Origin of the sequence: Nonomuraea sp. B5E05 (genome assembly GCF_039880665.1) — a bacterium.
Lineage (GTDB): Bacteria > Actinomycetota > Actinomycetes > Streptosporangiales > Streptosporangiaceae > Nonomuraea.
In genome coordinates, this window is record NZ_JBDPMJ010000045.1 from 1 (window position 1) to 47823 (window position 47823).

The window sequence follows — 47823 nt, forward strand, 5'->3', positions numbered from 1 at the left end:
CATCCGGCCCGCCGAGCGCGAATACCACGACGAGTAGGAGACCCCGGTGAACGAACTGAGCAGCTCGACCGGCGACGCGCTGGAGGAGGGCGGCAGCGTCCTGCCCCGGCTTGTCCGCTACGGCATCCTCCTGGTCCAGCTCGGCTACGCCGCCGTGCGGCTGAGCGGCCTGAGTGAGCAGATCCGCTCCACCTACGCCTACGTCGAGGGGTGCGCCGCCAGCGTCGACCAGACGGCCGACCAGATGGCGGGCCTGGAGGTCGACGTCGACACCGTGGGCGAGTTCCGCGACGCGGCCGCCGTCATGCGCGGCGCGCTCGAGGACGCCGCCGCGATGGCGGAGGCGACGCAGGAGATGGCGGTCTTGTTCGAGGAAGCCCGCGACGCCCACCAGAGCGACTACGGCGGCGTGGTCGAGGCCGTCCACTCGATGCCCGTCCCGATGGCTCAGGCCAGCTTCTACAGCAACCGCTGACCTGGTGAGAGGAGACCGCCCCATGGCCACGACCGCGACGCCCAGCCGGGCCGCGAAGGTGCCCGCCCTGCCGCCCCTGGAGGTCGAGCTGCCGCACTGGCCCGCCCTGAACCGGGCGCGCCGCCGCCTGGCGGCCGTCCGCAGCGCCACCGGCCGCCTGGCCACCCTGGCCGGGGCGTGCGCCGGCGCGTGCGGCCTGTTCACCGGGGCCCTGGCCGGGGCGGGCCTGCTGGCCGACGCCGCGCTGACGCTCGGCGGCCTGGCCACGCTACGGCTGTGGAAGCCCGAGGGCCAGCAGCGGGCGGTCGCCACGGCGCTCTACCTGACGCCCGGCGCCGGCCTGGCCGCCCTGCTGATCGGCCAGCAGCTGACCCCCGTCATGCACCCCGTGGCGACCACCGTTGAGGCCGCCGCGCTGATGGCCTGGACGGTCGGGGTGTGGGTGGTGCGCCCGGCTGAGGTCGGCCGGCGCATGCTCACCCCGCCGGCACCCGCCGCCGACCTGGTCCCGGCCGGACCGCTCGTGAGCGACCACCCGGCCGCCCAGTGGTGGGCGGCCAAGGCCGCCGTCAAGGGCGGTGTCGCCCCGAACACCGTCCTGGACGCCATCGAGCCGACCGGCCCCAGATCCATGCGGGCCGTCGTCCGGGCCGCCGTCGCGGGCGAGCCGGTCCCGGACATCTCCATCCGCCGCCTGTCGGCGCTCATGGACATCCCCGAGGACGAGATCGCCATCGACTCGGTGCCCGGCCGGGGCGCGGGCGTGCGCCTGCTGAAGGTCGGCAACCCGGAAGAGACCGCCGACCTGGCGACCCGATGGGCCAAGCACGTCGCCCCCAAGGCCATGCCCGGGACGGTGCTCACCGAGGTCCAGATCGGTACCCCGGGCGGCGAGGTCCGCACCATCGCCGCCACGAACACCACCACACAGAACCAGGAGGACGCGTGAACGCCACCATGGCCCACCCCGCCGCGGCGGGCGGCGAGCTGACGGTGTTCAAGGTCGAGCACCCCGAGGGCACGGCGATCAGCTACGACCTGGAGGCGCTGTGCAAGAAGCTCGGCATCGACGACCCGGGCCGCCTGGTCGTGGAGACGCAGGGCTGCCACGGGCTGGTCATGGTCTACCCGCGTAACCCGCTCGCGGAGGTGCGGGCCGCGACCCGCGAGGACCTGGTGATGGACCGGCACGGCCGGTACGTGACCGGGTTCTACCACAACGGGCAGCCGGTCAAGAAGCGGCTGTTCGACCCGTCGACCGGGTCGGCGCAGCGGTTCGTGCTGTTCGGCACGACGGGCGCGGGCAAGTCGAAGTCCCTGCAACTCCAGCTGATCGCCGAGAAGATCAACGGCATCTGCACCTGGCTCGCGGATTTGAAGGAGGGCCAGTCCGTGCCCGAAGCGGCGGGCAACGTGGACTGGTGGGTCACCAGCCAGGAGGGCGCCATCCTCATGCTGATGGCGGCGGTGCAGGTCGCCAAGGCCCGCATGCGCCGCTACAGCGCCATGGGCCGCAACAGCTTCGTGCTCGGCGATGACCCGCTGCTGCACGTGTGGATTGACGAGGCCAACCGGCTGCTGGAGCGCGGCGCCCCCTACCGGGAGCTGGCCACGTTCCTGCTCAAAGAGCTGTCGAGGACCGGCCGGTCCGTGGGCGTGGGCATCGGCCTGGCCGCCCAGGCCTCCCACCTGGAGGAGCTCGGCGGCAGCGACACGCTCAGGGCGATGATGAAGGAAGGCGAGGTCGTCCTGCTGCGCTGGACGTCGTCCATGATGCGCCAGCTGGTCGCCGACGGCATCCTGCCGGGCGGGACGCAGCTTGTGCCCATCCCCAAGACGCTGGCCCCGACCGTGTTGCGCTCGCCCTTCGACCTCGCCGGCGACGACGCCGACGCCCCGGGCACGCAGGGCATGGCCTACTACCCGTCCGGGCAGCGCCCGACCGCCCTCATGCGCCACCTGCGGGTGGGCTCCATCGCCCCGCTGCCCGGCCGGGATCCGGAGATCCTGGCCCTGTACGGCGACGGCGAGCCCCGCCGCCTGGAAGACGCTTCCGTGCAGGCGCTCGGCGGCGAGTTCGAACACACCGCGTACGCGCTGCGCAACGACGGCCCCGGCATGGACGCCTTGTGCGAGAAGTTCCGCCAGACCCAGCAGCGCAGCGCGGCCAAGACCGGACGGCGGGGCTCGGCAGCCCCGGCCGACGCCGGCGACCACGTCGGCGACCATGCCGGCGACGACTACGACGACGGCCAGGACGACCACGTCACCCTGCCGCCCGCGTCCCTGGAGGACCGCATCCTGACCGTCCTGCAGGACGCCGAGGCCCCGATGACCGCCGCCGCCATCCGGGAGGCCGTCAACGCCGACGGCGGCCGGGAGGTAGGGCTCGGCGGCGTGCGCAACGTCCTGACGCGGCTCTCAGCGACCGAGGACGGCCCGGTCACCCGCCACGCGCGCGGCCAGTACGCGCTCGCCACATAAGCGCGCCGCCTCGCCGGCGCCTGAGCTTCCCGAGAACACCCGGTTCGCCAAGCCCAACACACCACCGAAGGAGAAACCCCCTCATGCCCCAGCCGACCGCCGTCGTGGAGATCACATCGTTCGGGTACGGCCACGCCGACCCGCCCGAGGCCGACATCGTCGTCGACGCCCGCCGCCGCTTCCGCAACCCCCACGCCGACCCCCGCATGCGCGAGCTCACCGGCCTGGCCGAAAGCGTGCGCTGCCACGTCCTGGCCACCCCCGGCGTGGCAGCCGTCATCCGCCGCACCGCCCAACTCGCCGCCGACCTCACCACCACCACGGTCGGCGGGCCGGTGAGCGTCGCGGTCGGCTGCGTCGGCGGCCGCCACCGATCGGTCGCCATGGCGCAGGCGATCGCCACCGAACTCGCCGACGCCGGCCTGCCCGTCGCCGTGGTCCACCGCGACGTCCACCGGCCCGTGATTCAGCGCTGAGCTCCTCACCCACACCGATCCACCCGACCAGAAAGGCACGTCATGACCACCACGACGATCCAGCGCCCGCCACACGCTGCGGCCCGGCACATGCTGGCCTGCGCCGCCGAGCGGGCCCGCCAGAGCCCCGAGCTGCTGGCCCACCCAGCCGATCACGCCGTCCTGCAGGCGGTGCTCGGCGCGACCGGCGCCCTGCTGGGCGACCGGCGCGGCGGCGAGCGCCTGGCGGACGCCAGCGCCCTGCTGCGCGCCCACGTCGCGACCGGCCAGGCCGACGCGCAGGAAGCGGCCGTCGCCCACACCCTGATGGCCCTGCTGTACGCCCTGGCTCCCGACGTCGACAGCCAGGCGCTGACCCATCTGAACGACGCCGATGACCTGGCCGACGCGCAAACCCTCACCGACGGCGACCTGCTGGTGCACTCCGCGCTGGCCGCCCTGGCCTATGCCCTGATGGCGGCGGAGTCGCCCTGGTGGCGGCTGAAGAGGTCGGCCGCCGGGCGCCCGTCCGCCTGACCAACGCCAGACGGGCGCGCATCACCGCGGTCTTTCCGCCAAGTCCGGCCGCGGCGGGCGCGCCCGCACACCCCATCCGATCCCACAGATCAGGAGGCAAGTCCCATCATGACGCAACCCATCCCGGCCTTCGATCCGGCCACCCCACCCCCGCGCACCGCGGCCACGGCACCCAGCGCGACCACCGCGGACGTCACGTTCCCGGGCGCGCCGGCCCGTCTGCTGCGCGAGCTGGAAGTCGTCCGCGCCGAGCTGGCCCGCATCGACGCCAAGGCAACCGCGCTCATCGGCTGGGCCGGCACCGCGCTGGCGATCCTGGCCGCGGCCGCGAGCATCGCCCGCCTGCCGCTGCCCGCTCTGCTGGCCATTGTCGCCGGCACCGTGCTGCTGGCGGCCGCGGTGGCCGTGCTCCTGGCCGTCATCCGGCCCGCCCTGCCCGCCAGCAACCAGGTCGCCGGCGGTTACGGCTTCGTCCGGCACGCCGCCGCCGGCACCGTCGAGGAACTCATCGCCGGGCTCAACCTCAACCAGAGCGGCATCAGCGTGCAGTTCGGCCAGGAACTGCTGCAGATCTCGAAGCTGACCGACCGCAAGTACCGCTGGCTGCGCCGCGCTACGCACCTGCTGCTGTTCGCGCTGCTGACGATGACGGCCGCGCTGCCGCTGACCCTCATCGGGAGGACCGCATGAGCGACCCGATGAACACGAGCGACCTGGCCGTCGCGGTGCTGCTGAGCGAGTACGACGCGCTGAAGGCTGAGCAGCGCTCGCGGATCGGGTTCCGCGACCAACTGCTGTACGCCGTGCTCACCGCGGCGGCCGCGATCGCCGCCGTCACCGCCACGGCCGCACGGCTGGAGCTGCTGCTGGTGCTTCCCCTGGCCGGGATCGTGCTCGGCTGGACGCACCTGCACAACGACCACATGATCAGCGAGATCGGCCGATACGTGCGCGTCCAGCTGGGGCCGCGCCTGCACGCGCTGGTCACCGACGCCACCGGCCTGCCGATGTTCGAGTGGGAGAGCGACCACCACGATCGGCGGCGCGTCTCCCGTAAGTGGCTGCAGCTGGCCGTGAACCTGGCCGCGTTCTGCGTCCCGCCGCTGGCCGCCCTGATCATCGTGTGGGCCGCAGGCCCGCACACGCCGGCGGTGCTGGCCCTGTCCGCCCTCGAGGCGGCCGCGCTGGCCGTGCTCGCGCTCCAGATCACCCGCTACGCCGACCTGGCCAGCACCAGGCAGGTGACGCGGTGAACATCACCACCCCGATCGAATGGACCGACACCACCTGGAACCCGGTACGCGGCTGCACCAAGGTCAGCGAGGGCTGCGACAACTGCTACGCCGAAGCGATCGACAACCGCTGGAACGGGCCCGGCTCCTTCGCCACCGTCCGGCTGGTGCGTAAGGCCCTGGACGCGCCGCTGCGCTGGCGCGAGCCGCGCATGGTCTTCGTCAACTCCATGGGCGATTTGTTCCACGACGCCGTGCCCGACGCCTTCGTCATCGAGGTGTTCACCCGGATGTGGTGGGCGCCCCGGCACACCTTCCAGGTCCTCACCAAGCGCCACGCGCGCATGGCCGCGCTGCTGCCCCGGATCGAAGAGCGGCTGCGCGGCCTCGAGGCCGATCTGGCGCTGGTCGACGCCCCTACCACCCTCACCTGGCCGCTGCCGAACGTGTGGCTCGGCGTCAGCGTCGAGACCCAGCGCTGGGCCGACATCCGCATCCCCGCGCTGGTGCGCACCCCGGCCGCCGTCCGGTTCCTCAGCGTCGAACCCCTGCTGGGCCCCGTCGACCTGTCGCGCTGGCTGGGCGTGGAGTGGATGGAGTCCTTCCAGGGCTGGGGCGCCAAAAGGCACTGGCGGCCCTGGCTGCTGGCCAGCCCCGCCGACAGGGGCGGCCCCGGCACAGGCGTGGGCTGGGTCATCGCCGGCGGCGAGTCCGGCCGCGGCGCCCGCCCGCCGCACCCGCACTGGCTGCGCACCCTGCGCGACCAGTGCCAGGCCGCAGGCGTCCCGTTCTTCTTCAAGCAGTGGGGCCAGTGGACCCCGAACCTGGCCGGCCGCGGTCGCCAGGTCGACGTGCTGGGCGACGGCCGAACCCTGCCCCCGTCGGCGTCTCCGTCGGCAGGCGCGCCTGAGGGCAGCGTCCGGATGCGCCGCGCCATCAGCAAACACGACGCCGGCCGCGAGCTCGATGGCCGCGTCTGGGACCAGCTGCCCGCCCGGGTGGTGACTCATGGCTGAGGCCCCCGCCATGCCGGCGACGCTCAGCGAGGTCGAGGCGATCGGCGCGCTGCGGGAGCGCCTGCCCCATGCCACCCCGGAGGAGGTGCTGGAGCTGGGCCGCAGCTGCCCGCACCGCCGCGTCGCCAACCAGGCCGACCGCCTGCACACCCGCCTGGGGGCGGTCAGCGGGCAGCGTCCCGCCGATCGGTGGATGGCCGACCTGGAGAAGCTGCGCACCCGCCTGATCGGCCTGATCACCGCCGCGTATGAGCAGGCCGCCGCCGCCGAGGCGTGGCTGCGCGACCTCGAGGAGACGGCCGCGGACGCCCCGGAACCCGCCCCGCGGCAGGCCACCGAACCGGCCCCGGCGGGTGCGCCGGCCAGGCCTCGCGGCCGCCGCGACGCCACCGGCCCCACCAGCGCGAACGAGCCGACCCGGCCGCAGGTGCGGCGCGATCGTCGCGGTGACCGGCAGCAGCTGATCGGGTCGACGCAGCAGCCCGACCCCGACGACCAGGCGCTCGCGCGGCGGCTGTGCCACCGCATGGCCACCAGCCCGGCCGAGGCGGATGAGTTGATCGCCATGCTCGGGGTGGGCTGATGGGCCGCCGCGTCTTCTGGGACCCCACCGGGCGCCGCTACGGCGGCCTGCCGACCTACCCCTGGCGGATGGCGCCTGAGGGGCTGGCCACGCGCCGGCAGCTGCGCGCGGCCGGGTTACGGCCCGGCGGCCAGGCGCCGGTGGCGCAGCTCATGTGGCGCTCGCGCCGTTACCAGGCGCGTACCCGTGGGGTGCGGGTGGCCTACCTGTACGAGATCGCCAAGGCCAAGCCGTGCCGCATCCCCTCCGCAGCCCAGCTGCAGGCCCTGGCCAAGGCGCTGGCCGCTCGCCGTATCTGCCCCGAGTGCGGCATCGAACAGCCGTACTGCATCCCCACCCGCTACGGCGCCTGCCTGTCTTGCCACGGCTGGGAGCTCGCCACCTAGCCCGGCGCTGGCGTTGCGGATGCCGCCCGGCCCCTTCACCTGGGCCGGGCGGACGTCCGGAGCAGCCAGCTCCACGCACCATCACCCGTCGAAGGGAGCCCGTCATGGGCCAGAACACGAAGGCCGTCGAAATCCTCCAGGACGCCATCTGGGACATCGAGAAGGCGCAAGCCGACGCCGCCTACGCGCGGATCATCGGGGCCGCTGAGGAGGTGTTCGGCCGGCCGGAGTTCGCTGACCTTACCGATCAGGAACGCAAGCAGGTGATCGCCGACGCCTTCTACGGTCCCATCGACGGCAACCTCGCGGTCAACGACCACGTCGTGTTCAACGAGACGCTGGACGACCACATCACGGGCTTGCCCAAGGTGTCCTCCTGGTCCGAGCACGTTGCCCAGCTCGGCAAGGGCAACCAGGACGTCCAGCGGTCCATCGCGCGGTATGAGGCCGCGATGCAGCAGCTCACCGATGCCTCCTGGGACCTGAACGGCCGCAGCCGCCAGATGAAGGCCGCCGAGTTGGAGGCCGCGGCCGTGGTGGCCGACACGCTGAAGGACGTCCTCGAGCACGCGGCCGCCACCTGGCCCGGCCGCCTGCGCGAGCTGATCCCGCACCTCACCGTCGAGCAGTTCCACCAGGTCGTCTACTACCTCGACGCGGGCTACGACGCGACCGCCGGTGAGCTCGCCCAGCACGCGGCCAAGGACAAGGCAGCGTGACGGCTGAGCCGGTGCCGTCGTTGCGGGTCCTCGCCTGGCCGTGTGCCGGGCGGGGTGCCCGGGATGTCCGCCCTTACCGCCGGAAACCCCTGGAGGTACCGGCCGTCAAGGGCTGTAAAGGCCCCCTAAACAGGGTTTCTGACAAACGAATCGCACTCGCAGTCAAGTGGATCGCCCGTTTTGTCAAATTTTCTGGTAGGAGTGATCCATGCATGTCGGTGCCGTTCGCGGCCGGCGCGCTGCCGGGCCCGGACGGCGTCCGGCTGCGTCCCCGCTGTCCGCTTTGCGCGCGCCATTCGCGACACGCCAGGGCTTTCTTGCGCGTGGGCGTTCATCCACAGCCTGTCAACGTGGAAGGATGCGGGACTGACTCGACTTTGATCACGCCGGGAGGCGATCAGGACAACGAAAAACGCCCCGCTGGAGGCGGGGCGTCGATAACTGCAAACCGTAGAGCGCGTCTAGTTCGATCAGCTCAGTTGCTTTGGCCGGCTACAAGCAGATCGACGTCGACGGGTTTTCGCACGTCTGGAGACCGACGATAGCAGGCACCCAGGCGGTTAGCCCACCATGCCCTGGCATCGACACGCCGGGGGATGCGGCTTCCGCTTCCCCGATCCCTTCCGCAGCTCCTTCCGCGGCGCAGCTTGAGGCCTTGTCCGCCGAGCTGGACGAGCTGCCCGGGTTCTTGCGTGTCCCGCACTACGAGAGCGCCGATAAGTCGCCGAACGTGTCGCGGCTGCTGTGGTGGCGGCTGCTGCAGCTGCTGATCAAACGCGGCGATCATCTGCATCCGTGCGCGGCGCGGATGGCCAGGCACGCCGCCGTGGAGGCCGACGAGCGCGGCCGGATCGACGACATCAACGTGTTCCTGGGCAAGTACGCGGCCAAGCACCTGGTGAGCGTGCGGACCGGCTGGATCGACCTGGAGCGGCTGCTGCAGGCCGGATGGATGCGCCAGACCCAGACCCCCTGCCCGGAGCGCAATGCCCGTTACAGGCTGACGGCGGACCTGGCCGCGGTGCCCGACGACCTGCCCAAGACCCTGGCCGATGAGGTGCGCCGGCACATCGACAACCCGATCACCATCGCCAAGGGCGGCCAGACCAAGGCCGCCATCGATGAGGGCCTGGCCGGCTGCGAGATGGTCCGCTACGGCTCAGCCACCCGCGGCGGCGGCGTTCCCCGTGAGCCGATCATGACCGCTCTTGGTTGTGGACGACTTCACACGTCTCCTTATACACGCGAGGGACTCCCCCCTCCCCTCCCGTCACATCCGTCACAGGAGAAGCGCCCGCCGCATCGGCGGGCGTTTGGGGGGCGGGATTTCGGCGAGGAGAGGGCCGCCGCCCTTTACTTTGTACAGGGCCTCAGGCCGGATTGGGCTCGGCAACGAGGCGGCGAGGTGCCCACCGACGCCGAGCTGGCCGAACTTGCCCATCTGGTGATGCTACTGCTGCGGCACGTGCCGCGATCGGAGGCGCGCGAGCTGCTGACCGCGCAGGTCGGCTCCGCTGGCGACCTGTGCGGGGTGCTGCGCTGGCGGACCGGCCGCGCCCTGGGCAAACTCCGCCGTGCCTCACGCCGCGCGGCCGCGCTGCCGGTCGACGACGACGGCGCCCGGCACGCCGCCTGGCTGGCCGCCAACGCCGAGCGCAACGCCGCCAACGCGCCACGCCGCGCCGAGCTGGTCGAGCTGGCCGAACGGCTGCGCCAGCAGGCCGCCGAACCCCGCTTCGCCGCCGAACAGGCCCGCCTGGACGCCCGTCTGGCATCGGCCGACGCTTCGCGGCCCTCAGCGGCTCCCAGCGCCCCGCAACCCCCCTCCCAAGGGCGTCGGTCCGACCCGGCCGAGAACGGCGACCTCGACCGGCCTCGGCGGCGCGGCAGGCGCGATGTGCTGATCGTCGCGCCGCCGGTCATCGCGGTGGACGACGACGGCCGCCGGCACGCCGCGCTCCTGGCCGACAACGAGGCGGCCAACGCCGCCAACGCCGTCCGCCGGGCCGAACTGATCGAACGGGCCCGTGCCATCGCCGCGGCGCGCACCGCCGACACCGCACAGCCCCCGGCCGGCCCCGGGCCCGCCACCGTAGTGCGCGCCCCCCTGCACAACCGGCTGACCGGCCTCCTGGCCAAGCACGACGACGGCCCGCACAGTCCCCCGTCAGGTGCCCCCAGCCCGGCGCGGCCCGTCGAACAGCAGCAGGCCCGCGCCACCGAAACCACGCGCGCCACCGACGCCACCGACGTCCCGGTCCAGCCGCAGCGCACCCTGCAGGACCGGCTCGCCGACCTCCTGGCCAGGCGGAGCAAACGCTCGTGACCACTGCAGACGCTCCGGGCACACCCGGGCTTAGCGTAAGACGATCAAGAACGGCGTTCGTTTGTGTACACAAAGAGCGTCCGTCGGCGGCGCCGGGGCAGTCGGCGGGAGCCCCAGGCGGCGTGCGGGTTCCTGGCCGGCCCGAGCCGGGTTGCGTACACAATGCGGTTCGTGAAGATGATCGGAATCCGAGAGGCCCGCACCCGCCTGGCCGAACTGATCGAAGCGGCCGGCGGCGGCGAGCCGGTGACGCTGACCCGGCGCGGCCCGGGCCGCAAGCAGGCCGTGCTGCTGCCGGTCGAGGCGGCCGCGGTGTGGCAGCGCCATCTCGCCGAGCAGGAAGCCGAGCGTCAGCGGCGCGCGCAGGAGAAGGAGCTCGGCGAGCGGCTGCCGGCGACCAAGCGCGTGCCGGTCTGCCCCGGCTGCAAGTCCTCCTACCTGCAGGTCGCCTACACCGGGCCGGTGGTGCACGCCCTGGTCAACACCGCGGACCCCGACAGCGGTATCCAGGACGTGGTCGTCGACACCGACGTCGCCCAGCTGGAGAAGGTGGCGTGGGTGAAGTGCGCCTCCTGCTGGGAGCCCCTGGCTGATGGACCCCGCCAGCACGGCGCCCCCGCGCACCGAGCGGCCGTCGAGATCGCCGAGAACGCCTCCTGGGCCGGCGTTCCGTGGGAGGCGACCGACCCGTGGGTGGTCAAGGAAGAGGAGATGGGCCGCTCATCGCGGATCGTGCTGCAGCACGACCTGGCCCGCGGCAAGGTCCAGCGGGTCAGCATGTGGGAGTACATCACCGGCATCACCAACGCCGAACGCGAACAGATGCGCGCCGAGCGCCTGGCCCGCGGCGAGCTCCACGACCATGACCTGACCGACGACGCCGAGCCGGACCTGGTCGACGCCGCCCGCGACCGGGACCCGGACGCCACGCCGCACCACGCCGGCCAGGGCGCAGGCGAGGCGCCCGACGCCGACGGCCGCGAGGTCCTGCCCGCGACGAAGATCACAGCGTCCATCGAGAAAACCGAACCCGGCATCGACACCGAGCACGACGCCGATCGGCCCCGCCTCACCCTGGTCAGCGACAGGTCCGACCCCGGGGACGCAGGCGTACCCGTATCCCCGCCGGCGGCTACCTCTGCCGTCGTGGCCGGTACCGTTCACCAGCTCAAGGTGGTCCTGCGGGACGTCCAGCCGCTGGTCTGGCGGCGCATCCAGGTGCCGTCGGCCGCCCGCCTGTGGGACCTGCACAACGTGATCCAGATCGCGATGGGCTGGCAGAACTTCCACCTGCACATGTTCGCCAAGGACTGGGTCGAGTACGGCGACAACCACAACAGCGAGTACGACGTGACCCTGGCCGGCCTGCTGCCCGACCCCGGCGAGTGGCTGGCCTACCGCTACGACTTCGGCGACTGCTGGGACCACGACCTGGTCGTGGAGAAGATCCACCGGCCGGCCCCGAAGGTGCCCTATCCGCGCTGCAGCACCGGCGGCCGCGCCTGCCCGCCCGAAGACAGCGGCGGCCCCGAGGGGTTCGCCGACCTGCTGCGCGCGCTGCGGCACAAGAAGGGCTGGAAGTACCGCCAGGCGCGCGACGTGCTGGCCACCAGCCGCTGGGACGGCGCGGCCTGGGACCGCCAGGAGGTCAACGACCAGCTCGCCGAGCTCGGCAAGCAGTGGGCGTGGTGGCCGCCCGGCAAGGGCGAGGCAACTCCGTAGCAGCAGCGCCGATGCTTTCTCTCCCACTGGAACGCCGACAAACGGCCGCTCGCGTGGCTCTGAAGCCTCATTCGAGATCACCGTGCCATGAAGATCACAAGTTTTGATTTTTCAAAATTAGATATCTGATTTATATTTCGCCAAAACGAAAATCCCGGTTAGGGTGTGAGGGTGACTGAGACGAGCATCGCCACCCCTGCGGAGCAGGGTCGCGCCTGCGGCTACAGCCGGTGCGAGCGGCGCATCACCTACACCGGCTCTGGCCGGCCCCGCGAGTACTGCGGCCCGCCCGACCGTGTCTGGGAAGACGGCAAGACCTGCAAGCAGAAGGCTCAGGACGAGCGCCGGGCCGCGCACGCCGCCGGCGTCGACGGCGCGCTGGACCTGTTCGACGCGGCCGCCGCCCCGGTGCTCGCCGTGACCACCGCCCTCGGCGACACCCTGACCGATCTCCAGCAGGCGCTGCAGGGCCACAGCGAGGCCCTGGCCGCCGTCCGGGACGGCGCGGTGGCCCGCGTCCGGGAGACGGAGCGGACAGCCGCGGACGCGCTCGCCAAGGCCGCCGCCGCCGAAGCTGAGCGCGACCGCGCCGTACGGGCCGCGGCCACCGCCGAGCGGGAGCGTGAGCAGGCCATGGAAGCCAAGCGCGTTGCCGAGCGGATGGCCCGCGACACCGACAGCGAGCGCGAGCGGCAGGTGAATGCCGCCTGGACCACGGCCATCGAGCACGAGGCCGCCCGCGCGGCCGCCGAGACCAAGGCCGCAGAGAAGACCGCTGCGGCCACCCACGCCCTGCAGCAGCAAGAGCAGGAATGGCAGCGCGCCGAGCAACTGCAGCGCAGCAACCGGGAGCTGGACAAGACCAACCGCACCCTGACCAAGGACCTGGCCGTCGCCCGCGCCGAGGCCACGGCCGCCGAGCAGGCCAAGGCCAGCGCCGACGCCGCCACCGAGCACGCCCGCGCCGAACTGGCCCGGGCCCGCGAGCGGCGCGCCGGCGAGGCCGACCGGCTGCGCCAGGACCTCGCCGCCGCCCGCGAGCAGCTCGGCGACGTACGTGCTCAACTCACGGTTGCCCAGGCTGCGGCGCAGACCGCCATGGACCAGGCGCAGGCCGCCGAGACCCGGGCAGCCGACCTACTGCAGATGCTCCGAAACCAGCGCACCTGACCAGAGCAGCCCCCCGCGCGGCGAGCCCTCGATTACGACGACGAGTACAGGTTGCCGGGCCGACCTCGTCAACCAGGCCCGCCCGTGCCATCGCCACGGCACGCACCGCCGACACCGCACAGCCCCCGGCCGGCCCCGGGCCCGCCACCGTGGTGCGCGCCCCCCTGCACAACCGGCTGACCGGCCTCCTGGCCAAGCACGACAACGGCCCGCACAGCCCCCCGTCAGATGCCCCCAGCCGGGCGCGGCCTGTCGAACAGCAGGCCCGCACCACCGAAACGCGCGCGCCGCCGAGGTCCCGGTCCAGCCGTAGGCACCCTGCAAGACCGGCTCGCCGACCTCCTGGCCAGGCGGAGCAAACGCTCGTGACTTCCAGAGACGCTCCGCGTGATTGTCGGTCACGGCCGCCACGGTAGGGGCCCCGGCTGCGCCCGACCGAAGTTTCCGACGCTCCACGTGTCGCTCGCGCGATTGTTCATGAATCCCGACACGTACGTCTTCACGGTCCCGACGGCTTACTGGCTTCCGGTCCGGCTGACGGAGTTTGACCTACCTATGTGATGTATCCCACACCGCTCCTGGGTCGGGTTTAGCAACGCTTAGCAACGCTTAGCAACGCATGGCAAGGAATGGCAACGCGTAATAGTTAGTCGCAAGGTGTCCCTGTCCATGCCCTTCGCGTTGCGGGAAGCGATCAACACCATCGTGAACTACTCTTAGGGAGAGCTCAGTCGCGCCCATTCTCTTCCGCCAGTGGATCCGCTCTGACCCACTGGAACATCGGGTTCCTGGGGAAACCGAACGAAGGAAAACGTATGGATGACGACTGGGTGCCGCGGCCATGGGAAGTGCTGCTGCTCCTCATAGAGGTGTACTTGGCCTTCGTCCCATGGCTCTTAGAACGCGCTAGCGGGGTCTGGTGGTGACACACCAGCCCCGCCCTGCGTAGCGGCATGCGGCAGAGGCCCCGGTTCAGCATTGGCATCTTGGGCCGGGGTCTTCTGCTGTCAGCCTCCGAGCTTCGCCTTCTATCCAGCTAGATAACTGCTACAACCATACCTTGCCACGCAGTCAAGGAGGGGCATCTATTTAGCACCTGTTGGACTTGGGCGACACCAACATCCACACCCTGAACGTGTGCTCGTTCGCTTCGACGCCTGACCAGCCAGCAATCTATTGCTGCCTCGTACGGCGGCGAGGGCTTGGGCGGAGGTGCGGATCACGATTTCATCAAGCTGCCCTTGAGCGGGGGCAGACCAAGTACGTCCGAAAGGGCTAATAGGGCTGGTCAGAGGCGATTGCCGAGGGCCCGGTCCTGCTGATCAGAGATCATAAGCGCACGGTGATCCGTTATGCCCTGGACGACCTCATCGACCTGCATCTGCCGCCTCCAACGCCGAGCACATCGCAGGAGCCCAGCTCGACAGCGAGATCAAGGCAGAGCGGGGCCCCCGACGTGACCGCCTGGTGCCGCCAGGCCGTCGCCGAGTACCTCGCCCCCGCCCCTGACCAGGTCGCGGCGATGGTCGACGGGTTCCGCTCGCAGGACACCTGAACACAACAACGGCTCTCAGCATCCGAACGGCGCTGGCCCAAGGAGATCTACGGCCCCGTTTCCGGGTGTTCCTCGACCTGGCCACCGCGCGCGACTGGTGCGCCCACTACAACGTTTTGGATAGGCGCCGGCACCGAGGGTGACGGCCCGTCGTCATGAGTCTTGATCGGTCGGCGGAGCACGATGATCAACGATCGCGTTGTTCTGCTCTGCGGGCGGCGAGCTGGTCGTTGACTGTTTCCTCCATACTGGTCAAACGCATCTGAACTTCGCCGAACTGCTCGTCCAGGCGCACACGCAGCTGTTCCAGCGCAGTGGTAGGGGGCGGAGCCGGGTGGACGTGCATCGTGGGCCGCCGGCGCATGCCCCGCAAGGCGAACACCGAAAGCACGCCCCAGTAGAGGACGGCGATGCCCGCGGCGAGCATGCGCCCGTCGGCGGGACTGGCGCTGTAGACCATGGCGACGGTGCCAGCGCCGTATAAGACCCAGGCCAGGCGCGCACTCCAGGAGGAGCCCGTCAGCCAGCAGAGCAGCCACAGGATCGGCCCGGTAAGCGCCCAGGCCGACCAGATCGCCTCCACCCTCGTGGGCAGGCCGGCGGCGTGGGCGGTGATGTAGGCATGGACTGGCGTGGTGATGACCTCGGTCAGATGCCAGTCGGCCACCCGTTCCAGCGTCCAAGTCCCACCGAGGATCAGGCCGTTGGCCGCGCCCTGCACGAGAACGCTCAGCACCGTGACGGCCAGCCACAGCAGCGAGATCACAAGGAGGGCCACGGCCGCGACGCAGACGGCGAGGACCGAGTACTTGGCGATCTCAGCCTCACGTGGATCGTCAGCGAACCGTTCTCGCGCCCACTCCTGGAGGCTTTGGTAGCGGTCAGCGACCCAGTTGACCACTTCGACCATGCGGAGTCTCCTTCACCGAAGGTTGGGGGTGCGGTGTCCCGATGGTCTCCCGCACGCGAGCGAGCCGCCATGCGAACGTGCGGAATTGACCACAGAGCGTGACCGCTTTCGCCTTTATGTCCAGGCCGGAGCGTCCGGTCGGGGAGCGTCTGGAAAAACGTGCCGACGACGTCCCGCATAGCTACGAGCTGCACGGGTGCTGTCCCTCCACGTCGTACTGGAGACACCAGCGGTAGTAGGTGGTGTCGAGGTTGTTGCTCGGTGTGGTCCGGCCGTACTGGGGGTGCCACCCGCTCCAGTAGCGGGTGTTGCAGGTGTTGCACAGCGGCGCGCGGACGTAACCATGCCTGTGGCAGTGGTCCCACACCTTCGCCGGCGCAGTCAGGCAGCCTGCGCACATGAACGCCGAAGCCTTGGGCCAGCCCTTGCGGCCGGCGCGGTCCACCCGGTAGCGCCTGCCTTGGAGCTGGCCACCGTAGATCACGGCGCCTGCGCTACTCCCCTTCGGGCCGTAGGCGATGAACGTGCGGGTGAAATCGCCGCGCTCGTCCACGATGACGTCTCCGACGCGCTCGAACCATCCATCGGGGTCCTCTTCCCCGTGGTGCGTCCCCCGGCAGGAACAGTTGCATTCGAGCCCTGTCGCCTCCTGGCACTTCCTGCTGCAGCGCGACAGCTTCGACATGTCCCGGCACAGCACGACATAGCCGTAGCGATCGATGGCCGCCATCACCAGTCTGCCCAGGCAGGTGCGCGGCAGATGCCAATATCCCCGGTTGTCGAAGTATGGGGAACGGACGTCCACGGTGCGACGCAGCCACCGACGGTTGTCCTGGCTCGCCGGGATCTTCCCCACGATCTCCCCGTTTCGGGGAAGCCAGATCAGCGCCACCCCGGGCGCCACGACAACGCGTCCGTCTACGACGTGAACCTTGACCGCACAACCGTCCATGCCAGCACCGTGACACAAAGCACTGACAAAATTACGGTCCGCGTTTGGTGTGGGTGTCGCCTCCGCTTCGGACCTGAACTCATGTTGCCTTCGCGCAGTCGTCCTTGCCGAGGCGGGTCCGCAGACACATGGGACCGCGCCTAGGCATGAGCGAGGCCGAAGTCGCCACGCGCCCGCCGACCGCCTGGCCGGCCGCATCATCGCCATTGCTGATCTGGCGCGTCTCTCAGAGTGTCGGAGCTCCGACGGCCGGCTCCCTGCGGCCTCGAGAGTCAAGGACACGAGGGGGCGAAGGTGACGATTGGCCCCTGACAAAGGAATCGACCCTTGAAGTGTGAGCAGGGACACATTGTGACCGCAAGCTGGGGTGGTTGATCAGGGGTGTGGGGTTTTACAAAACACCTCGTTGATCTTTACAGCCTGAGCACTCTTTTGCCGATGCTATGAGGGTCGCAGTACGTTCCCCCTGCCTGATCGGCACCAGTTCAACTTCGCGGCCTGCGCCCCCGGGGGGTCGGCCGCAGCCGGATCCTCGGGTCGACCTCCGTCGAATCGAACTCCCAACCGGGTTCCGGTATTGGAGGAGAGATGGCTGCCCGTGACCGGCGCCAGGTTCTCAAACGGGTCCGTGCCTGCGGTGCATGGGCGAAGCGACATCTAGCTCAAGGCATTCAAGCCGGCTGTGGGTTCGCTCGCCATGTACGAGACACCTTCCCCGTCTGGGGGCCGCTCGCGACGCGGACGTGTCTGGCCCTCTGGGATCTGCACGACGCAAGCGAGCCCCAGCAGGCGGACGCGCCTGACGAGGGCTCGCGGTAGCGACGACTGGCTCTGCTTCTGCTTGCGACGGCCGGGGCAGAGCCTTTCGCTTATGCCGCCCAATCTGCCAGCCTGGAATTTGTGACTGACTGACTCTGGCAGCGCCGAGGAACCTACCTATCGAGTTTTTCTCTGCCAATCCGAGAGTGTCACGGATAGATAACGGTGAACCCTGTAGTGAACACATGTTCGCCACCCTTAGCAGGGAAAACACTTTTCTGGATGCAGCAGGATGTGACATCCGACACATGTGATGAAGCTCATGCTGGCGAAGATTTCTGCTGGGTCCACGGCTGAGTGGTTGCGACCAGGCCCTGGACTACCTGCGTTCCGGCGACACGCTCGTGGTCTGGCGGCTGGACCGGCTCGGCCGCTCCCTCAAGCACCTCATCGACACCGTCAACGACCTCGCCGGGCGCGGCGTCACCTTCGCCAGCCTCACCGAGGGATTCGACACCGCCACCCCCGGCGGCGAGCTGGTCTTCCACATCTTCGGCGCGCTCGCCCAGTTCGAGCGCCGCCTCATCCAAGAGCGCACCCGCGCCGGCCTGGACGCCGCCCGCGCCCGCGGACGCAACGGCGGCCGCGGTCAGCCGGCGCGCTGGCGTCCTGGAGCCTGCTCAGGGGCCGCGTGCCCGGCCGCACCGATGTCAGCGTGCGCAGCCGCTGCGTCGGCTGGCTTCAGCGCGACGATCGCGGCCGCGACGTCGCCTGCACGCCAGACGGCCCCGTGTCCGGATCGGCCAGCACCAGCCGCGTGCAGGCCGTGACCGCGCTGCTGGCCGCGCTCATCGCCCCCGCGCCCCTGCCGGACCTGGGGCCCGAGGCCCGCACCCCCAGGCGGCCGCGCGCCCGCTCCCCGCGGGAACGGCCGATCAGCCCGTTCACCCCGGCCCAGCTGGCTGGCGCCGCGCTGGCTGACAACCTGCCGCGCCTGCCCGATGGCTCCTACCACGTGCACATCGACGACGGTTATGACGATGTCGAGCTGGGCCGCGTCTACCGTTCCGGCCGCCGTTGGCAGGCCCTGGACCCGACGGGCGCGTCGTCGTGCACCGCGCCGCCACCCGCACCGAGGCCGTCGACCGTTGCTCGCCACGCCCGGCCCGCTCTTCGGTGACCCTGCCGACACCGTCCTCCACGATCTATGACCGTGTGCCCTGCGCCGCGCCTCGAAGCTGGGACTTACCTGCAGTCTTAAAGCTGTAGCCAGTCGGACAGAAGCGTCGAACGATGCAACCGTTTACAGTTTTAGAACTGTAGACGTTCCTTCGAGAGGAGATCGCATGTCCGCTCTGCAGCCCAAGGTGCCCGGTATGGCCGTCGCGCTGAGGGAGGCGGCCACCGCCGAGACCAGCGTGATGAACCAGATCGCGCTGGCGCGTGCCGCCACCTACCAGGCGCTGGGGGACGCAGCAACGGGCGCGTCCAGCGCGCACATGAAAGCGCTGGCCGTGGCCGAGGAAATGATCGCGCTGGCGCGTCAGTGCCACGACGACGCTCTGGTCGACGGCGTGGCCGCCTACCGCGACACCGTGGCGCTGGCAGCTCGCCAGGCCGCCGGCCTGCACGCCGACCTGGCCATCGCGGCCACCAGGGTGCGGTGAACGAGGCCCTCGCCGAACCGGCGAGGGCCTTTGCCGTGCCCGAAAAGAACGCGAGTTGCAGACGCTGGAGACGCCGATGACCATCTCGAAGAGCACCAGCCCGGTCGAGATCGTCGACCTGCACGAGCACCTGGCCGCCCTGCGCCAGGCCCTGGACCGCGGCGAACGGCCGCCGGCCGGCGCCCTGCTGGGCCTGCCGCCCCTGGACAACGACGTGTGGGTGGACATCGCCGGAGCCGCCGCCGTGGCCGGCGTCGCGCCCAAGACCATCACCGGCTGGCTCTCGCGCGGCCAGCCCAAACGCCTGCCGTTCCCGGCCCCCATCCGCATCCTGTACCGCCTGTACTGGCCACTGTCGGCCATCGAGTCGTGGCGCCAGAACTACACGGGCCAGCAGGATACGAACGATCACGCCTCGGACCCGGGCGCGCGTTCGGCGTCCTGATCAGAATCACTAATCGGACGGACTCCCTGTTGAGACGCGCTGCTTTGGTAGCGCAGCGGTCCAAAATCATGGCTTTTGCCGGGATAGCCGGGTTCGCTGACCGCCTTCAGACTGCGGGGCAGCTACCTGCGGGAGGACCCGTTGAGCGAGGCGCCGCCGAACAAGTCGCGCGAGTCACGGTTACTGCTGGCCCTGCAAGTCGTGGGCGCCGCCATGGGCACGGTGTTGGTCGTGTGGCCGCCCTTCTCCGATCTGCTGGCGTGGACCCACTCCCCCGAGGGCCTGCATCAGCCCACGGTCATGGCATGGTTTACGGCGATCTTCCTTGGCGCTGGTCCCGCCTTGCTGGCCATTGCGGCCTGGCGGGTGTGGCGGCGCGGTCGCCGAGCACGCGACCTGATCGCGGGGGCCTTTCTCCTGGCCTTCTTTGGAGCGCTCGCGCAGTGGTCTGTCGGTGGATCATGGGCAGAGATCCTGCTCCGGCCGTCGCTGCTCGCGATCATGCTCTGGATCCTGCGGCCGGAGTCCATTGCCGATCAGTAACGGTACGGTCCCCCTCTCACTCTTGCTCGACGCCTGGATGTGGAGGTCAGGGAGCTGTCACCGAGCCGGTAGTAATCATGCCACCTCCAGCCATGATTACTTAGAGTGATAAATATTTTACTTATAGTAATCGTGGTTGGAGGCTTCCGGTGCCGTTCCCCCCATCCCGCGCTATCCCAGCCGCCCTCCTGGCTGCTCTCCTCCTGGCCACGCCGCTGGCGGGAATCAGTCCCGCAGCCGCCGCAACCGCAGCTGCGTCGTCCGCCCACGCCGAGAGGGTGCTGCTGCGCGACGCGGTGGCCGCTCTGCTCACCGGCAAGGAGAGTCGCGACGGCTACCAGCGCAGTTCCTTCCGGCACTGGATCGACGCCGACCGTGACGGCTGCAGCACCCGGTACGAGGTGCTCATCGAGGAGGCCGTCAGCCCGCCCGAAGTGGACGCGGACTGCGTTCTGACCGGCGGCAGCTGGCATTCCTACTACGACGACGTGATCGTGGAGCGGGCCTCCGGGCTTGACGTCGACCACGTCATATCTGTGCCCGCTACGCAGATGTGATCGGAAGCTCCTGGTCGAGGCGTGAGCAACATATCGCCGACAAGCGCGAAGATCAAGAGCGCGCGACGAAAGGGCGTCCCTCATGCTCTCGTCGAAGGTCGATCTGCCCGCCGCGATCTGCCGGGATACCCATGCGGGAATGTCCGGCCGTACGAGCCCGAGTCGCGCAACCCCCCGCAGGCCTGGCCCGCCAGCAGTCGCTGCACCACGAACGCGTGATTTCAAGATCCAGTAGATGTCTTGAGCATCTTTACCTGCTGGTCTTACCGTCGTGGCTATGCGCCAGATCGATGACGTGGACGTGCTCAAGGTCATGACCAGCCGGTTTCGGATGAAGCTTTTTAGCCTCCTGTTCCGGATTGGCCCGGTCACTGTGAGCGAGCTCGCCAGGCGGATGGATGCCGACCCCGGCCAGGTGAGCTATCACCTGCGGCAAATGCAGCCGCATGGGTTTATCGAGGACGTGCCGGAGCTCGCCCGGGACAGCCGGGAACGCTGGGTGCGGGCAGCTTTAAGCGGGTGGGCATTAGTGAGGGATTTCGAAGCCCCGGAAGCCAGAGCCACGGTGCAGGCGTGGACTTCACAGTGGGTGATCGACCAGTTCGAGCGGCTGCGCGACTTCGAACGTACTCATATGACGCTTCCCGAGGACTGGCGCGACGCGGGCTTCGGAAGCAGCCGCCACCTACGGCTCACCAAAGATGAGCTCGCGCAGCTGGCCGACCAGCTCAATGCCGTGTTAAAGCCGTGGCGCGAGCTGACCAACGCGCGCGTCGAATCGAACGAGACCGCGCCGGACACCCGCCCGATCTTCATCTTCTACCACGCATTCCCCGAGGAACCCTGAGGAGCCTTCCGTGCATCACCTGCATGAAGAGCTCGTCCGCGCGGACCTGGCTGAGCGGCGAGCCGAGGCAGCACGATTACTCACGATCCCGCCGCGCTCGCGCCGGTCTGTTGTTCTGCGCCTCCGCGGCCGGTTCGCGGGCACCCTCCGCCGCCTCGCCGATCACCTCGAACCTGCCTGATCGTCCAGACGGGCGCGGTCAGTTCTCGCGACCTGAATCACTCATGCTGGCTCGTATCGCTCAAGGCGGCGGCGCAACTCCAGGTTCTCCCCCTGCGCCACTTCCAACGCTCTGCGCAGTTCCGCGACCTCATGGCGCCGAGCGACTCGTTCCTCCTCCAGTTTGCGAGCGAGCACTCTCACCGGAGCCGACGACGAGGCGGCGGGCTCATCCTCTGTGACCGCGGGGTTCACTGAGCTGCGGAACTTCGCCCGTTGCCGTTCAATCTGGGCACGTAGTTCCGGGTGACGGTAGAGGAAGTCGGTGCTCACACCCGCGGCCTTGGCGACGGCGGTGAAGCTGACCGGCTCGCGCGATACGGCCAAGCGCCTCAAGGCCTTTCGAGCCTTCTCCTCTGCTGCTGTTGTTCGCGCGGCGGCTGCTTGTCGTAGATGCTTCGGAAGATCGCTCACTGCGTCTTCTCCTCTTCTAGGCCCGCATCGGGCCTATCGACTGTGCCGGCCCCGCGAACGGCACGGGACGGCCCTGCCGAACGCACGCCCACCTGGTCCAGGGCGATCAGAACCTTGCGCAGCGCCGTGGTTTCGGCCGTTCGCCCAGCCAGCCATACGTTGTCGCAGCTCATGGGCTCACCGTGACGGGCAGTGAATTGCGCCTGCCGTCGGCTGATGAGTGTCTCGGTGTCGTCGAGCTGGCGGCGTAGTTCGTCGCGGTGGCTGGCGTCCGTGACGAACTTGTCGCAGCTCAGGCAGGCGTTGCCTTTGGCGCATAGCTGTTTGGGCGGGAGTAGGCACCAGCCGTTGGGCAGGACACGATCGGCTCGCTGGTCGAGATGAAGAAGATCGAACATGTCGCTGGGGTCATCGTGGGCCACTCGTCCATCGGCGGTGACCTTCTTGTATCGGAGGAACTCCCGCTCCGCCGCCTCAGATCGAGTCTTGGCGTAGTGCATGGTCATCGTCGGAGTGAGATGGCCGAAGTACCTCATCACCACATGGATGGGAACTCCGGCATTAATCAGGTCAGTCGCCCGCGTGTGCCGGAACTGATGAGTCTGGGAGATGCGAACCGGCCGCCCCATGCCGTCAGTGATGTTCAAGCGCTGGGTGAGCTCACGCAGCCGCGCTTGATAGGTCTCAGCCGGGAAAGGATGCCGGCCGAGACGGTTGCCCCGTGTTCGCAAGAACAGATAACGCGGCGAGGTTCCGGCGACGCTCTTCTGTTCGTTGAGCAGCTGGCGTGCGACCTCTTGCTGCGCGCGGATGATGGCCACGATCTCGGCGTCGACAGGGATGGTCGCGGGCTGCGATGTTTCGATCTTCGTCTGCTGGTAGGCCAACCTGGCGACGAAGCCATCGCCGGCTTCGGCAGCCTCTCGCGCTTCGGGCGAGGCGTGGAGAAGGGGCGAGAGTGGTTCAAAATCCATGAGCAGGATCTCGCTCATGCGGCGTCCGGTGCGAATCTGCAGCATGAGGGCGTGAAAGGCTTGGACATCACCGATCCCGCCTTGTTGCTTGGGCAGAGCCAGCAGCTCAGAACCTGCGGCGATCTGATTGACGACTTCCTCTTCGAGCGCCAGGTCATCGGCGAGCTTGTTGACCATCCGCGGCTTGTCCTCGGGCCGGAAGAGGACGGTGTGATGCGAGGTCAGCCGCAGCCAATGAGGTTCCTCCAGGAGCGCAGCGGCCTCACGCGCGTTGTCGAACATCCATCGGTAGAAGGTCTCGACCGTGATCAGCGGCTGTCGGAGCCCATTGGTCGACAGCCGGCCGCCCTTGTTCGGACCGCTCATCACTGTGTGCTGCCGTAACGACTCAACGAATCCGCGTGTGAGGGCACGTAGGTCGTGGACGTCGTCGACGAGATGCGGACCCGCGCAGCCGACTTCGTCGAGATACCACTGGAACCACTTGAAGTGATCAAGGCGGCTCTTGATCGACGACCACACGTAGTGGCCGGTGAGCAACTGCGTCGATAGCCACCACTTGCAGGCCTCACGCAGCCAGTCGCTGGTCAGCTGGCTGAAGTTCGCCCGATGGCGCCCTTGCGGCTCGTGCTCGCGCATGGGGATGCGCGGGTCTAGCACTGGGTTCCAGACGTTCAGGCGCCACCACGGCCCGTCGTGGTAGGCATAGACCAGGCGATCTTGGATGCGCTTGATCACGTAGGCGGCGAATTCCTCGACATAGGCGCCGACATCGCCCTTTCCCAGCCGCATGCGTGCTCGTCGAATCTCCTGCGTCCAGGCCTCGACGGGCATGGCCATCACCGAGCGGGCAGCGCGGCCAGTTGCGGTGCCGTGCTGGGTGGCCAGCTCCAGGCCGATGCGTGCGGCCTGGAGGCGAGGCCCGTTGATCAGGTGACCGTCTGCGACCTCGTGGTGGATGAACCAGGCCAACTCCCAGATCATCTCCCGGGGCAGGCCTCGCATGCTGACGGCCTGGCTATTCCACTGCCCGCCCTGCCCGACCTTGACCGTTCGGAACGCCTGAGCGTAGTCCGCGGGCATGTTCTTCGAGTCGAAATGATCCTGCCGATGATCTTCCGGCAACGATTCCCACAGCTTCTGAGCTTTGGCCGGGGAGAACAGATCGGCGAGAGGAAGTCGTGGGTCGCGCTCTTCGCGGCGCTTGCGCTGAGGAACGCGCGGCTTTCCAGTAAGGGCTGGAGGCTCTTGCTGCGTTGACGGTTCAGGACTCATCTGGCGCCGCCCCACGCTTGGGTGATGGCTTGCCAGTCCGCGCAGGTGCGAAGCTCAGCGTCTTCGGTCACGTGGGCATAGGTGTTGATCGTGGTCTGGACGTCGGCATGCCCCAGCCTGCGCGAGACCACGTGCATAGGCGTGCCGGCCAGCAGCAACGCTGTGGCGTGGGTGTGCCGGAACCAGTGCGGGGTCATCGACTCCGGCAGGTCGGGCACGCGTCGCTTCATCGTCGCGAGGTGCCTATAGACACTCTCCGGGCGCATCGCACCGAACCGCGGGCCGCGGTGCAGATTGCAGAAGACGTAGAAGCGATCCCAGTCCTCCACCTCGACATCGGCGCCGGCTTCACACAAAGCCCACACCCATTCGCCATAGAGACGGTCCAACTCGGCACCGACGTGGATCCGCCGGTATCCGCTCTTAGCCCGCAGGCCATGCGGGTGCGCTGGCCGGTCGGACACCTCGATCAGCGCGGTGTCGCCCGTGCCGGTCTTCCAGTCGCGGTGCTGCAGCCGCAACGCCTCGCCCAGGCGCAGGCCCGTCTCCTCGAGCAACGCCCAGAGCAGCCGGTAGCGCAGCTCACCGATCCACGTCCCCGAAGCGGGATCCCAGCGGGCCTCCGCTTGGCGTAAGGCGGCAGCCTGCTCCGGCCGCAGCACAGGGATGCCGCGCGATCGTGTCCTGACGCGGATCCGGCTGCGTCGACGCCCATCCCGCCGGGCGATGTGCTCCAGGAACGGCAAGTAGGAGCCAGGGCGCGAGCGCACCGTCTCATACAACTGGCCGGCAACATCCACACCCGCCTCGGCGTGGTAGCGGTAGAAGCCCATCACCGCGCGGACGCGCACGGCGATCGTCGACTCCGCCGGGGCGATGGCGCCGATCGAGGGGACCACCGAGACGCCGACAGCGCCACACCGAAGCTGCCCGAGGAAAGTGCCGACGTCAGCGACGCCCACCCTGTCCCAAGACTGGCCACGCGCATCGAGGAACGTCCACCACAGCTCAAGACCTTTCGCGTAGCTCTCGACGGTGTTCGGGGAGTGATCCGTCGAACGCAAGTGCTCCAGGTAGCGCTCGATCGGCTGCACGACTCGGTAGTCGGCACCGAGCACCGTCCAGGTAGGTCCATCCGATGTGGCCACTCGTTGTTTGAACGCCACGTACTCCTCCTGCATCGTGTCACCGACGTCAGCGGCACGGCAGATTCTGCCGGATATCACACCGCTGACGATCATCAACCTGACCAGGAAGGCTCTGTCACATCTGTCAGCGGCACGGAGAAAGAGCACCAGATAACACGTCGTGCCCCTTGCGGAAAGTTGGGACTCCGGCGCCTCGGCGTGGACGCCCGCGCGACGTCAGGCCTACGCCAACGATCTGTCCGGCCCGGGTCACCTGGTCGCTGTCACCGCGCGCAGCAACCGCCAGAAGGCCGACCAAGATCCCAGCACGTGGTTGCCGATCGAGCCGGTGAGGTGCCGGTACATCGCCGAATGGACCGCCATCAAGACCCGGTGGGAGCTCACCGTCGACACCGCCGAGAAGAACGTCTTGTCCTCGATCGCGGCCGGCTGCCCCAATGTGCCGCTGGAGATCGTCCCGCTGCCGTAGGCGTGCTGCTCGACGTGGTGGTCCTGGGTGCTACTGACCGTCCAGGTAGGCGAGCAGTCGTGGCGCGGGGTGGCGGTCGAGGCTGTGCCGGGCGCGGTCGTAGGCGCGGGTGGTGCGGGGGTCGGCGTGGCCCATGGCGTCCTGGACGTCGCGCAGTGCGGCGCCGGCGTCCAGGGCGAGGGTGGCGAAGGTGTGCCGCAGGCCGTGCGGGCTGAGCTTCGCGGCGGCGGGGATGCGGGCCTGGCGGGCGACGCGGCGGATGAGCTTGGTGATCGCCCAGCGGTCCATCCGGCGGCCGCCGGGGTGCGGGCCGGAGGGTTCGGTGGTGAACAGCGGGCCGGCCAGCTGCTCGCGGGTGGTGCCGGCCCGTTGCGCGCGGTCGGACAGGTAGTCCTCGAGGGCGGCGGCGATCGGCGGGGCAAGCGGGTAGCTGCGCTTCTTGCCGCCTTTGCGGATCACGGTCAGGGTGCGGTAGCCGCGCCGGTGGCCGAGGTCGGCGACGTCGGCGGCGCACACCTCGGCCACCCGCAGCCCTTCGGTGAGCAGCAAGCCGAGTAGTGCGGTGGTGCGCAACCGGACTGGGCGGGCATCGGCGCCGGCGGCGGCCAGAAAGGCGGCGGCCTCGGCGCGGGACAGGCCGACGGTGGCGCTGTGGTCGCGGTCGACGGCGGGCCGCTTCAGCCCGGCCAGCGGGTTGCGGGTGCCGACGTCGTGCGCGAGCAGGTAGCCGTACCAGGCGGAGACGGCGGCCAGTTTGCGGGCCACGGTCGAGTTCGCGTACCGCTCGGTCAGGTGCACGACGTACTCGTCGATGTCGCTGCGGTAGGCGCGCAGCGGGTCGCAGCGGCGCGCGCACCAGCGCAGGTAGCCGGCCAGGTCGCGGTGGTAGGCGGCGGTGGTGGCGGGCGAGGGCCGGGTCTGCAGCCAGACGGCGGTCAGCCGGCGCAGGCCGTAGCGGTGCTTTAGCTCGACCGGGCCGAGGCCGGGCAGCGCGACGACCGCGGCGGTGATGAGGGCGTGCCGCTCGCCGGGGGGCGCCGCGGCCAGCCGGGTGGCGCTCAGCGGGGCCTGTGGCTCCAGCATCGGCCGGATCGCGTCGCGCGGATCGATCTCGTACACCATAAGAGTCATTATGGGGTACGAGAATTACCCAACTAATCATGATCATTGATCTTGAAATGGGCTCGAACCTGCCCGGTTTGTGGTGAATTTATGATCTTGGGAGGGGTGCCAGCCCTCCCGGGGGTAGAAGTAGCCGAAGCCGCAACACGACGACCGGCGGTCCCGGGTTGGGTACCGCGGGGGGTCACGACCTAGGCTGAGACGCCAACGGGCCTCCTGCCCGCTCGGTTGGAAAAGCGGCGCGTGGCAGGAGGCCCGCCCACCCGACCTAGCGGGTGGCGTCGCGATCGGTCAGCGTCCACACCAGCCAGCCCAGCCACAGCACGAACCTGGCCAGGGCGAGCGCGGTGCGCACCTTCTGCTGCCGATCGTCGTCGAGACGGTGCTTGCCCACAGGCGTCATCTCCTTCTTCGAGCCGCCGGTCCATCCGGCGAATTCGACCGGATGCCGCCGCGCGGTCACGCCATGGAGCCGAACCGTCCCTGGGATGACCGTAGAGCATCGGCGGGCCCGTCCCGAAAAGCGGCGATCGGGCGGGGAGAAGTTCTCTTACACCGACACGTAGTGCCGACTTGCAAATCCCCCGAACGCGCCGGATCTCGGTCGCGAACATGCAGGTCGGGCGGGTCACGCAGGGGCAGACCCGGCGAACGTCTGGAGGAGAATCGCGTCATAGCGCCTTGGTGCCAGAGGGGGGCATCGGCGGACGAGCGCCTACCTAGGGCTGCGTGCGCGTCAGAAACGTGGCGATGGCCAGCGCCAGGCCGACGAAGCCGGCGAACCCGGTCGCGCCGACCAGGATGGCGATCGCCGCGGGGGTGCCGCCGAGCCAGGCCAGGCCGCCGCCGACGATGGCAATGAGGACACCGGCGGTCACGATGACCGCCATCCACAATTCCCGGTTGCTGTTCATTGCACTTCCTTGCGTCGTGTCGTTGTGGCGGTGGAGTGTCCGCCCCGTCGCTCTCTACGCTGGTGGGGCGCGCTCGGTCCTGGGAAGACCAGGAACCGGCGCGGGTGCTCGTGCGGTGAGGATGCCCGGCGGGGAGCGGAGGGCCCTACGGCCATGAACGACTTACCGGCACCCGAGGTGGTGCGTTTCGTACAGTGGCTGCGCTCAGTCATGGACGAGGCCGGCGTGAGCCAGGTCCGGCTCGCCCAGCACCTGGGCATCCGCGACAAGAACAAGATCTCCAAGGAACTCCGCGGCGAGTACCTGCCGGCCTGGGAGTACGTGGAGCCGAACTACCTGATCCCCATCGAGGAGATCACCGGCGGTCTGCTGCAGGCCGAGGTCATCGCGCAGGGACGGCTGCTGTATGCGGCGGCCGAACAGGTCGCCGCCCCGCACCTGCCCGTCCCGCGCGAGCAGCTCGAGGCGCAGGTGATCGCGCTGACGCGCAAATGCCATCAGCTCACCGAGCAACTCCTGGACACCGCCCGCCAGCAGGCCGAGCTCCGTGACAACTTGGAGGTCGCCCAAGCGGAGATCGCCGCGGCTGCCCAGCGCGGCGCGCAGGAACTGGCTCGGGCCCGAGCACGCGGCCAGGCCCTCGAGGCTGAAGCCGAGCGCTACCGGGAGTTGCTGGCCGAGATGCGCGAACAAGCGATCACCCGGGATGCCGAGCTCACCCGCCTGAACGCCGACCTGCAGCTGGCCCAGATCAGCGCCAGCTACGCCGCCGAGCTGGAGGCGGAGCTGCGACGGCTGCGCGAGGGCCGCGCCCTGGTCGACGCGGTCGTCGACGGTCAGTCCTCGACCGAGGCCTCCGCGCCTGCGGACAGCCGACCGATCTGGATCTCCGATCGGGCCGAGCGCCCGGCCGGTACTGAGGACCATCGCGTCTTCTGGAACGACGGCAGGGTGCTTGACGTGCGCGACCTGACCCCGGTCCTGTACCTCGACCGGGGGAGCACCGCCTTGACTACTGTGGCCGAGATAACCTCCGCCGGCGCACTCGTGATGATCGCGGCCGCAGTTTCCGCGGCGGTCGTGTTCGGCCCGCCGTTTTGGCTGTGGGGTTGGCCGGGTGCAGCGCTGACGGCCTTGGCGCTGCTGCTGCTGGCGCTGTCCGCTCCGGCCAGCCGCGAAACCCTCTTCACGTTGGTGGCGGCCCTGGGGGACGCGGTCTACGTATTGATCAGCTTCGTACTGTCCGCGCCCATCCGGCTGGTCCTCTATCTGATCACCACGCTGCGGACGACCCGTCCGGTCAGGCAACCGCGCCTGATGCGTGTGTTGGCGCCCCTGGTCGGCGACGATTTCCGCGCTTGGTACGGCACAGTGCTGCCCGGCAGCGTGGCCGGATACCTGGTGGCCTGCCGCTCTGGCCTGTACGTGCTGATGCCACAGCAGTCGTGGCAGCCGGATCTAGCCGCCCTGGCCACCGCTGTGGCGCGCATGAGCCCGCTCAGCGTCGGCGACTCGCGTATTCCGGTCGTCGCTGCAGCCGTCGTCGACTTCACGGCCGGCCCGGACCCCGCTATGAACGGGATCCACATCCTCCGGACCTCCCAGGTGCGTCGCTGGATCACCCAACGCCCACAGACCCTCAGTCCTGAGATCCTTGACCGGATCGCCGCGTCCAGAGCGGCGCCATCGTCGTAAATCCAGCTCCTGGGGTCCCCAGGAATGGTCCTGGGGACCCCAGGAGGCTCGCCGCACCGGTCAGCCCAGCCCTGGAGGCGGCGGGTTGGCCCGCTGGTATTCCGCCATGTTGATCGCACGCCAGACGTCCAGCCACCGTTCCACCTGCTCGGCGTCGTCGATGCACATGGTTACGATGGCGCGCACGACACGCAGCGCGGGCAGGTGGCTCTGCTTGACGTTGAGGGCGTCGTACATGGTGCTGGCCGGCACCCAGAGATCGCTGCCGTCGATGCGGTGGGTCGGATTCGTGAATGGGTTGCCCGCCCACGCGCGCAGGGTCCGCAGCTGGTAGCGGAACTGCATGGGAGTGCGGGCCAGTTCGGGATCGGGCGGGGCGCTGGGGGAAACAGGCGCTTTCGTAGCAACGCTGGCGCGCGGCTTGGCAGCGCGGGTCGCCTCACCACGCGGCCGCCGGGGCTTGCGCTCGACCGGACGGTCCTTGCCTGCGGCGGCGCGCGCGAGTTCCCAACGCGGCCGCCAGTCGTCCGGGTTCTCACCACAGGCCACCACGAAGTCGCGGGTGACCTCCCAGGTAGGACAGCGGTAGCCGGCGGCCGCGTCGGCCAGAACCGAGCGGGAATGCCTGGTGCGCTCTTCCAGGTCGCGGTAGGACGGCCGGCCAGCCCGCCAGCGCAGATCACGCAGCGCCTGAGCCAGGTCAGCCAGCGGGCCGTCCCACGTGATCGGCTTTTCAGGCCGAGGCATCGAAGGTAGGTCCTCGTGGGTGTTCGCCGGCGCGGTCAGCGGTTGCTGTTGTCGTCGGCGGGGTTCAGCTGGCCGATGGTCGCGGTCATCGCGGCGAGGGCCACGCCCAGAGCGAGGGCGGGGTCGCTGCCCAGCGCGACCAGCACGACGATGAAGACAAGCACGAGCGTGAGCGTGACCGGCCGGATCGTCGGCCAGGGCAGGCAGAGCGCAGGCGTGTACGGCAGGGGAAGCATGGATCTCCTTGGCGTTCATGGTCCGGATGAGCTGTCGCCGCGCCTCCGCGGATGCGCCGCAGGGTTTGCCCTCCGCTGCGGCTCGCAGAAGCGTCGGTAACACCGCATGATGCCGCCTGCGGCCATAGACCGGCATCAGAGCGTGGTAATCGCTGATTCCGGACAACCTCCGCCCGTCTGAACAGCCTGAACAGCAGACTGTTCGCCCTGTTCAGGCCAGCGTTTAGCGCCAGTATGCGGAGATGATCAGCTCCCGAAGATGCTCGAGTGTGCACGAAGTGGTCCGAGAAGGTCCGAGCGGCTTAATGGACAAGTCCCAACTCGGGAACGATGGAGCCATGGCGATCGGCAGCGAGCCCCGACACGGGGTGTAGGGCCAGGTCAGCCGATTCCGAGGCGTCAGTTCGTTGGTCCGGATGAGCGCAGCGGAGCACACGTGACGGCCCTCCCGATTTGCCCCGGGAGGGCCGTTGTCTTGCTCGGGAAGTCCAGACAACTGCGGCGCCGGACAATACCTTCGACGGCATTACCGATGGCTTGGCGGCGGCCCGCCCTGGCAGAGGGCTGACACGAGCCCGAGAGCCTCGACGGCGATCGTCTCGTTGCCCAGACGCCGGCCCCACGTCCTCCGCGATCTATGACCCGAGCCCTGCGCTGCGCCTCGAAGCTGGGCTTACTCGCAGTCTTAAAGCTGTGACTGGTCGGACAGAAGCGTCGAGGGGGCGGCAACGTCTACAGTTTGACGCCCAGTTATGCAGTCCCGATGCATGATCATGCAGCCGGTGAGGGCGGCGAACCTGTCGGCGCCGAGGCGTACAACGGCGCCATGGACGCATTCGAATTGAACGTGACAGCCGTCTCCAACCGCGACCTGAAGACGCAGGAGTTCGACCGCCAAGTCGAGCTGATCAAGCCGCACATGGCCTGGAACCCGGCCACCTGGACATGGCACGCGCGGCTCAGCGGCTCGCGCGCCGAACACGCCACCGAGGTCCTCAACACCCTCTTCGAGGCCGCCCGCCTGTACGGCACCGCCGTCACCGTGCACCCGGCGCCCACGGACGGCGGCTGAGCCACCCGGCAGTCCATGCGACAGGAAAACCTGTCAAACGATCTATTGACAGACTAGCCTGTCAATATGGCGTGGAAGCAGCTGCCCGACCAGGACAAGGCCGATGTGAAGTTCGAGCTGCGCAGGCTCGCTGAACGCGTGGCCGACCTGGTCACCACCGCCACACCCGCCCAGCCGTACGACGGCCCGCCCGAGCAACGCACCGCCGGCCAGCTCGCCCTCATCCACGCGGCCACCCTTCTGAAGACCATGGCCGACGACCTCGCCGACCAAGCCGCCCATGAGGCCGGCCAGCTTGGGCTAGCAGGCTTCCCCCAGCTCGGTGAGGCCGCCGGGATCACCCGTCAGTCAGCCCGCGAACGCTGGCGGCACCTCATCCCCGAACAACATCGCCGCCGCGGCCGCCGCCCCGCTCCCCCGCCCGCCAAGAACCTTTCCGCCAAGAACCTGCCCGCCGAGAGCCCTGCCGGCGAGAGCCCCGCTGAACCCGCTGGCGCGCCCGAGCTGAACGGCTTGCCGGACGGCCCTCCGGATGCCGGGGCGCCGAGCTCGGCGCCCGCCTCCCGACCCGCCACCGAGTCGACCACTGAGGCGCCCACCGAGCCGCGGCCCGCGACCGTTCCCAGCACGCCGCGCCAGCCGGCACGCTCCCGCAACCCCGTCCGGGACGTCCCCTCCGGTCGGCCATGGACGACCGAGACCGACCCGATGAAACGGCGCCGCTGGTTCACCGATGAAGAGCTCGACGCCGTCCAGGTCGTCAAGACCGACCATGACGACGGCGCCTACTGGGTCATCGTCGCCGGGCACCTGCTGGGCACCGTGCAGCCGCACCGCACCGTCACCGGCGGCCGCTCCGGATGGGAAGCCCGCCACCGCAGCGGCACCACAGCCTGGCATCTCGGCAAGGGCGCTGGCGGCGGCACCCGGCCAGCCACCCGCGACAAAGCCGTCATCGACCTGATCGCCGACGCCCACCACGCCTGGCGCAACCACCGCGAGCTCGCCAAGCGCGACGCCGCCCGGCGTCGCCTCGAAGCGAACCGCCCCGAAAGTAATTGACAGGAACATCTGTCAATTACGAACCCGCACCCCAGCACGCCGCGCCCAGCGCACACTTGAGCACACCACCCCGTGACAGGAGAGAGCCAGATGCCGCTGATCCCCAGCGAGTACAGCCGCGAGGACCTGCAGAAGATCGCCCGGGACGAGAACGCGAACGCTGCCCAGCGCTCCACGAAGGGCGACACGTGGGCAGCCAAGCAGCACCAGGACAACGCCGACGAAGCACGCGAGATGCTCCAGGCCGGCCACTACGGGCGCAACTCCCGCAAGCACCAGTGGCGGTGACGGCGGGCCGCTGGAAGCCCTCCACAGTCGCAGAGGGGCCCCGGCCCCCCTCCTTTACGAGGGGCCGGGGCCCCTCTGCTGTCCCCTGCTGATGCGGCCCCGGCGCGACGAACAACCAGAGAACTCAAGCGGAAAGCAGCCCAACCAGAACCAACACCGCACATCCAATGATCTTGAAATCTCCAGGCAGCAAGATAGGTACTAAGTACCCCCTGATCGCAATCTCAAGATCAACTACAGTGCTAAGGTATCGTCACCCGATACACGGGCAGACCCCGGCCAGCTCCGGGGTTTTTCATGCCCCTGACCACGCCCGCAACCCTCCGGACCAGGGCTTCCCGCGGCCCTCGCTAGCTGCGGAGCAAGTTGTAGGTTTGGGTTCCCCAAACCGGCAGGAGGGTGCGGTGACCGACGCCGAGAAACCACTACCGAAACCGCGCCGGCGAACCCGTGAACACGGGCAGGGACAGCGCGGCAGACGCGTCAACCTCCGCCTGTCCGACGCCGAACACGCCGCTCTGGAGAAGGCCGCCGCTCTGGACGGGACAACCCTGGCGGGCTACGTGAGCGCGGCCGCGCTGTCGGCCGCGCGCGACGAAATGCCGCCCGATGCGCGCGAGGCGATGGTGCGCCTGTTCGCCATCCAGCGCCAGGTGCTCGCTCTGCGCACCGCGCACGAGGAGGCCGGCGGATCCGACTCAGGCGAGCTGGCCGCCGCCATCTACGACATGCGCGAGGACCTGGAGGAGACCATCGAGGAGTTCATCAACATCTCCCGCCGGGCCCGCGGGCAGCGCGCGCGATGGACTCCGACCCGTTTCCACCGCGCGCCGGCGCCACCGCAACCGGCCCCCAGTGCCGCCCCGCGGCTGCCGTTGACGGCGCGCGAGTGGACCGAGCAACTCGCCGAGCTCGCCCGCCAACTGGAGGACGACGGCACCACCCTCGCACTTCAGCACTGGAACCACCGCCGCCTGTACGACGCGCTCGTCAACGCCGTCGTCGCCCTCGGGCACGCCCACCCCGGAGGTCTCGACCGGATCCAGCCTCGCCGCTGAACGGCGTGTCGTACGACCTCCGATAGGGGCCGGATCCTGCCGCAGCAAGATAGTGGGTTGGGTTCCCCAAACGTGGAGGAGTCCGGAATGGACCAAGGTATCTCGGCAGGGATACGACCTTCGGCAAGATCGGAAGCAACTTTTCCCTACAGGATCAAGGCGCCCGCGTCGCGGCCGCCGTTGGGTACGAGCACTGACCAGGCAACACACATCCGGCAACGGGCACGACCAGGGCGACGCCGACAAGACCCGAGTTCAGGCGGCGCCGCCGCGCTCGCCGAGCCCGTCAGCCGTCCATATGTTGAGTGAGGATCATCGGCAGGCTGGCCACGACGGCGACCGCGACGACCGGCGCCAGGACGTGCAGCGCCAGCCCCCAGAGGCTGAACGTGTCGGCGACCCAGGGCAGGTGTGGCCAGCCGCACAGCACGAGCATCGCCGCGAGGAACAGCCGCTCGATCCGTACCAGCTTCGGCGAGCGAATCGGCTGACCGCGTGTGATCAGGTAGACGCGGGTGCCGAACACGGCCAGCACGAGCAGCGACACCGCCGGTCCGATCAGCCACCCGGTTATCCACTCGCGCGTCCAAGGGGCGGACCCGTCTGCGGCGACGCCTTGAATCTCGACGCTGGTCCAGGCCAACGCCAGCGTCAACACGATCATTCCTGCGACTGCCAGCCGGTTGGCGGCGTTGGTGGGGGTCATGCGGTCACCTCAGCACGCGCGGGCGATTGCCGAAAGGCGATGTTGACGGACCTCGCGGACAGGCTTACGCGCCCGCGCGACGGTCATGTACCAATGCATCTGCGATGTACGGGTGCGCCGAGTTGCCGAAAGATCGTGGGCTGAGGTTGGACGATCGGCAGACTTCGGTTCCCGCTGTATCGAGCTGGGGCCGATCGCCGGCCGATGGTTCGTACCTCACCACCGGCCACCGAGCACGGCAGGTTCTCGTGCGTCGATCCCTCAGGATCAGGGCGCCTCTGTCCCTTCTTGGTACATGGGCTGCCCCCCACTCACGGTTGCGGGTCAGCGGTGCCGTGCTTGGCGTCGATCACGACGGGCGGGATGGGAGTCCCTCTTTCCGCCGCCTCCAGGTCGATCGCTTCTACGGTCGTGCTTGTCACGTCATAGATCCGCTTAGCAATCGCCCTGTTGCCGGCACTGCGGTACTTGTTCCTCTGCTCCCGCCACAGCGTTTCGAGAACCGCAACGAGGGTGGGTCCCGAGACCGGAACCGCGACGAAGCCGTCAGGTTGTTCGTCGACCACCTTCGGTCCGTTGAAGTTCCCGGCCTCGTGTGCGTGCTTGTAGATGAATCCCCAGGTGTCGAAGTGGCAAGTAAACGTGATGCTGGAGACACCCGCAGCCTTCTCCAAAGCGCTGCGTATGTGCGTGCCAGGCATCGGCCAGGGCAGTCCGCTCCTCCGCTTCCAACTGCTTGATCGCCTGCTTTTCCGCACGAGATCGAAACCAAGCCATCCTTGATCCTTCCGGCAGACGAACGGGCGCCTACAGCTCTGCGTCGTTATCGAACCTCAGCTGTAGGAGGTCGTAAAGGCGCGTGGACTTGAGCATGCTGAGCGGGTTTCGTTGCGGCGGCTGGCAACAGCCCGGGTGGGTGACGCAACAACGAGCACGGCGAGTTGCCGAATTGTTCTTATGGGGTATCAAGAGCGCCGCCCGGCGCGAACCGCGCCGGGCGCAGCCTGGAGGATCGGCCGGCCGGGCGTGCGGCTCTTCGGCCGGTCCCGGCCGCCGCCCGCCAGGCAGCGCCCACGACCCGAAATCGCCAGTCCCCCGCGCACGTCGCGGGCTCACCTCAATCGAAAATCTCGGTGACCCAGACCTTGATCCGCCGGGGATTGCTGTCGACGACCAGGTACCAGTAGTCGTCGTAGGGCACCTCCAGGACGACAGGGCTGACGTCGAAGAAGCCGCCGTAAAAGCTGTACGGGTCTTCATCGAGATAGGCCTGGTAGTCGCCGGCGTCCATGAGGCACACCCGGGCGGTCGAGCCGCGCCAGTCCACCTCGAAGCAGGCACCGCCCGCGTAGGACCCGAGGTCCCAGTAGAGATGCTGCACACATCGTTTGTAGCTGCTCACGTACTGAGCAGGAAGTAGTCGCGTCCGGAAACGCGCTACGTCGGCGCGCCGGTGATGGCGGACGAAGACGCGCTCGCCGCCCAGGGGAGAGGGGATTGCAGCATCGCCTTGACGCTAGTCAGCCATGCCTGGCAGACCGATCCGACTATCCATACCTTCAGGTCAAATAGCACAAGTCTCAGCACCATGGCGAGGGGCAAACATGAGACTTCCAGCATGGCTCAGGGCGCGAGAGGGCCGCAGCAGCGTTAATGGTGACAACGTCCCCGACACGCCGCCACCAGATCATCCGCAGACCGACCTGCGTATGGCCACCGAGCTCGGCGACGCGCTCATCGCCTACTGGCGCAACGGCGGATGGTTCGGCTGTGACACCTTCATCAGGTGGCTGATCAATCATGGCCACGTGGCCGAAGCCGCGTACGCGCTCCAGACCATCGCGGCGGTACAGCGCGATGAGGAGGCGGCCAAGAACGTACGGGAACGAATGCGCGGGCCGGAAAACAAGCTGGCGGAACGACTCCGGGAGACGTTGCCAACCCAGCTACCCGGCAGCCGGTCAGGCGTGTCCCAGGAACCTCTTCCCAGACCGGCACAGGTTTCGTAGCGCGGCTGGGCCTCACGATCAACTCATTCGGCGCCCGTCGTACGGGCTAGAGGGCGAGAGTCGGCCGCCGTTTGGCCAGCTCATGGGACGGCGACAGCAGAGTGTCGCTACCTCCCTCCCCTCCCTTCTGGCACTCTTGTTGAGCATCCGAGTACCAGACAATGGGAAGCCACGGAGGAACGATGTCTGCTGCCCTGCAAGCCGCCGACGCCGCGCGACGGGCGGTCGATGACGCTCAAGAGGCCAAGGCGCGAGGCGCCATCGTCGACGCTGTGATCAGCCAAAAAGGTGGTGTCGGCAAGTCCACTATCACCGTGAATCTGGCGGCCGTCGTCGGAGAGAACACCCGCCCCAACCCTGAGGGCGAAGACGCCCCAGTCGTAGCCGCAGGGATTGACCCCCAGGGGTCCATGGAGAAGTGGGCTGACCGGGTCGCCGAAGAGCGTCTGCCGTTCGACTACCTGTCCACGCAAGGCAGCAACGATCTGCTGCCGAAGTTGAAGCAGGATCCACTCGTGCGCCGCATCATCGTGGACTGTCCTGGCTTCATGGACGTCGACCCCAACGCCACCCGCAGCAGAGACCCTCTTGGACATGGCGCCGCAGCGGACGCCCTGCGCGCTCTGCTGGCCATCACTGACCGTGCCATCGTGCCGATGAACCCTGAGTGGCTCACTTACGATCCCACCGAATACACCATTGAGCGTGTCCTCCGCCCCCGCGGCATCCCCTTCCTGGTCGTAGTCAACCGATGGGATGCACGTGACGGCGATGAGGACCTGCTGAAGGTCAATGCCTGGATCGACAAGCACGGCTATCCGCGTGCTCCCCAGCCCATCCGCAAGTACAAGATTCACACCAATGCGGCGGAGAAGGGCCTGGTCGTCACCCAATATCAGCCCTCCGGGACCGCCCTGCGCGCCAAGGAAGACTTCTACAAGCTGGCCCTAGCGGTGGACGGGGTGAGCGTCTGATGGGTCGGCGTCGAGGCGAGGACCCCGTCGCCGTTCAGCACGCTCCCAAGTTGGTCACTGAGATGGCCAAGGCGTTGCCGGTGCCGTACGAGGCCATCGGTAACAGCCCCAACTTGATCGACGTCGAACGGGACGACCTGGCAGCCTGCGAAGCTGCCATCAACAACCTGCGGATTGCCTACTGGGCGGCAGGAAAGGCCCTGCAAGTGATCAGGGATGCCCGCCTGTACCGTGCCGACTATCCCACCTTTGAGGAGTACTGCGAGCAGCGCTGGGACATGAGTCGCAGCTACGCCAACCGGCTCATCCGAGCGTGGCCTCTAGCCGAGCGACTGGTGCCAATTGGCACCAAGGACCCGAGCGAAGGCCAGGTTCGGGAGCTGCTGCCGTTGGCGGCGCATCACGGTGAGGGCGCGGCCGTCACCGTCTACCAGACCGTCATAGAAGCCGACGGCGTCCAGGTCACCGCAGCGGTCCTAAAAGGGGCAGTCGACGCCGTTCCGGAGGGCGACTTCGATGACGCCGAGGCGGTCAAGCACATCCGCGCCTACCTCGCTCAACTCGGCACCTCGGAGAACACGACCCCTGAGATCGATGCGGTAGAAAGCTTCACCGCCGAGACCGGCCGGCTCCGCACCATTCTGCAGCGAGTGGTCAAGCGTGACATCCTCCGCGGTGCCGCCAGGGATCATCCCGAGGAGGTCCGCCAAACCCTCACCGAACTGCGAACGCTGCTGGACGAGATCGAAAAGAGTGCGTTCCACGAGCAATAGGGAGCCAAGCGAAAAGCTCTGGTACCGAACTCGCCCGGACATGACAAGGGACCACGGACAGTCCGTGGTCCCAGGCCTCTTGAGGGCTGAGGGCGCCTATCTGATCGGCTCCACGGCAACGAAGCCCGTGCAAGCGCAGTCGATATCGCTGTCCCCATACACGACATCGCAGGGGTGCCCAGACTTCCCTGCGTGCAACCTCGCCTCGTGTCCGCAGACTCCGCACGGGGCCTCTCCTTCGGCAGGACGCTGGTCGGTCTCTGCCGACCGGAACTCCGCCAGAAGATCGTCGGTGTCGACCCAGGGCTTGTCTATGGCCCTGGCGAGGGCGTCCACGCCGTCCATACCCGGTGTGATCCCCAGACCCCGCAGCAGCATCGACGCTCCCGTTCTCGTCAGCTGGGTGTCACCGGGAATCTCGGTGTCGAGCCCACGCGAGTGCAGCAGCTCTCGTACTTCGCGCACCAGGTGCTCCGGATCGAAGTACTGCCGGTTGGTGGTCATTGGGTCTCCTTCCACGTCAGGCCAGTGATGCACTCGTAGACCTCGATGTACCGGGCTCTGGTGGCCTGCACGATGTCGTCAGGGATCGGCGGCCCGGGCGGCGTGCGGTCCCAGTCGAGCGTGGAGGACCAGTCGCGGACGAACTGCTTGTCGAGCGCGTGCTGGGTGCGCCCTGGCTGCCAGGAGTCCGCCGGCCAGAAGCGGCTGGAGTCGGAGGTGAGCACTTCATCGGCCAGGACCAGCGTGCCGTCCGGCGCGCGGCCGAACTCGAGCTTGGTGTCGGCGATGATGATGCCCCGTTCGGCGGCGATCTCAGCTCCGCGCCGGTAGATCTCTAGGGTCACGTCTCGCAGTCGAGCGGCGGTGTCGGCGCTGATCTGGTCGACGACGTCGTCGAAGGTGATGAATTCGTCATGCCCGGCCGTCGCCTTCGTGGTCGGCGTGAAGATCGGTTCCGGAAGCTTCGAGCCCTCAAGCAGCCCGGCCGGGAGCGGCACCCCGGACACCGTGCCCTTCGCGCGGTACTCCTGCAGCCCCAGGCCGGCCAGATAGCCGCGGGCGATCCACTCGACCGGCAGCATCTCCAGGCGCCTGCACCGTACGGCACGGCCAGCCCACTCAGCGGGCACGTCTGTGTTGATCACATGGTTTGGGAAGACGTCGGCAAGCTGGTCGAACCACCACAGGCTGAGCTGCGTGAGGATCTTGCCTTTGTCAGGGATGGGTGTGGGCAGCACGACGTCGTAGACGCTGACACGGTCGCTGGCGACCAGGATCAGGTCCTCGCCGTCGAGGTAGACATCCCTGACCTTGCCCGAATGAAGTAGTTCCACAGAAGATCCTCTAGTTGTCGATCTCAAACTCGTAGGACTGCCAGCGCCCGGCAGCAGAGACGTACTCGCCGTACTCCAGCACCAGGCCCTCGCTGTCTATGACCCAGTTCCGGCCCCGGAGCACCGGTGATCCCACAGGAACTCCCAGGTCACGGGCGTCCTGCTCAGTGGCCGCGTCGGCGGCGTTCTGGTCCCGGGAAGTCTTGATCACCCGACCAGTGACCTCTTCCAGGTAACCAAAAGTGCCTTGAAGGATGCGTTCCGTCTCCAGCAGGCGGGGAGCGGGCTCGGCGAGCTGGCCATCGAACCAGCTTGTAGACGCCGAGACAGGTCGATCACCGCGAAACGTCACCCGCTGGCGCCGTATCGCCGGAGCGCGGGCCTCGATACCCAGCGCGTCAGCCACTTGCTCGGGTGCATCCACCATCGAGGCCGACAGGATCTTTGCGTGCTCGTCGGGCGGGTAAATGCGACCAGTCCGCCGGATCGACACTGCGCGATCTATCGGCGAGTGGGACGCGCTTGTCGTGTTGACCACCGTCCCGATGCCCACCACTGCACGGGTCAGGCCTTCTGCTCGCAGGGTGGTCAGCACCTTCGTGGCGGTGGCCAAGGCGATGTTCCAGTCCTTGCTGAGCTGACGAGCTGACGGGATCGTGTCGCCGTCCTGCAGCTCGCCGCGTTCGATCTGGTCCCTGATATGTCGGACCACCTGCAAGTACGGGGGCTCAGGCCGTTGAACCTGGGGTGCCACTGAACTCCTCCTGCTGAACCGGGTCTTTTGAGGCCTGGTCCAAGCGTACTAGTACACCGAAGGGAAGAGGTAAGTCACCCTGCCGACACAGCCTGCGCCAATTAATTGACGGTGTTCTAGTACACCATCTACATTGCGTCCTAGTACACCAAGTCCGTTTTCGGACGAGACAACGAAGGGCGGCCCTGGTGCTGAACCCACCAGGCCGCCCACAGGGTCGCACCCGTCCCCTTCAGAACAGGAGAAACGACCCAATGACCATCCTTGCAGAGGGGCTGGCTCAGGAACAGCTGCTGCTGCCTTCCGAGGTGGCGGACGTCTTCCGTGTCCACCCCGAGACCATCCGCCGGTGGGTACGGAGCGGTCGGCTCAAGGCTGTGCCGACTCCCGGGGGGCGGCTCCGCCGCTTCCGCTCCACGCACATTGCGGAGCTGCTGGCCGCTGAGGCGGTGGCGTGAATGGGGAAGCGAACGAGCATCGCCGGAGCCGCTGCGTCGAGCGCGGTCAAGTGCGTGGCCCTCGGGCTGATCTTGATTACCGCGACGCCTGCAGAGGTCATCGAGCACCAGGCCTCCTGCGCTCAGTGTCAGGAGGCGGCCCGATGACCACCACTCCTCCCGCACAGAGTCTCTCGCCTGCTCAGCAGGCCAAGGCCCTGCTGGCTTACGCGGCGGACGAAAGCCGCTTCCACGACACCTACACCTACGACGGCACGTGTCGGCGCCGAGACAGGCTTAACGAGGCCGAGGAGGCCACTGCGACGTACGCCGCGCAGGCCGCGACCGCGCACGCGCTGCTGGCCGTCCTGGACGAACTCCGCGAGCTGCGGACCGATCTGCGCCAGGCCGCCGCCGCCCGGCGCGAAGAACTCCCCAACCTCGCCGCCGGCGTGCGCGAGCTCGCCACGGCGCTGAAGCCGCTGTCGGACATCGCCGAAAGCGTGGACGGCCTGACCGACCAGGTCGAGGCCGTGCGCGATGAGGTCGAGGACGGCCTGGCCACCGTTGCCAGCGGGGTCGAGCTGCTGGCCGACCGCCGCCGGAGCCGCCGGTGGTCCCGGCTGTGGTGGCCGGTGCGCCGCCGACACTCGCCGAGCGTCGCAGACGTGAGGAAGCGGCTGATCGAGGCCGCCACGCCGGCGAATCCGGTCAGCGACGCCCTGACCCGTGCCGCCGAGCTGCTGGATCGCGAGGGCTGGGATCCCAGCAGCGTGATCGGCCTGGATGTGATGAAAGCCGTCAGCCGGGTCGCCATGTCCTCGCCTGACGCGCCGTGCCATCAGGAGCTGCGCACGCAGGTGTGGGACGCCGTCGTGACGCACCTTGATGGGCAGCCGCTGTCGGAGTGGCAGCGAGAGCCCCGCCGTACGCAGGGCCAGGTGGTGGCCATGCTGCGCGAGGTCGCGGCGAAGACCGCCGTCTGCGAGCTGGCCACTGGCCCGAAGGAGGTGGACCGGTGAGCATCGCGACTCCTACTCCCGACCGCGACCCGTTCGACGACGACGTCGACCGCCTCCTGGTCGAGATCGAGCGCCGTCTGCTGTTCGACCAGGCGCCCGCACCGGCGTCGTCGCTGCCCGAGCGGGTGGCCGACGATGAGGCGGGCGGTCGCGAGGTCGAGACGGTAACCGCCGCGCAGGTCGACGTCGACCAGGACGACGAACTCGGCGACGACGTCGACCAGGATGACGCGGACGAAGCGGATGGGGACGACGACATCGTCGACGGCGAGATCGTCCCGGACCTGCCCCTGGTGTCCGGGGAGACCCGGCGCGTGCAGCGGCTGCGTCTAGAAGTGGCTGAGGCGCACCAGCTGGCGCGCCTGCAGGCCGATGAGGCGCCGCTGGCGGTCGAGTCCACGAAGGTGCGCCGGCGTCGTAGCGCTGTCATGGAGGCGGCCCGGCTGCATGAGCTGGCTCAGGATCCGGTGGCGCTGGCCTACCGCGACGCCAAGGTGCGCCGCACGACCACGACGATGGTCATGGTCGCGGTCGTGATCGGCCTGGCCGTCTCCAGCATCGGCGTGCAGGCGTCGGTGGCTACGGCGCTGACGCTGGAGAAGTTCTCCGTCGCCTGGTGGGCCGCGTTCCTCATTGAGTCCGCCATGAGCCTGCCGCTGCTGGCCACGGTCGCGGTGCAGGCCTACTCCGCGATGCGCGGGAAGGTCGTCGACCGCGCGTCTGCGGCGGGCAAGAAGATGTTCCGCGTCGAGGCGCTGCTGCTGGCGCTGACGCTGGTGCTCAACTGCTGGCCGGCGTTCGCGGCCGGGGGCAGCTTCGGGGACAAGGTACTGAACCTGATCGTGCACAGCCTGGGCCCGGTCGCGGCGGTGACCGCGGTGTGGGTGCTGCCCGCGCTGTGGTCGGTCCTGGAGGTGTTGCCCGTACCGGAGGCCGGACCGGGCCGTACCGGAGGCCGTACTGACCTTCAGTACAGGGCGAACGTCGGTCGCCGGTACGGCGCTCCGCCGCCCCGTACGAGGGTCGATATCGAGGCTCTGACCCTGCGTGCGCGCGCCCTGATCGCTGACGGGAAGCTGTCGGCCGACGCGGGCGTGCACAAGTTCCGTGAGGCGCTGGGGTGCGGCTCTGACACCGCCAGCAAGGTCAAGAAGGCGCTCGCGGCGCAGTCCGGGGGTGCGGCGTGAAGCCGATCGTGACCGAGCACCTGACCCTGTTCCCGGCCAACCGGCGCGACGATCGGTTCCTGGGCACGCTGTTCTACGACGTGGCTGACCCGTACGCGGTGTCGCTGGCCTACGTCGACCACGGCAGCGAGATGGCGGCGGGCGCGACGTTCGCGCGCACGCTGCTGGTCGACTACCTCACGTCGGAGCGGTGGATCGGGCCGGACCGGGTCGTGTTCGGCCCGCACGCCGAGCCTGGCCACACCGTGATCACGATCGCGCCCGACGACCCCCAGGCCGACAGCGGGGAGGCGGTGCTGTACTGCTCGACCAGGCTGTTGCAGCAGTTCCTCGACGCGACGCTGCGCGAGGTGCCGCTGGACGGCGAGGCCGCGTGGATCGACTGGCACGCCGAGCTGGCCATGCTGCTGCCCGACCGGCAGCGCACGATCGCCGTGCGCCAGGCCGGCGGCATGTTCGACGGGTGGGGCACGGGCGTGCTGACCGCCCACTGGAACCAGGCCGACACCTTCATCGTGCAGGTGCCTGACGCGGACGGCCTCCTGCTCACCTGGCAGGTGAGCAGGGCGAGCCTGGCCAGCCAGGCGAGCGGTGACGGCTGGTTCCGCCTGGCGTTGCCCGGCGACGACGGCGACGTCCTGGTGCGCTGCGCCGACGTGCACGCCTTCCTGACCCGTGTGGGAGGTGCGGCGGCATGAGCATCACCACCGTCCCCCAGGTTCAGGCGCTGCCCCACAACGAGCTGGTGCTGCTGGCGGCCGCCTACAGCGAGCTGCTGGCCGCGGCCAGGGCGAGCGTGGCGGCCGCCGCGTCCGGTGAGGCCGATGCGCTGGTCTACGTGCGTGAACACCTGGCTGAGCATGGTCAGCTGCCGCTGGTCGGGGCGCGGCCGGTGGTGCTGTTGGCGCAGGCCGCCGTCCCGTTGATGCACCGGGCGGGGGTGGCGTAGATGGTGAGCACGATCAGCGTGCCGACCGCGTGCGCTCGCTCGTTCGCCGGCACGGCGGCCTCCGTCGGCGTGGCCCGCGCCTGGGTGCGCGAGGTGCTGCCGGCTGGGTGCGGCCGGGTCGACGACGTGCTGCTGGTGGTGTCCGAGCTGGCCACCAACGCGGTGCTCCACTCCGCGAGCGGCACGCCGGGCGGCCGGTACGCCGTGCAGCTGGAGGTCGACCCCGGCGCCCGGTCGGTGGGGGTGACCTGCATCGACCTGGGGCCCGCGCTGGTCAAGACGCCCCGCCCGGTGGGTGAGGGCGGGCGTGGCCTGGCCCTGGTCAAGCAGCTGGCCGACGGCTACGAGGTCCGCGCCGAGCCGACCAGCCGCACCGTGTGCTGCTGGCTGGACTGGCCCGCTGACGGCCGCTCTGGTTCTCACGGCCCGACCGGGCCGTGACCTGCTGAAAGGAAGACTGATGAGTAACTCGACCGGCCCCTGGTCGGGGGACATGCTGGACAGCCCGGAGATGGTCGAGGCGTTCTCCGGCCAGCTCCGGGCGGCCCTGGCCGAGTACGTCGACTACGTGGCCCGTATCCGCCGGGACGCGGAGGCGATGTGGCGGGCCAACCCGCCCGCCGAGTTCGGCACCTTCGAGGCGTGGTGGCGCCACCACAAGGTCACCGCGCCGTTCGCCAAGCTCCAGGAGCACCTGGAGGCCGCGGTCAAGCTGACCTTCGAGGTCGCGGCTCAGCACCGCCGGCAGCGTTTTGAGCTGCCCGCCGCCCGCAAGGCCGCTGCTGAGGCCAGGCAGGAGGCCGCCGCGATCAGCCGTGGAAGCGCCGTCCCCCGCCGGTTGAGCGGCGGGGGACAGCCGTACCCGAAGCCCCGCCCGGCGGCTGAGGAGGACGGCAGCTTCCTGGACATGGTCCGCCGTGACCGGCCGGCATGACCGCACGATCCGCCGCCGCCCCGGACCCCGCCGGGCGGCGGCACCCGGCCCACCCGATGCGAGCCCAAAGGAGGCGTAGTGAACCGGCCGATGACCAAGGAAGAGCGACGCGCCTACAACCAGCGGCAGCACGCCGAACAGCGCCAGGCGCTGGTCGCCGGCCGTGGCCCGCAGGGGCTCGCCGAACTGTGGTGGGACCAGGCCCGGAAGATCGCCCGGGATCGCGCCGCGAACGGCGACGAACGGGCGTGGGCCGACCTGGCGCTGTGGCTGTCCAACTACTGCGATCGCTACGGAGCGTGAGGCGCGGTGTTCATCTTCATCTTCATCTGCACCCGGATCCCGGCCCGAGCCTCGCGTAATGCGAGCGCGCGAGCGCCCGCGCGCACGAGCGCGCGAGAGTACGCCATCCCGTCACTGACCGTCAACGCCTGAAAGGAGCACACACCGTGGCTGACGACCCCACCAAGGACGGCACAGACGCCAAGATCGTGTCCTTCCGGCCGCGGTCGGACGGCGCCGTCACGCCCCCGCCCCCGCCCCCGCCGCTGCCTCCCGCCCCCCAGCCTCCGGTCCTGGCGGCCGCGGACGCTCCCGCCGGCAAGGAGATGGCCCCGGCCGCCTTCCTGTCCGAGGGCCTGCCCCGCGCCGAGACGATGGGCCCGCCGCCGGCCCTGATGATGCCGCCGCCCCCCGCTCTCCCGGACGCCAAGGCCGGCGACGACTCCGCCGGCGATGAAGAGGGCGAGGGCGAGTTCGCGCCGCTGGCCCCGGCCGACCCGGACCACCCCACCACCCAGGAGACCCTGCAGACCTGCATGACCCTGGTGACCGCGCTGGGCGTGGCCGCCGCCAAGGGCATGTGGCACCGGGCGCGGCACCGCCAGGCGCTCGCGGACCAGGCCCGCGCCAACGCCGACCAGGCCAAGACCAAGGCGGCGGCCAACGGCCACCACGGCGGCCACGGGGGCGGCCGTGGCGGCTCTCGGGGCGGCTCTCGGGGCGGCTCTCGGGGCGGCGGGGGCATCCTGACCGGCTCGCGGCACGAGGGCACCTCCCGCAAGCGGCCAGGAGGCTCCCACGCGGGCGGACACGGCGGCCTTGGGCACCTCGACCACGGCGGGCGCAAGAAGCGTAAGAGGGGCCCCGGCAACTCCCACGACGATGCGCACGGCAGCGGCTCCCACAAGCGCCGCAAGGGCTCCAAGGCCGCTCCTGGCGGCCGGACGTCGACCGACCGGGGCCCGTCCGGGTCCCAGCACGGCAAGCGCCGCAAGGAGGGCAAGGGCGGCAAGGTCAAGGGCGGGCTCGGCGACGGCCCGTGCATCCAGGCACGTAAGCCCCGCAAGAGCGACGCCGACGTCACGGGCGACACCAAGGGCGCCATCAAGGGCGGCGGCAAGGGCAAGGACGGGCAGGGCAAGAAGGGCAAGGGCGGCGCGGACGCGACGCCGAGCTCCCCGAAGCCCCGCCCGATGACGTGGAAGGCCCCGCGTAAGAGCAAGCCCGGCCCTGGTGGGGACCGGGCGCTGCCGCCCGGCCGCAAGCGCTGGAACCGCCGCCCCGGGCCGGCCGCGCCCACGGGCACCGGCTCCAAACGCCGCCCGGGCCGCAAGGCACGGCGCCTGCGCAGGCCCCGGTGGATGCGCTGGACGCTGCGCTGGTCTTGGTCCCCGGCGTGGGCGCAGCGGCGGTGGGCCCGCCGCATGGCGGCCAGCTCGGCGAGCACGAACACCTCGACCGGCGCGACCGGCGCCACTGGCACGGCCGGTGCGGGGCGGGGCGGGCGGGAGTCCTGGACCCGGACGCCGCCGCCCCCGCCGCGCGGCGCGGAGTGGATGCGGCCCCCGCCCGGGGCCGACCGGTCCACCCGGATCACCGTCGAGCGCGTCGATGCCCGGCCCCGGCAGCGCAGGCAGAGCGCACCGGCCCCGGTGGCGGGCGCACCGGCCGCCGGGCGGCCCGCGCTGGCCCCGGCCGCCGCCAGCTCGACCACCACCCAGACCACTGCCCAGACCACCACCACGACCACCACCTCGACCCCGACCGGGACCGCGACGGAGGTTCGCCGTACCGCGGCGCCGTCGCCGGCGAGCGATGAAAGCCCGACCGTCCAGGCCGCTGCAGGCCAGGCCACTGGAGGCCAGATGAACCGACCCGCGATCCCGGCCGTGCCCGCACCGCGCCCGGCCACCGTGGCGGTCAGTAGTGCGGCCATGTCGGGCCACGGCGTGCAGTACGACGGCGACGCCGAGCTGACCATCCGGGACGTGATCGAGGCCGCCGAGGACGCGGCGGAGGAGATCACCGAGGGTGTGGAGGCGGCCCGCGCCACCGCGATCGGCGCGGAGCGCATGGCGGGGCGGCTGGAGGGCCTGCAGGCCGAGATCGTCGAGTTGAAGGTGCCCGGTTGGCTGGCCGCCATCTGGGGGCGGCTGGTCGACAAGGCCCTGCACGTCAAGGCGTCCGCTGAGGGCCTGGCCGCAGCGCTGCCCGCCGCCTCCGAGGCGATCTCCACGGCGGCCGGCAACGCCGCCGCCCGCCACGTGGCCGTGGCCGACGTGACCCGCGACCACGGCCACATCCGGCCCGCCGAGCGCGAATACCACGACGAGTAGGAGACCCCGGTGAACGAACTGAGCAGCTCGACCGGCGACGCGCTGGAGGAGGGCGGCAGCGTCCTGCCCCGGCTTGTCCGCTACGGCATC

Annotated in this window: 55 protein-coding genes and 1 pseudogene; 40 read left to right on the forward strand and 16 right to left on the reverse strand. The window is 69.3% G+C overall.

Annotated features, from left to right (window positions below):
• Positions 1 to 46: 46 nt before the first annotated feature.
• From ABGB01_RS42735 to ABGB01_RS42805, 15 genes are all read left to right on the forward strand, one after another.
• Positions 47 to 475 (forward strand): hypothetical protein, encoded by a 429-nt coding sequence (locus tag ABGB01_RS42735; RefSeq protein WP_347779759.1) that lies wholly within the window; start codon positions 47 to 49, stop codon positions 473 to 475.
• Positions 476 to 497: 22 nt separating this feature from the next.
• The gene (locus tag ABGB01_RS42740; protein ID WP_347779761.1) at positions 498 to 1424 is read left to right on the forward strand and encodes a hypothetical protein; all 927 of its coding nucleotides are present in this window, start codon (positions 498 to 500) and stop codon (positions 1422 to 1424) included.
• Positions 1421 to 2959 carry a hypothetical protein gene (locus tag ABGB01_RS42745; RefSeq protein ID WP_347779763.1) on the forward strand — a complete coding sequence of 513 codons (1539 nt, stop codon included), beginning with the start codon at positions 1421 to 1423 and terminating at the stop codon, positions 2957 to 2959. The genes ABGB01_RS42740 and ABGB01_RS42745 overlap by 4 nt, the downstream gene beginning before the upstream one ends.
• 83 nt (positions 2960 to 3042) lie before the next feature.
• The gene (locus ABGB01_RS42750) at positions 3043 to 3435 is read left to right on the forward strand and encodes an RNase adapter RapZ (protein ID WP_347779764.1); all 393 of its coding nucleotides are present in this window, start codon (positions 3043 to 3045) and stop codon (positions 3433 to 3435) included.
• 42 nt (positions 3436 to 3477) lie between these two features.
• On the forward strand, positions 3478 to 3951 hold the full coding sequence (locus tag ABGB01_RS42755) for a hypothetical protein (protein ID WP_347779766.1): 474 nt from the start codon (positions 3478 to 3480) through the stop codon (positions 3949 to 3951).
• Positions 3952 to 4059: 108 nt separating this feature from the next.
• Entirely contained in the window at positions 4060 to 4641 is a 582-nt protein-coding gene (locus ABGB01_RS42760; RefSeq protein ID WP_347779767.1) for a Pycsar system effector family protein, read from the forward strand.
• Positions 4638 to 5204 carry a hypothetical protein gene (locus ABGB01_RS42765; RefSeq protein WP_347779769.1) on the forward strand — a complete coding sequence of 189 codons (567 nt, stop codon included), beginning with the start codon at positions 4638 to 4640 and terminating at the stop codon, positions 5202 to 5204. Before ABGB01_RS42760 ends, ABGB01_RS42765 begins: the two co-directional genes overlap by 4 nt.
• A complete protein-coding gene (locus ABGB01_RS42770; RefSeq protein ID WP_347779770.1) occupies positions 5201 to 6199 on the forward strand; it encodes a phage Gp37/Gp68 family protein in 999 nt (332 codons plus the stop codon). Before ABGB01_RS42765 ends, ABGB01_RS42770 begins: the two co-directional genes overlap by 4 nt.
• Positions 6192 to 6782, forward strand: a complete 591-nt coding sequence (locus ABGB01_RS42775; RefSeq protein ID WP_347779772.1) for a hypothetical protein — start codon at positions 6192 to 6194, stop codon at positions 6780 to 6782. The genes ABGB01_RS42770 and ABGB01_RS42775 overlap by 8 nt, the downstream gene beginning before the upstream one ends.
• Positions 6782 to 7168: an RRQRL motif-containing zinc-binding protein gene (locus tag ABGB01_RS42780; protein ID WP_347779774.1), complete on the forward strand. Its 387-nt coding sequence runs from the start codon at positions 6782 to 6784 to the stop codon at positions 7166 to 7168. Before ABGB01_RS42775 ends, ABGB01_RS42780 begins: the two co-directional genes overlap by 1 nt.
• Before the next feature lie 104 nt (positions 7169 to 7272).
• Positions 7273 to 7887, forward strand: a complete 615-nt coding sequence (locus tag ABGB01_RS42785; protein WP_347779775.1) for a hypothetical protein — start codon at positions 7273 to 7275, stop codon at positions 7885 to 7887.
• 655 nt (positions 7888 to 8542) lie between these two features.
• A complete protein-coding gene (locus tag ABGB01_RS42790) occupies positions 8543 to 10213 on the forward strand; it encodes a hypothetical protein (RefSeq protein WP_347779776.1) in 1671 nt (556 codons plus the stop codon).
• Between the two features lie 177 nt (positions 10214 to 10390).
• On the forward strand, positions 10391 to 11935 hold the full coding sequence (locus tag ABGB01_RS42795) for a type II toxin-antitoxin system prevent-host-death family antitoxin (protein ID WP_347779842.1): 1545 nt from the start codon (positions 10391 to 10393) through the stop codon (positions 11933 to 11935).
• A 171-nt stretch (positions 11936 to 12106) separates the two neighbouring features.
• Positions 12107 to 13105 carry a hypothetical protein gene (locus ABGB01_RS42800; protein WP_347779778.1) on the forward strand — a complete coding sequence of 333 codons (999 nt, stop codon included), beginning with the start codon at positions 12107 to 12109 and terminating at the stop codon, positions 13103 to 13105.
• Between the two features lie 1342 nt (positions 13106 to 14447).
• Positions 14448 to 14660 (forward strand): hypothetical protein, encoded by a 213-nt coding sequence (locus ABGB01_RS42805; protein WP_347779780.1) that lies wholly within the window; start codon positions 14448 to 14450, stop codon positions 14658 to 14660.
• 187 nt (positions 14661 to 14847) lie between these two features.
• Here the strand turns inward: ABGB01_RS42805 and ABGB01_RS42810 are convergent, their stop codons facing one another.
• Positions 14848 to 15570, reverse strand: a complete 723-nt coding sequence (locus tag ABGB01_RS42810; protein ID WP_347779781.1) for a hypothetical protein — start codon at positions 15568 to 15570, stop codon at positions 14848 to 14850.
• A 181-nt stretch (positions 15571 to 15751) separates the two neighbouring features.
• Entirely contained in the window at positions 15752 to 16474 is a 723-nt protein-coding gene (locus tag ABGB01_RS42815; RefSeq protein WP_347779782.1) for an endonuclease domain-containing protein, read from the reverse strand.
• A 1178-nt stretch (positions 16475 to 17652) separates the two neighbouring features.
• On the opposite strand from ABGB01_RS42815, the pseudogene ABGB01_RS42820 reads away from it, so the two are divergent.
• The 7 genes and pseudogenes from ABGB01_RS42820 to ABGB01_RS42850 form a co-directional block, all read left to right on the forward strand.
• Positions 17653 to 17928 (forward strand): annotated as a pseudogene (locus ABGB01_RS42820) (recombinase family protein); the annotation flags it as partial.
• Positions 17929 to 17996: 68 nt separating this feature from the next.
• Complete coding sequence (locus tag ABGB01_RS42825) at positions 17997 to 18461, forward strand: hypothetical protein (protein WP_347779784.1); 465 nt, start codon at positions 17997 to 17999, stop codon at positions 18459 to 18461.
• Between the two features lie 166 nt (positions 18462 to 18627).
• Positions 18628 to 18948 (forward strand): hypothetical protein, encoded by a 321-nt coding sequence (locus tag ABGB01_RS42830; protein ID WP_347779786.1) that lies wholly within the window; start codon positions 18628 to 18630, stop codon positions 18946 to 18948.
• A gap of 76 nt (positions 18949 to 19024) precedes the next feature.
• On the forward strand, positions 19025 to 19393 hold the full coding sequence (locus ABGB01_RS42835; RefSeq protein WP_347779788.1) for a hypothetical protein: 369 nt from the start codon (positions 19025 to 19027) through the stop codon (positions 19391 to 19393).
• A gap of 141 nt (positions 19394 to 19534) precedes the next feature.
• Entirely contained in the window at positions 19535 to 19936 is a 402-nt protein-coding gene (locus ABGB01_RS42840) for a hypothetical protein (RefSeq protein WP_347779789.1), read from the forward strand.
• A gap of 149 nt (positions 19937 to 20085) precedes the next feature.
• The gene (locus ABGB01_RS42845; RefSeq protein ID WP_347779790.1) at positions 20086 to 20493 is read left to right on the forward strand and encodes a hypothetical protein; all 408 of its coding nucleotides are present in this window, start codon (positions 20086 to 20088) and stop codon (positions 20491 to 20493) included.
• Between the two features lie 277 nt (positions 20494 to 20770).
• Positions 20771 to 21340 carry a helix-turn-helix domain-containing protein gene (locus tag ABGB01_RS42850; protein ID WP_347779792.1) on the forward strand — a complete coding sequence of 190 codons (570 nt, stop codon included), beginning with the start codon at positions 20771 to 20773 and terminating at the stop codon, positions 21338 to 21340.
• Between the two features lie 222 nt (positions 21341 to 21562).
• On the opposite strand, the gene ABGB01_RS42855 is transcribed toward ABGB01_RS42850, so the two are convergent.
• From ABGB01_RS42855 to ABGB01_RS42865, 3 genes are read right to left on the reverse strand one after another with little or no spacing between them, the layout of a single operon-like run.
• Positions 21563 to 21973 (reverse strand): DUF6262 family protein, encoded by a 411-nt coding sequence (locus ABGB01_RS42855; protein ID WP_347779793.1) that lies wholly within the window; start codon positions 21971 to 21973, stop codon positions 21563 to 21565.
• Positions 21970 to 24222 (reverse strand): tyrosine-type recombinase/integrase, encoded by a 2253-nt coding sequence (locus ABGB01_RS42860; protein WP_347779795.1) that lies wholly within the window; start codon positions 24220 to 24222, stop codon positions 21970 to 21972. Before ABGB01_RS42860 ends, ABGB01_RS42855 begins: the two co-directional genes overlap by 4 nt.
• Positions 24219 to 25403, reverse strand: coding sequence for a tyrosine-type recombinase/integrase (locus ABGB01_RS42865; protein WP_347779797.1), 1185 nt, complete (start codon positions 25401 to 25403; stop codon positions 24219 to 24221). Before ABGB01_RS42865 ends, ABGB01_RS42860 begins: the two co-directional genes overlap by 4 nt.
• A 127-nt stretch (positions 25404 to 25530) precedes the next feature.
• Between ABGB01_RS42865 and ABGB01_RS42870 the strand changes: the two genes are divergently transcribed.
• Positions 25531 to 25839, forward strand: a complete 309-nt coding sequence (locus ABGB01_RS42870) for an HNH endonuclease family protein (RefSeq protein WP_347779798.1) — start codon at positions 25531 to 25533, stop codon at positions 25837 to 25839.
• 30 nt (positions 25840 to 25869) lie between these two features.
• Here ABGB01_RS42870 and ABGB01_RS42875 read toward each other — a convergent pair whose 3' ends face one another.
• The 3 genes from ABGB01_RS42875 to ABGB01_RS42885 form a co-directional block, all read right to left on the reverse strand.
• Positions 25870 to 26961 carry a tyrosine-type recombinase/integrase gene (locus ABGB01_RS42875; RefSeq protein WP_347779799.1) on the reverse strand — a complete coding sequence of 364 codons (1092 nt, stop codon included), beginning with the start codon at positions 26959 to 26961 and terminating at the stop codon, positions 25870 to 25872.
• Between the two features lie 268 nt (positions 26962 to 27229).
• A complete protein-coding gene (locus tag ABGB01_RS42880; RefSeq protein ID WP_347779801.1) occupies positions 27230 to 27424 on the reverse strand; it encodes a hypothetical protein in 195 nt (64 codons plus the stop codon).
• A 256-nt stretch (positions 27425 to 27680) separates the two neighbouring features.
• A complete protein-coding gene (locus tag ABGB01_RS42885; protein WP_347779803.1) occupies positions 27681 to 27875 on the reverse strand; it encodes a hypothetical protein in 195 nt (64 codons plus the stop codon).
• Between the two features lie 153 nt (positions 27876 to 28028).
• Here ABGB01_RS42885 and ABGB01_RS42890 point away from each other — a divergent pair, with 153 nt between their 5' ends.
• Positions 28029 to 29570 carry a hypothetical protein gene (locus ABGB01_RS42890; RefSeq protein WP_347779805.1) on the forward strand — a complete coding sequence of 514 codons (1542 nt, stop codon included), beginning with the start codon at positions 28029 to 28031 and terminating at the stop codon, positions 29568 to 29570.
• 60 nt (positions 29571 to 29630) lie between these two features.
• Here ABGB01_RS42890 and ABGB01_RS42895 read toward each other — a convergent pair whose 3' ends face one another.
• Both ABGB01_RS42895 and ABGB01_RS42900 read right to left on the reverse strand, forming a co-directional pair.
• Complete coding sequence (locus ABGB01_RS42895) at positions 29631 to 30317, reverse strand: hypothetical protein (RefSeq protein ID WP_347779807.1); 687 nt, start codon at positions 30315 to 30317, stop codon at positions 29631 to 29633.
• A gap of 35 nt (positions 30318 to 30352) precedes the next feature.
• A complete protein-coding gene (locus tag ABGB01_RS42900) occupies positions 30353 to 30553 on the reverse strand; it encodes a hypothetical protein (RefSeq protein ID WP_347779808.1) in 201 nt (66 codons plus the stop codon).
• A 763-nt stretch (positions 30554 to 31316) separates the two neighbouring features.
• Between ABGB01_RS42900 and ABGB01_RS42905 the strand changes: the two genes are divergently transcribed.
• From ABGB01_RS42905 to ABGB01_RS42920, 4 genes are all read left to right on the forward strand, one after another.
• Entirely contained in the window at positions 31317 to 31625 is a 309-nt protein-coding gene (locus tag ABGB01_RS42905; protein WP_347779810.1) for a hypothetical protein, read from the forward strand.
• A 66-nt stretch (positions 31626 to 31691) separates the two neighbouring features.
• Entirely contained in the window at positions 31692 to 32687 is a 996-nt protein-coding gene (locus ABGB01_RS42910; RefSeq protein WP_347779812.1) for a hypothetical protein, read from the forward strand.
• Positions 32688 to 32777: 90 nt separating this feature from the next.
• Positions 32778 to 32975: a hypothetical protein gene (locus ABGB01_RS42915; RefSeq protein ID WP_347779814.1), complete on the forward strand. Its 198-nt coding sequence runs from the start codon at positions 32778 to 32780 to the stop codon at positions 32973 to 32975.
• A 404-nt stretch (positions 32976 to 33379) separates the two neighbouring features.
• Positions 33380 to 34033, forward strand: a complete 654-nt coding sequence (locus tag ABGB01_RS42920) for a DUF1778 domain-containing protein (RefSeq protein WP_347779815.1) — start codon at positions 33380 to 33382, stop codon at positions 34031 to 34033.
• A gap of 286 nt (positions 34034 to 34319) precedes the next feature.
• Here the strand turns inward: ABGB01_RS42920 and ABGB01_RS42925 are convergent, their stop codons facing one another.
• The 3 genes from ABGB01_RS42925 to ABGB01_RS42935 form a co-directional block, all read right to left on the reverse strand.
• Positions 34320 to 34739, reverse strand: a complete 420-nt coding sequence (locus tag ABGB01_RS42925) for a hypothetical protein (RefSeq protein ID WP_347779817.1) — start codon at positions 34737 to 34739, stop codon at positions 34320 to 34322.
• Positions 34740 to 35050: 311 nt separating this feature from the next.
• Positions 35051 to 35413, reverse strand: a complete 363-nt coding sequence (locus ABGB01_RS42930) for a hypothetical protein (protein WP_347779818.1) — start codon at positions 35411 to 35413, stop codon at positions 35051 to 35053.
• Positions 35414 to 35856: 443 nt separating this feature from the next.
• Positions 35857 to 36120, reverse strand: a complete 264-nt coding sequence (locus tag ABGB01_RS42935; protein ID WP_347779819.1) for a DUF1883 domain-containing protein — start codon at positions 36118 to 36120, stop codon at positions 35857 to 35859.
• A gap of 328 nt (positions 36121 to 36448) precedes the next feature.
• On the opposite strand from ABGB01_RS42935, the gene ABGB01_RS42940 reads away from it, so the two are divergent.
• The 3 genes from ABGB01_RS42940 to ABGB01_RS42950 all read left to right on the forward strand — a co-directional run bounded on the left by ABGB01_RS42940 (position 36449) and on the right by ABGB01_RS42950 (position 38495).
• Entirely contained in the window at positions 36449 to 36748 is a 300-nt protein-coding gene (locus ABGB01_RS42940; RefSeq protein ID WP_347779820.1) for a hypothetical protein, read from the forward strand.
• Positions 36749 to 36930: 182 nt separating this feature from the next.
• Positions 36931 to 37722, forward strand: a complete 792-nt coding sequence (locus ABGB01_RS42945) for a ParA family protein (RefSeq protein WP_347779821.1) — start codon at positions 36931 to 36933, stop codon at positions 37720 to 37722.
• 62 nt (positions 37723 to 37784) lie between these two features.
• Entirely contained in the window at positions 37785 to 38495 is a 711-nt protein-coding gene (locus ABGB01_RS42950) for a hypothetical protein (protein WP_347779822.1), read from the forward strand.
• Between the two features lie 96 nt (positions 38496 to 38591).
• On the opposite strand, the gene ABGB01_RS42955 is transcribed toward ABGB01_RS42950, so the two are convergent.
• Genes ABGB01_RS42955 through ABGB01_RS42965 form a run of 3 tightly spaced genes read right to left on the reverse strand, consistent with a single transcriptional unit; the run spans position 38592 to position 40586 of the window.
• Positions 38592 to 38999, reverse strand: a complete 408-nt coding sequence (locus ABGB01_RS42955; RefSeq protein ID WP_347779823.1) for a hypothetical protein — start codon at positions 38997 to 38999, stop codon at positions 38592 to 38594.
• Positions 38996 to 39832, reverse strand: a complete 837-nt coding sequence (locus tag ABGB01_RS42960; RefSeq protein WP_347779824.1) for a phosphoribosylaminoimidazolesuccinocarboxamide synthase — start codon at positions 39830 to 39832, stop codon at positions 38996 to 38998. The genes ABGB01_RS42955 and ABGB01_RS42960 overlap by 4 nt, the downstream gene beginning before the upstream one ends.
• 10 nt (positions 39833 to 39842) lie before the next feature.
• Positions 39843 to 40586, reverse strand: a complete 744-nt coding sequence (locus ABGB01_RS42965; protein ID WP_347779826.1) for a GntR family transcriptional regulator — start codon at positions 40584 to 40586, stop codon at positions 39843 to 39845.
• A gap of 254 nt (positions 40587 to 40840) precedes the next feature.
• Here ABGB01_RS42965 and ABGB01_RS42970 point away from each other — a divergent pair, with 254 nt between their 5' ends.
• From ABGB01_RS42970 to ABGB01_RS43010, 9 genes are all read left to right on the forward strand, one after another.
• On the forward strand, positions 40841 to 41044 hold the full coding sequence (locus ABGB01_RS42970; RefSeq protein ID WP_347779827.1) for a helix-turn-helix domain-containing protein: 204 nt from the start codon (positions 40841 to 40843) through the stop codon (positions 41042 to 41044).
• A gap of 143 nt (positions 41045 to 41187) precedes the next feature.
• Positions 41188 to 42045: a hypothetical protein gene (locus tag ABGB01_RS42975; RefSeq protein ID WP_347779828.1), complete on the forward strand. Its 858-nt coding sequence runs from the start codon at positions 41188 to 41190 to the stop codon at positions 42043 to 42045.
• On the forward strand, positions 42042 to 43232 hold the full coding sequence (locus ABGB01_RS42980) for a hypothetical protein (RefSeq protein WP_347779830.1): 1191 nt from the start codon (positions 42042 to 42044) through the stop codon (positions 43230 to 43232). The genes ABGB01_RS42975 and ABGB01_RS42980 overlap by 4 nt, the downstream gene beginning before the upstream one ends.
• Positions 43229 to 43930 (forward strand): SsgA family sporulation/cell division regulator, encoded by a 702-nt coding sequence (locus tag ABGB01_RS42985; RefSeq protein ID WP_347779832.1) that lies wholly within the window; start codon positions 43229 to 43231, stop codon positions 43928 to 43930. Before ABGB01_RS42980 ends, ABGB01_RS42985 begins: the two co-directional genes overlap by 4 nt.
• Positions 43927 to 44181: a hypothetical protein gene (locus ABGB01_RS42990; protein WP_347779833.1), complete on the forward strand. Its 255-nt coding sequence runs from the start codon at positions 43927 to 43929 to the stop codon at positions 44179 to 44181. The genes ABGB01_RS42985 and ABGB01_RS42990 overlap by 4 nt, the downstream gene beginning before the upstream one ends.
• Positions 44182 to 44622 carry an ATP-binding protein gene (locus ABGB01_RS42995; protein ID WP_347779834.1) on the forward strand — a complete coding sequence of 147 codons (441 nt, stop codon included), beginning with the start codon at positions 44182 to 44184 and terminating at the stop codon, positions 44620 to 44622.
• Between the two features lie 19 nt (positions 44623 to 44641).
• On the forward strand, positions 44642 to 45115 hold the full coding sequence (locus ABGB01_RS43000; RefSeq protein WP_347779836.1) for a hypothetical protein: 474 nt from the start codon (positions 44642 to 44644) through the stop codon (positions 45113 to 45115).
• A 90-nt stretch (positions 45116 to 45205) separates the two neighbouring features.
• A complete protein-coding gene (locus tag ABGB01_RS43005; protein ID WP_347779838.1) occupies positions 45206 to 45418 on the forward strand; it encodes a hypothetical protein in 213 nt (70 codons plus the stop codon).
• A gap of 146 nt (positions 45419 to 45564) precedes the next feature.
• Positions 45565 to 47733 carry a hypothetical protein gene (locus tag ABGB01_RS43010; RefSeq protein WP_347779840.1) on the forward strand — a complete coding sequence of 723 codons (2169 nt, stop codon included), beginning with the start codon at positions 45565 to 45567 and terminating at the stop codon, positions 47731 to 47733.
• Positions 47734 to 47823 lie beyond the last annotated feature (90 nt).

Coding starts and splice junctions, on each gene's coding strand:
- ABGB01_RS42740 (WP_347779761.1), top strand. CDS start 498: ATGGCCACGACCGCGACGCCCAGCCGGGCCGCGAAGGTGCCCGCCCTG.
- ABGB01_RS42750 (WP_347779764.1), top strand. CDS start 3,043: ATGCCCCAGCCGACCGCCGTCGTGGAGATCACATCGTTCGGGTACGGC.
- ABGB01_RS42755 (WP_347779766.1), top strand. CDS start 3,478: ATGACCACCACGACGATCCAGCGCCCGCCACACGCTGCGGCCCGGCAC.
- ABGB01_RS42760 (WP_347779767.1), top strand. CDS start 4,060: ATGACGCAACCCATCCCGGCCTTCGATCCGGCCACCCCACCCCCGCGC.
- ABGB01_RS42765 (WP_347779769.1), top strand. CDS start 4,638: ATGAGCGACCCGATGAACACGAGCGACCTGGCCGTCGCGGTGCTGCTG.
- ABGB01_RS42775 (WP_347779772.1), top strand. CDS start 6,192: ATGGCTGAGGCCCCCGCCATGCCGGCGACGCTCAGCGAGGTCGAGGCG.
- ABGB01_RS42780 (WP_347779774.1), top strand. CDS start 6,782: ATGGGCCGCCGCGTCTTCTGGGACCCCACCGGGCGCCGCTACGGCGGC.
- ABGB01_RS42785 (WP_347779775.1), top strand. CDS start 7,273: ATGGGCCAGAACACGAAGGCCGTCGAAATCCTCCAGGACGCCATCTGG.
- ABGB01_RS42795 (WP_347779842.1), top strand. CDS start 10,391: ATGATCGGAATCCGAGAGGCCCGCACCCGCCTGGCCGAACTGATCGAA.
- ABGB01_RS42810 (WP_347779781.1), bottom strand. CDS start 15,570: ATGGTCGAAGTGGTCAACTGGGTCGCTGACCGCTACCAAAGCCTCCAG.
- ABGB01_RS42830 (WP_347779786.1), top strand. CDS start 18,628: ATGTCCGCTCTGCAGCCCAAGGTGCCCGGTATGGCCGTCGCGCTGAGG.
- ABGB01_RS42835 (WP_347779788.1), top strand. CDS start 19,025: ATGACCATCTCGAAGAGCACCAGCCCGGTCGAGATCGTCGACCTGCAC.
- ABGB01_RS42850 (WP_347779792.1), top strand. CDS start 20,771: ATGCGCCAGATCGATGACGTGGACGTGCTCAAGGTCATGACCAGCCGG.
- ABGB01_RS42860 (WP_347779795.1), bottom strand. CDS start 24,222: ATGAGTCCTGAACCGTCAACGCAGCAAGAGCCTCCAGCCCTTACTGGA.
- ABGB01_RS42865 (WP_347779797.1), bottom strand. CDS start 25,403: ATGCAGGAGGAGTACGTGGCGTTCAAACAACGAGTGGCCACATCGGAT.
- ABGB01_RS42875 (WP_347779799.1), bottom strand. CDS start 26,961: ATGGTGTACGAGATCGATCCGCGCGACGCGATCCGGCCGATGCTGGAG.
- ABGB01_RS42885 (WP_347779803.1), bottom strand. CDS start 27,875: ATGAACAGCAACCGGGAATTGTGGATGGCGGTCATCGTGACCGCCGGT.
- ABGB01_RS42890 (WP_347779805.1), top strand. CDS start 28,029: ATGAACGACTTACCGGCACCCGAGGTGGTGCGTTTCGTACAGTGGCTG.
- ABGB01_RS42895 (WP_347779807.1), bottom strand. CDS start 30,317: ATGCCTCGGCCTGAAAAGCCGATCACGTGGGACGGCCCGCTGGCTGAC.
- ABGB01_RS42900 (WP_347779808.1), bottom strand. CDS start 30,553: ATGCTTCCCCTGCCGTACACGCCTGCGCTCTGCCTGCCCTGGCCGACG.
- ABGB01_RS42905 (WP_347779810.1), top strand. CDS start 31,317: ATGCATGATCATGCAGCCGGTGAGGGCGGCGAACCTGTCGGCGCCGAG.
- ABGB01_RS42910 (WP_347779812.1), top strand. CDS start 31,692: ATGGCGTGGAAGCAGCTGCCCGACCAGGACAAGGCCGATGTGAAGTTC.
- ABGB01_RS42915 (WP_347779814.1), top strand. CDS start 32,778: ATGCCGCTGATCCCCAGCGAGTACAGCCGCGAGGACCTGCAGAAGATC.
- ABGB01_RS42925 (WP_347779817.1), bottom strand. CDS start 34,739: ATGACCCCCACCAACGCCGCCAACCGGCTGGCAGTCGCAGGAATGATC.
- ABGB01_RS42940 (WP_347779820.1), top strand. CDS start 36,449: ATGGCCACCGAGCTCGGCGACGCGCTCATCGCCTACTGGCGCAACGGC.
- ABGB01_RS42945 (WP_347779821.1), top strand. CDS start 36,931: ATGTCTGCTGCCCTGCAAGCCGCCGACGCCGCGCGACGGGCGGTCGAT.
- ABGB01_RS42950 (WP_347779822.1), top strand. CDS start 37,785: ATGGCCAAGGCGTTGCCGGTGCCGTACGAGGCCATCGGTAACAGCCCC.
- ABGB01_RS42955 (WP_347779823.1), bottom strand. CDS start 38,999: ATGACCACCAACCGGCAGTACTTCGATCCGGAGCACCTGGTGCGCGAA.
- ABGB01_RS42970 (WP_347779827.1), top strand. CDS start 40,841: ATGACCATCCTTGCAGAGGGGCTGGCTCAGGAACAGCTGCTGCTGCCT.
- ABGB01_RS42975 (WP_347779828.1), top strand. CDS start 41,188: ATGACCACCACTCCTCCCGCACAGAGTCTCTCGCCTGCTCAGCAGGCC.
- ABGB01_RS42990 (WP_347779833.1), top strand. CDS start 43,927: ATGAGCATCACCACCGTCCCCCAGGTTCAGGCGCTGCCCCACAACGAG.
- ABGB01_RS42995 (WP_347779834.1), top strand. CDS start 44,182: ATGGTGAGCACGATCAGCGTGCCGACCGCGTGCGCTCGCTCGTTCGCC.
- ABGB01_RS43000 (WP_347779836.1), top strand. CDS start 44,642: ATGAGTAACTCGACCGGCCCCTGGTCGGGGGACATGCTGGACAGCCCG.
- ABGB01_RS43005 (WP_347779838.1), top strand. CDS start 45,206: ATGACCAAGGAAGAGCGACGCGCCTACAACCAGCGGCAGCACGCCGAA.